Raw genomic sequence first — 40,615 nt, forward strand, 5'->3', positions numbered from 1 at the left:
CCTCCCACCCCCACCGGGCCCTCGCCGGACGAAGTGAACCGCGTGTGCTCCGGCGTGCACTGCACCGCGGGCTACTGCACGAGCGAAGGCGGAGTGGCGGCGTGCCGCTGTGGCCCCAAGGACCAGGAACTGGGCTCCACCTGCGAGGTGGACGAGGTGGACGACTTCGACCAGTTCCCCAACCCGGGTCCCCAGGCGCAAGGGCTCCCCGTGGTCGCGCTGTCCGGCAGGCTGCACCGGTTGGACGTGGACAGCTTCACCTTCCAGGGGGTGAAGGGCCGCACGTACCGCTTCACCTGCACGCCGGAGGGCTTCCAGTCGTGCGACCTGGCCATCTCCCCCTGGCCGACCGCGTACGACCGCGGGCTGGTGACCTACGAGGGCCGTGACACCGTGCTCACGGTCTCACTGACCTACAGCACGACGTACACCGCCTCCGTCGCCGCATGGCCCGCGGGCTTCTCCATGGAGCGCGGCACGTACACGCTGTCCCTGGTGGAGGTCGGGGACGCGGAAGGCGAACCGGACGTCCAGATGGCCCCGCTCCTCACGGACGGCACGCCCATCCGGGGCCACATCGACTTCCGGGGGGACGAGGATGCCTTCACGTTCACCGCGCTCGAGGGACACGTGTACCGGGCGCGCTGCACGGGCCAGGACCTGCGGCCGGCCATCGAGTCGCTCCGGTACTTGATGTCGTGGCGCAACTTCGAATGGGAGGAAGGCGGCAGCGGCACGGCGGTGGAGAAGTTGGAGGCCGGAGCGTACCGGCTGCGGATGGCATCCAACGCGGCCCGGGGCACCGCCGGCTATGAGTGCACGCTGGAGGATCTGGGCGCGGAGGACCACGCGGACGAGGGGGACCGGGCCACGGCGCTGCCCGCGTTCGAGTCGGAGCTGGCGGTGACGGGAGTGCTGGAGACACGCTCCGACGTGGACTGGTTCAGCTTCCCCGCGAAGGCGGGCCACGCGTACGACCTCGTCTGCGACCGCACCACGCAGTCCGTGTGTGACTTCACCTTCATCGACCTCCCGGGCACCCGCCCGGGAGGGGTGGGGGCGCCGCGCCCGGTGGTGCTGGGGCGGGACGGCCCGCTGTGGGTCCACGTGTCCAACAGCCTGCTCAACCCCCGGGGCCCCTATGCGCTCAAGGTCGTGGACCTGGGGCCGGATCAGGGCTCGGGCGTGGCGGACGCGGTGCCCGCGAGCATCGGTGTTCCCATTCCGGGCGTGTCCGCGCCGCACGGTGACCAGGACGCCTTTCGCGTGAACGTGGAGGCCGGGCACGTCTACCGCCTGAGGTTCGCCGACTGGGATGTCTCCTCCTCGTTCGAGGCCTATCGGCCGTCGGAGCCGGGCCGGAACCTGATGCTCTTGAGCCGCCCGCCGGCGCGCTTCAAGTCGACCCGCTCGGAGCCCATCGTCTTCGTGGCGGGAAGCGTGCTGGGGCCCTATGTCCTCACCATCGAGGACGTGGGGCAGGACGACCACGCGGACACGCTCGAAGCCGCCACGGTCGTGCCCGGGCCCACGCTCTACGCGGAGGGAGTGGTCGACACGTCCTATGACGAGGACTGGTTCGCCTTCGACCTGGAGGCGCGCGCCTATTCCGTGAGCGGGTTCCCGCTGGAGGGGGCCACGCCGGTGTTCGAGCTGTTCGAGGCGGATGGCGTGACGCCCGTCCCGACATTGGGCTCCAGCCGCGACGTGCGGCCGGGCGCTCCGGGGAGGTACTTCCTGCGTGTGGGCCATCCCATCAGTCCCGCCACGCCCGGGACTGCCTACCGCTGGGAGCTGCACCCGCGCTGATGAAGCGCTTCGGTCCGGGTCAGCCGCGGATGCGCTTGCCGAACGGAGCGAACGCGATCATTCCGAGCTTGAGGTGCTGCAGCGCGAACGGAATGCCGATGATCGTCAGCGCCAGGCTGACGCCGATGACGACGTTGGTGAGGAAGATCCAGATTCCGGCGACGAGCGCCCACACGATGTTGAGCCCGAAGCTCATCACGCCCGCGCTGGGGTGATCCTCGATGTCCTTGCCGAACGGCAGCAGCGCGAGGCCGGCGAGCTTGAAGCACTGCACGCCGAACGGGATGCCCACGATGGTGAGGCAGAGCACCAGTCCGCCGAGCAGGTACTCGAGGCAGAGCAACAGCCCACCGCCGAAGATGAGCCACAGCAGGTTCAGAAGCAGGTTCATGGCCGGTTTATATTTCGTGCTGGCGGCCGTCGGAAACCTTCGACGAACGCGGCCTGCTTGAGCTCCCTCATGTCGCCGGGTACAGCACCTGGCGCCCCCGCACCTGCGCGAAGGCGGTGAGCCGGTGTGGCTCCACGCGGGTGGGGCTCGTGATGTGCGTCACCAGGACGCCTCGCGCCCAGAGCGCGTCCGCCACCAGTGAGCGATGGCAGCGCCAGCGCAGCGCCTCCGCGCACATCAGTGCCACCGGCCCTTGCAGCGCCACCTCGCGCAGTGCTTCCAGCCCCTGCGCGAAGTCCTCCGTCAGCATGTAGTCCGCGTAGCCGCGAAAGCTCAGGTTGCGCCAGGCCGCATTGGGCGAGTCCTTGCGCGCACGCCGCAGCCCGCCGAGCGCTGGCAGGTGCAGGTGCTCGACCCCCACCCGGGCCAGCGTCCTTCCCAGCACGTCCACGTTGAACTGCGGGTTGGTGCGGGAGCGGGGCACCGTGCGGATGTCCACCAGCGTCCGCACGCCGTTCGCCCACAGCATCTCCACCAGCTCCTCGATGGTGCGGGTGGAGTGGCCCAGCGCGAACACCTGGACGCCGGCCCACCCTCGTGCCCGCCTCGGCATCTCCATCATCGGTCCTCCCTAGCGCAGCGCCGCGAGGGTCGCGCTGACCTTCGCGACCGTCACCGACACGGGCGTCGTCACCTCTGGAGCGAAGATGGCCACGCGCAGCTCCTCGAAGGTCCACCGCAGCTCCTGCGCCGCCTCCTGGTCACGCGCGGAGGCGGATCTGGCGAGGAAGGATTCCCACAAGGGCGTGAAGGGCGCGGCCTTCGCTGCGTCCTTGGGGGGATTCGCCACCGCACGCGACAGCCGCGCCTGGGCCGCGCGGAGGTAGCGCGAGTAGTTCAGCAGGCGGCTGAGGGGAATCCACTCGATGAGCTTCGCGGGGAACAGGTGCCCGAGCTGCGAGCGGATGTCCCGCACGGCCGCCGCGCCGCTCGGCCCCTTGGAGGCCGCCTTGAGCGCGGCGAGCGTCTCGGCGAGATCCGCGGAGGTGGCGATGACGACGTTCGTCCAGTCCCGGGCCGTCTGCTCGATGCGCGGTGAGCCCTGTTGGAGCAGCGCCTCGAAGGCCGCCTTCGTGCGCGGCAGCGGCGCACCCGGTGCGAGCTTGAACGCATCGTCGACGCTCCGTGCGAGGACGAGCGCCTTGAAGGCGTCGGACTGGCCCCGCGCGGGGGGCGCGCCGTCCAGGGACGGGAAGGGCGGCGGCATTCGCGCGGCGCTGACGGCCACGTGTCCGCGCGCGGCGAGCATCAGCAGCCGGCGGACCCCCGTGCGCGTGGCCGCTTCAGCGGCGGCGGAGGTCTCCAGCAGCACCAGGTCCACGTTGGAGCCCCGGTCGACGAGCGCGGGGGAGCTGCGCACGTCGAGCCCGCCGACCCGCCGGGTGACCACGGAGGGCAGCTCGCCGAAGGTCCAGGCGGTCAGCCCCTTGCGCTCCCAGTCCGTCGCTGGCGCCGCGCTGCGCAGCACCGCCCGTGCACGTCCCCCGTGCTGTTCAATCAGTGCGTCGGCGTCGCGGCTGCTCGCGAGCTCCTTGCCCCGCTCGTCGAGCACCCGGAGCGTGGTGCGCAGGTACGGCACCACGGCATCCGCCCGGAAGGACTCCTCGGGCACGTCCACGCCGCACAGCCGGGACACCGCGCGCGCGAGCGCTGGAATCATCGGCCCGCGGAAGGGCACCAGCTCCTTCTCGAGCCGGTCGACCAGGTCGGGCAGCGGTCCCAGCTGCTTGCGCTGGGCCTTGGGAATCTGTTCGAGCAGGGCGGTGAGCTTCTCCCGCTGCCACCCGGGGATGGTCCAGTCGAGCTCACCCGGGACCAGCTGGGCGAGCAGCAGGAGCGGCACGCTCAGGGTGATGCCGTCGTCCTCGGCCGAGGGGTCGAAGGTGTACGTCACCGGCACGGACACGCCGTGCAGGGTGATGGCATCCGGGTAGTGCGCCGGGGACAGGCCCGGGTCGTGCGAGAGGGCATCCTCCATCGTGAGGATGAGCACGTCGGGGTCGGCCGCCTCGGCCTTGCGGCGCCAGACCTCGAAGGCCGCTCCGTCCGTCACGTCCGCCGGGACGCGCTGGTCGAAGAACGTCAGCAGCGCCTCGGTGTCGAGCAGCTCGCTGCGCCGGGCCTTGTCCCGCAGGCGCGCCACGCGATCGAGCACCTCCTGGTTCTCCTCCTGGAACGCTCCCCGGGTGCGGTACTCGCCGCGCACCAGGGCATGGTCGAGGAACATGAGCCGTGCCCGTGCGGGGTCCAGGCGGTCCAGGGGCACGGGGCGCTCCTTGAAGACCTGGAGCCCGAAGAGGGTCGCGTTCTCCTTCACGATGGCGCGCGCGGACTTCTCCGACCAGTGCGGTTCGGAGTAGCTGCGCTTGAGCAGGTGGGGGGCCGCCGACGCGAGCCACTCCGGGTCGAGCTTCGCCACGGTGCGCGCGAACAGCTGGGACGTCTCCACGAGCTCGAACGCCATCACCCAGGCCGGGGGCTTCTTCGAGAGCGCCGACGAGGGGTGGACCATGAAGCGCGTCTGCTTCGCGCCGGTGAAGAAGCGCTGCTCCGGGTTCCACTGGCCAATGCGGGACAGGAGCCCGGTGAGGAGCGCCTGGTGCAGCACGTCCCCGCGCGCCGGAGCGCCCCGGCCCTTGCGCGGCAGGCGCAGCTCGCGGACGGTCTCCTCGAGCTGGCGCTGGACGTCGCGCCACTCGCGCACCCGGAGGAAGGACAGGAAGTTGTCCCGGCACACGCGCCGCAGATGGGACGTCCCCCGGCCCTCGGCCTCGCGCACGAACGCCCACAGCTTGAGCAGGCTCGCGAAGTCCGAGTGCTCGTCACGGAAGCGAGCGTGCGACGCGTCCGCCTTCTGCGCGAGCTCCCGGGGCCGCTCGCGCGGGTCCTGCAGGTTGAGCGCCGCGGCGACGATGAGCACCTCTTCCAGGCACCCGTATTCAGCGCCGGCGAGGATCATCCGGGCGATGCGCGGGTCCACCGGGAAGCGCGCGAGCTGGTGCCCGAGCGGAGTCAGCGTGCGCTCCTTGCCCTCGATGGCCCCGAGCTCCTCGAGCACCCGCCAGCCCTCGGCGATGGCCTTCGGCTGGGGCGGGTCGAGGAAGGGGAAGTCCTCGACGTCACCCAGGCCCAGGGACTTCATCCGCAGGATGACCCCCGCGAGCCCGGTGCGCTTGATCTCCGGGTCCGTGAAGGCGGACCGCGAGGTGAAGCTCACCTCGTCGTAGAGGCGCACGCAGATGCCGTCGCGCACGCGGCCGCAGCGCCCCTTGCGCTGGTCGGCGCTGGCCTGGGAGACCGGCTCGATGTGCAGGCGCGTGGTGCCCGAGCGGGGGTCGTAGCGCGACAGGCGCGCCACCCCCGTGTCCACGACGTACACGATGCCCGGGATGGTGATCGACGTCTCCGCGACGTTGGTGGCGAGGATGACGCGGCGCTGGGGGATGGAGGCGAAGACGCGCGACTGCTCGGAGGCCGACAGGCGCGAATACAGGGGCTGCACCACCGTGCCGCGCAGCTCGCGCGCGTTGAGGGCGTTCTCGGCCTCGCGGATCTCCCGCTCGCCGGGGAGGAACACGAGGACGTCCCCGTCCGGGTCGAGCGAGATGACGTTCGCGACGGAATCGGCGACGGCGTCAGCGAGCTCGGAGTCCTCGGGGGGCGGCTCGTAGAGCACGTCCACCGGGAAGGTCCGGCCCTCCACCTGGATGACCGGAGCCCCGCCGAAGAACTGCGAGAAGCGCTCGGTCTCGATGGTGGCCGAGCTCACCACCACCTTGAGGTCGGGGCGCTGAGGGAGGATGCGCTTGAGCCACCCGAGCAGGAAGTCGATGGTGAGGCTGCGCTCGTGGGCCTCGTCGAGCACGATGGTGTCGTAGCGCTTCAGCAGCGGATCGCTGTGGATCTGCGCGAGCAGGACACCGTCGGTCATGAACTTCACGGCCGTCTGCTTGGACGAGCGGTCCTCGAAGCGGATCTGGTAGCCGACGTCCGTGCCCAGCTCCGTGCCCAGCTCGCGAGCCACGCGCGCCGCCACGCTCGTCGCGGCGATGCGCCGGGGCTGGGTGACGCCAATCTGGCGCGGCCGCCCGCGCCCCATGGCGAGCAGGATCTTGGGCAGCTGCGTCGTCTTCCCCGAGCCGGTGGCCCCCGCGACGATGACCACCTGGTGGGCGGTGATGGCCGCGGTGATGTCCTCCACCCGGCTCGAGATGGGGAGCTCGGGGGGGAAGCGCAGGGTAGGCAGGCCGCCGGGGGAGGGGACGGGTGATTCGCCGGACATGGCCGTATGGACTAGCACCGAAGCGCGCGCTTCGCCCCTGGCGAATCACGGGGTTCGCGCGCGGCGGACGGCCCGCCACGGCCCCTAACCGTGGGCTGCGCCGTTCCTGGGGGGCAGGAACTCGCCGTGGAACGTGGGCGGCAGGCCGTGTTCAAAGTGGCAGCGCGCCACGGGCCCTGCGTCCAGCCGCTCCGCGTCCAGCACCGCCACGTGGGTGGTGTCCGTCTGGGTGTCGTAGACCTGGGTGAGCACCCAGCCGTCGTCCTCGGCCTTCGAGCCGGGGCGTGGCACGAAGATGCCCTCGGAGGGGTACTGGCCCTCGCCCAGCTCGGCGCGCGTCACCCGGCCGGTGGTGGCGTCCACGCGCACCAGCGCGTCGTACATTCCGCGCCGGGCCGCGCGGGTGGAGTGCGCGCCCATGTAGGCCGCCTGGTGCGGCTGGCCCTCCACGCTGGGGGCCACGCGGGGGAACTCGCAGCTCAGGTCCATCACCTGCTCGCTGCGGAACGTGCGGGCCTTCAGGTCGATGACCGCGCGGTGGAGCATGCCGTCGGCCTCGATGGACGGGGTGGCGCGGACCAGCTCGCCCAGCCACTGGTTGGAGGCGAAGTCGGGGTAGCGCACGTAGTCCACCACCAGCGTGTCGCCTTGCTCGTACGCGTTGCTGAAGTGCCAGTTGAAGAAGGCGTCGGCGGGGATGCGGAGGGGATGCGCCACGTCGTCGATGGGCACCACCACCACCTCCGCCGCCGCCCCTGGCCGGAAGGAGACGTTGTCCGCGAACGCGCCGATGCGCAGCAGCATCTTCAGCACGTCGATGCGCATGGCTGGCAAGAAGAAGATGAGGTAGCGGTCCGTGGCCATGAAGTCATGGACCATGGTCGCGCCGGGCAGCGGCACGGACCCCAGGTGCCGCGCTCCGGCGCCGTCCGGCAGGGCGTACAGCTCCAGCGTGTTCACCCGGCCGTGGTGCTGGCCGAAATTGTAGAGCGTCTTTCGCGAGTGGACGCGGCGCGGGTGCGCGGAGAACGACTTCATCACCACGCCGTCGAGGTTCGTCTCGCCCAGGCTGGACAGGTCGTCCGGGGACAGCTCCACGGGGAGGTTCGGCTCGTGCAGCGCGTACAGCCGGCCGTTCCACGGCATCACCGCCGTGTTCGCGTTGTTCTTCTGGGGGTTGAGCAGCTTGTTGCGCAGCGGCGTGGGCATGGCGTAGCTGCCGTAGAGGTGCCGGCCCGCCTTGCGCTCCGTGACCATGGTGCGCGTGTCCACGAGCTTCGCCGCGCCCTGGACACCGTCCGGCCCGAAGCGCACGCCCATCACGCCGCCGTCGCCGTCGAACCAGTGTTGAACGGGCAGCCCGTGCACGTCGAACGTCCACGCGCCCGCGCGGAACAGCGTCCCGCGCAGTCCTTCGGGAATCCGTCCCTCCACCCGCAGGGGCTGGAAGTCATGCTGCCGGGAGATGTTGCGGAAGGCCCGTTTCCAGGCGGGAAGGGGAGCAGCGGCCGGTGGGGGAAGCGCGGTGGTCATGGCGGGTCCGGGAAGCGCGGGGCGAAGGGTCAGGGCGAGGGCTGGGCGATGACCTGCGCGCCGAGCGCCTGGGCCTGCTCCTCGGCCTCGTCACGGCGAATGCCCATGAGCGTCCACATGCCCCCGCTGAAGTCGATGCATCCGAAGAACATGATGATGGGCTCGCACAGGCCCATCACCGTGCAGACGATCAGCACCAGCGTGATGAAGGTGCGTCCCATCACCGCCCAGACGAAGAACTGGCGCATGTTCAGGACGGCGGCCTGGTGGGACATGAACGACATGGACACCAGCAGTCCGCCCGCCATGCGCATGAAGAACAGGTTCCCGTCCGCCGCCCCGGGCGAGATGCCCATCACCTGGAGGAACAGTCCCGGCACCAGCAGCAGCGTGAAGGCCAGCGGGAACGTGTAGAAAACCCACACGTACATGGACCGGCCCGCGTGGCTCAGCGTGGAGAGTTTGGGGAACACCTTCGGGGCGAACAGCATCATGTGGACGGACTCCGGCGGTCAGGCTTGAGGCGGTGCCGGCAGCGTAGTGGAAAGCACGGGCCGCACGCATCCCGCCCCCCTCTCTTGACAGGGCGCCTTGCCGTATCCTCGTCGGATGACGACGCGGAGCACGCTCACCGACCTGATGCACGAGGTGTCCAGCCGCAACGGCGACTGGGCCTCGCCGCGGGACCTCGGCGTCGATCGCGTGACGGTCGTGGCTGCCTGGCTGTCGAGCGACGATCCGGCCGCGATGCTGCTCCTGCTCGCCGCGCTTCATCCCAAACGCCAGGTGGAGACGTGCGTCGCGCTGGCGACCCGGATGTCATTCTTCGAGCCCATGCGGGTCGAAGCCCACTCGATGAGCCGCCGCCTCCCCGGCATGAACTTCAATGGCCGGTCTCCGTTCTACTTCATTCACCTCTACCAGCTGCTGCGCTCCGCCCTGCAGGTGACCGAGGACACGGAGCGGCCGCGACTCAAGTCCGAGCTCGCCGCGGCGATCCGCGCCGTCATCCCCGAGCCGTTCACGCTCGTCGGGCCCGCTGCATAGGGCCCGGGCCGGGCGCCTGCGTCAGCGCGTCTTCCGCTGGTATGTCTTCACCAGCGCGTTCATGCGCCGCCCGCTCGGGTCCTCCTTGCGGGGATCGGCGACGACGAGCACCCATTTGCCCGAGACCACCGTGGAGCCGACGGCATCGCCGATGAGCGCCCAGCCGGCCTCTTCCGCCTTCTTGGCCTGCTCCGCGCCGTCGAAGAGGCACACCGTGGCCTCCAGGCCGCTCACCTTGCCGGCCTGGCACTTTCCTCCGGGCAGCTTCTCGCCGACGTCGGTGAAGCCGGAGGGCGACTCACCCGCCGCCTTCCATGCGTCCAGCACGTCGTCCGCATTGCTGGAGCAGCCCGCCAGCAGCAACGCCCCCAGCGCGACTCCCTTGTGACGCATGCTCAGTGCCGCCCCTGGTGCTTGTGTTTGTGCTTCTTGTGCTTGCAGTGGCGATGGTCGTGGTCATGGTGATGGTCGTCATCGTCGTCTTCCCGGATGATGATGACCTCGCGAGCGGGCGGAGGCGGTCTGCCGCCGACCTTCACGTCCACGTCCACGTTGACGCCCACCTGGATGATGGGGCCGTGGTACTGGGGCGGCGGCGCGAACGCCACCACCGGACGCGGCACGTTCCAGCCGCGATAGACCGTGTTGACCCGCACGAGCTTCGGGTTCTCCCGCCGGTACTCTTCGGGGTACTCACCCGCGTAGAAGTGGACGTCCTCCTTGTCCACGAACTGCTGCCGCGGCGGCGGCTCGTAGGCGTGGTAGTGCGGCCCGTCGTGATAGCAGTACTCCACCACGTCCACGTCCACGTCGATGTTGACGAGCACGTTGAGCACCACCGGATGGTGCCCGTAGTAGGAGTGCCGGGGGCCCTCGTAGCCGAAGGGCGTGGGGTCGCCGATGAAGACGTAGACGTTGTCGCGCGTGCGGTAGAGCGTGTCCGCGTACAACGGCGCGGCGGAGTGCACGTGCGGCGCCTCGAGGAGGCACAGCCCGTCCCGGGGCTGTCCGGTGCGCGGGTGCATCCCCGCGTACCTCCACTGCTTCGCTTCGGCGGCGCTGGCGGCCACGAGCAGCAGCGCCGTGGCCAGAAGGGCCAGATTCCTGTGTGACATGGTGGGGGTCTCCCTGGAGGCGGGTACGCTCCAGCGACTCCCTGACCCCGCGCCCCCGTGAGCGATCACATCCGGGCGCGTGGCCCGCGCCCGCTGTGTCCGTGGAGGTGCTCCACGCGCCTCCCGGCGACAGCAGGCGCGAAACATTTTGGTGCCGCTTCAGGGTCGCCTTCGGTGACATCTCCCTCGGGTTGTGGGGCCGGGCTGCCGTATCGTCACCGGATGACGCTCCTTGTGCAGTGTGAGTTTCAGGTGCAGCGGCCTGACCATGAGCCGGAGTTCATCCGGCTCGCCCGTGCATTGGCTTCCGCCTCCGCGGAGGAGCCGGGAACGTTGCGCTATCAGTGGTTTGTCACACAGCGGCCGGGGCGCTACTCGATCCTTGAGGAGTACGTCGACGCCGACGCGGCCGAGACGCACAACGGAAACGTGGGGGCGCTGCTCGTCCAACTCTTTTCCGTGGCCGAGCTGGTGTCGGTGTCGTTCTACGGCGAGCTCAACAAGTACCTGCGAGACTGGAGCTCCGGTCGGGCCGGAGTCTCAATCCACGCACCGTTGTGACCCTCCAGGGCGCAATCGCTCAGGACCCACGAAGATTGGCGGTTGCGGACAGGCGCGCCGCCGTCACTCACCTCGCGAGCTCGGCCGCGAGCAGATCGAACACCCGCCGGATGCGCTTGCTGGTGTTCAGCTCGCGGTGGGTCGTCAGCCAGATGGGAAGGGACCACGGGGTGAGGCTGGGGAGGGCCCGCCGGACCAGCGGCTCGGCGTCGCCCACGCGCTCGGGAGCGACGCCCACGCCGATGCCCCGCTTGACCATCTCCCAGTGCACGAGGTGGTTCCCCGTCTGCACCGGGAAATTCCGTTGCGTCAGGCTCAAGCCCAGCCCGTTCAGCCCGTTGAGCATGGCGTCCGTCCCGCCAAGCCCGATGAAGTCGGCGCGGCTCAGTGCCTTCGGCGTACGTGGGTTGCCGATGCTCGCGAGGTAGCGGGGCGCGGCATAGAGCCGCATCGGGTCGTCCCGGACCTTGGTGGCGATGAGGTCGGGCTGGGTGGGGCGGAAGTTCCGGATCGCGATATCCGCCTCCCGTCGGCGCAGATCGGCCGCGGTGTTGGTTGCGACGAGCTCGATTTCAATACCCGGCGCCTCGCGCCGAAGCTTCTCCACGATGGGCGGCAGCAGGAATGCCGAGTAGATCTCGTTGGCCGTGATGCGGACCAGCCCGGTGATGCTCTGCGACTGTCCGCCGGCCGCGAGCGAGACGCGCCCCGCGGCGTCGCCCATGGCTCGAACGTGGTCGAGCAGCTCGCGCCCGCTCGGCGTCAGCGCGAGGCCCCGTCCCACGCGCTCGAACAGCACCACGCCCAGCTCGTCCTCGAGCGCGCTCACCTGACGCCCGAGCGTCGGCTGCGCCATGCCGAGCGCACGCGCCGCCGCCGTGAGCGAGCCCTCTTCCGCGGTGACCAGAAAGGCCCGCGCTCGATTCCAGTCGAACCTGGCTGCCCGCCAATCCATGCATTCGCGCATATCAGGAGAAGGAACTCAGTCAATTCCGTCGGTGGTCGCGGAGGGCTATCTGTTCGACCATGACCTCCACACCCAAGGCCGAACGGCTCGTGTCCGCTGCGCTGGTCGCGCTCTCGCTCGTGCCCATCCTGGCCGGCGCCGGCCGTCTGACCGAGCTGGCGGGCGGCGCCGAGCTCACGCCGCACAACGCGCGGTTCTTCGCATCGCCCCTGCCGGTGGTGCTGCACGTCCTCTGCGCCAGCGTGTACTGCGTCCTGGGTGCCTTCCAGTTCGCCCCGGACTTTCGCCGTCGGCGGCCCGGCTGGCACCGCGTCGCCGGGCGGCTCCTGGTCGCGTGCGGTCTCGTGGCCGGGCTCTCGGGCTTGTGGATGACGCTGTTCTATCCCCGCGCCGAAGGCGACAGTTCGCTCCTCGACGGCCTGCGGCTCCTGTTCGGCTCGGCGATGGTCCTGTCCCTCATCCTGGGGCTGGCCGCGCTCCCTCGGCGGGACCTTGTGGGCCACCGGGCCTGGATGATTCGAGGTTACGCTGTCGGTCTGGGCGCGGGCACGCAGGTGCTGGTTTCCGTGCCCTGGTTCCTCATCGCCGGAACGCCGGGCGAGCTCGCCAGGGCGCTACTATTGGGCGCCGGCTGGGTCATCAACCTCGCCGTGGCCGAGCGGGTCATTCGTCGCCAGACCGCCTCTCCCATCCGCGCTGCCGAGATGCGTGCGGGGCTGCAGGTGGAGTGACGGCCCCCACGTAGAGAAGGGGGAGATGGCAAGGCCAATCCAGGCGTTGATTTGAGATGATCCTGGTTGGTCAGCGGGACCGTCAGGCCAGCCCTCCCACGCGACGTGCGCTCGTGCGGGGCGTGACGTGCGCTCCTGCCGCATTTCGCGTATGGGAGGGTCCCATGAGCACAGGTCGTGTCATGGGATTGGCGGCGCGTGGCGCCCTGCTGGCGGTGTGGGTCTGTGTCCTCGGCGTGGCGTGTGTGAAACGACCCGTGGACTACGCGCGGGAACAGGCGCGAACCCTCGCGCCAGCGAAGTTGGAGTCCTCGTCGCAGCCCTCGACGGGGCCGGTCCGGAAGATCCGGGTGCGGGTCTACGCGGACTCGGACTATCGGGAGCAGGTGGTGCGCTGGCGAAGCAGCGTCGTGTCCCAGTTGCAGCGCGCGAGCGCGGTGATGCAGGGACCGCTGGGCGTTGTCTTCGAGCTTGAGTCGACGCGCGAGTGGGCGCATCGCGGTGTCGAGGGCGAGCTGGAGGGTTCACTGACCGCGCTGGAGCTGACGGATCCAGGCGAGGACGTGGACCTGGTGGTCGGCTTCGTCTCCGCGCTCAAGCTCTTCTCCTCGGCGCAGCATGAGTTGGGCATGGCCCGGCTGTTCGGGCGCCACTGCGTGCTGCGCGAGATGGGAAACCCGGAGGAGGTCCGCGCCATCATGGAGGGACTGATCCACCTGCCCCAGGACGAGCGGCAGTCGCTCTACGAGGAGCGGAAGGTGCACAAGGAGACGTCCGTCTTCCTCCACGAGTGGGCGCACACGCTGGGGGCATTCCACGTGCGCAACTCGCACTGGATGATGTTCCCGAACTACGCACCGAATCAGGCGGCCTTCACACCGCAGACCCTGGAGTTGCTCAAGACCAGCCTTCGCCATGCCTCGGCGGGTCGTCGCGATGACGCTGCCGCCCGGGCCTGGGCGACCGAGCTGGGGGCGCTGCTGGCCTCGACGTCGTCGCCGGACTGGGAGGGACCGGAGAAGGAGTCTGTCGTCGAATGGCTCGCGCAGGTCCGCGAGGGCAGGGCGCCGCTGGTTGCGCATCAGCCTCAAGCCCCCCTGCCTCCGGAGGACCGGCGCCGGTTCGACGAAATCCTCGCGCTCGAGAAGGCGGGGCGCGTGGAGGTCGCCGCCCAGAAGATGGAGCCCCTCGCGCGACGCCACCCGGAGGACTTCCTCGTCCAGAGGCTGGCCTGCTACCTGGGCACGCGTGTCGCCCCCAAGCTGCCTGCGACCCGGGAGAAGTGCGAGGCCGTCGCCGGGAAGTTCCCCTCCGAGCCCGCCCCCTTGTTCCTGCTCGCGACCCTGTCCCTCCAACAGGGGCAGCACCTGGAGGCGCAAGGCCACCTCGTGCGGGCGCGGCAACGGATGGAGGTGAACCCTGGAACTCCGCCGGAAGCCTGGGGAGACCTCGCGGCCTTCTTCAAGGAGACCTCCTCGGTCACGTGGGCGGAGCAGGCCCTCCAGAAGGCGGGCAATGACGCCCGGACCGAGCCTCTGCGGACCTGGGCCCGGCAGGCTCGACGCTGGAAGGCGCTGCCCGTGGATGTCTCCGTGAGCGGTGTCGCGGTGGAGCGGGAGGGAGAGTTCATCCGCGCGGCGAAGGACGTCGAGGATTCGCTCGACAAGGGGCTGGCGGCGAAGGCGCAGGCACGCATCGCCTGGCTCAAGCGGGAGTTCCCGCGCGCGCCGGTGCTGCACGTGTTGGATTGCGAAGGCCACCTGCGCGCCAACAGGAAGGGGCCCGCGAAAGCAGCGTGCCTGCAGGCCGTGGCCGCGCACGAGGAGGCGGTGCAGGCGCACTTCATCCTGGGATGGCTGGCCGTCAAGTCGGGGCCCCACGAGGAGGCGCGGACCCACCTGGAGCGTGTCGTGGCGCTGGAGCCCGTGCACAAGCAGGCGTGGCAAATGCTGGCCGAGCAGTACCGCGCCGTGGGCATGGCGGAGGCGCTGAAGACGCTCCAGGGGCGCTACCGTGAGCAGTTCGCCGAGGAGCTGCGCTGAGTTGCCGTGCATGATTCACCGGCCCACCGGCTCTGTCCTACGTGGAGCCCCTCTTCGGACATGGGCAGGCCTCGGGAGCCGGCATGCGGCGTGGTCTCGTGGGAATGCTGGTGGTGCTGGTGTGCTGCGCGCAAGGCGCCGCGGCCGCGGACACCATTCCGGCACTGACGCCTCGGGAGGCCGCGCACGACAGCCCCCCGCCCGAGGCAGCCTCGGACCTGGACCGCCTCGGGCTCCAGCTCCTGCTTCGGGGTGACCTGGTCCAGGCCGAACCGCTCCTGCTTCGCGCGCTGGCCCTCCGCGAAGCCACCCAGGGCAGGGACCACCCGGACGTCTCACGGACGCTGCTCCTGCTCGCCAGGCTCTACGCGGCCCAGGAGCTGTTCAGCCGGGCCGAACCGCTCCTGCTTCGCGCCCTGGCCCTCCGGGAGACCGCCCGGGGCAGGGACGCCCCGGACGCCGCCGAGCCGCTCCACCGCCTCGCCAACCTCTATCTGGCCCAGGACCGCTACAGCCGCGCGGAGCCGCTCTACCTGCGCGCCCTGACCCTCCAGGAAGCCGACCCGGGCAGGTCCCCGCTGGAGGTGGCGGAGACGCTGGTCGACCTCGCCGGGCTCTACCACCAGCAGATGCTCTACGCGCGGGCCGAGCCGCTCTATCTGCGCGCGCTGGCCCTCCGCGAAGCCACCCTGGGCACGGAACATCCCCTCCTCGCCGAACCGCTCTACTGGCTGGCCGTCCTCCACCGTCAGCAGGGACGGTCCGCGCGCGCCGCGCCCCTGTTCGCGCGCGCCCGGGCCCTCTGGGAGACGGCGCTCGGACAGGACCCGGCGGATGCCGCCGACGTGCTCAACAGGCTCGCGGCACTGCATGAGAGCCAGGGGCTGTACGCGCAGGCCCACTCCCTCCTCGAGCGCGCCCTGGCCCTCCGGGAAGCCACCCTCGGCGAGCGCCATCCCCTGGTCGCCGAGTCGCTCAACCTGCTCGGCCGCAACCTCCAGCTCTGGGGACTGCTCGGGCAGGCCGAGCCGCTCCACCAGCGCGCCCTGGCCATCCGGGAAGCCACCCTCGGCGGGACCCATGACCGCGTCGCGGACTCGCTCGCCCACCTGGGCGCCCTCTACATGGAACAGGGCTCGTATGCGCGGGCCCAGCCCCTCTTCGAGCGCGCCCTGGCCATCTGGGACACGGCCCTGGGCGGAGAGCACGCCTATGTCGCCCATGCGCTCATCGCCCTCGCCAACCTCCATGTGGCGCAGGGGGACTACCCCGGCGCGGAGCCGCTCCTGCGGCGGGGGCTCGCCATCCTGGAGAGGGTCTGCGGCGCACACCATCCCCTCGTCGCCGCGGCACTCACCAACCTGGCCGGGCTCCATGCCGCCCGGGGGCAGTACCGCCGTGCCACGCGGCACCTGGAGCGGGCCCTGTCCATCCAGGAGGCCGCCCTGGGCCGGGAGGCCGCGGCCGTGGCCTTCCCGCTGGAGGAGCTTGCCCGCGTGGACGCAGTCCAGGGGCGGTACGCGCGAGCGCGGACGCGCTACGAGCGCGCGCTGAAGCTCACGGAGGCGACGTTCGGCAAGGACTCCGCGCACGTGGTCAGCATCCTCAATGGACTCGCCGAGGTGCGGCAGGCCCAGCACCGGCTCGACGAGGCCTTGTCGCTGTTCACGCGCGCCTTCGCCCTGTCCGAGCAGCGCCTGCGCCAGGAGTCCCTGGGCTTCTCCGAGTCGCACCGGCTCCACTTCCTCCAGTGGCTGCGCACGGACGAGGAGCGGCTCTATGCGCTGCTGCGCGCCCATCCCGGGGACGCCCGCGTCAGGCGCCTGGCCCTGGGCGCCGCCCTGCTGCGCAAGGGCCGCTCCATCGAGGAGACCGCCAGCATCTCCCGGACCGTCTACCAGGGCCTGGAGGCGAAGGACCGGGACACCTTCGCGCGGCTGGGAGCCCTGCGCGCCCAGCTGGCCCACCTGTCCCTCCAGGGGCCCGGCACGCTGTCGCCCCAGGACTACCCGCGGCGGCTCGCGGCGCTCGCCGAAGAGGGCGATGTCCTGGAAGCCGACCTGGCCAGACGCTCCGCGCCCCTGCGCGCGCTGACCGCGCTTCCGTCGCCCGACGAGGTGGTCGACCGTGTCGCCAACGCCCTGCCTCGGGACGGCGCACTGGTTGAGTTCATCGCCTACGATGAGCGGCACCGGATCCGGGTGGCGGGGCTCGTGTCCCCGGGTGTCCAGCGCCTGCGCTATCTGGCGCTCGTGCTCCATCCCGACGCGACGACCCGGGCCGTGGACCTGGGGCCCGCGGGGCCCATCGACGCGGCGGCGGCGCGCTTCCGCGACGCCCTGGCCCGCCGCGACGCCGGCATCGAAGCCCCGGCCCAGGCGCTCTACCAGCGCGTCTTCCAGCCCCTGCTGCCGCTGCTCGGCGAGCAGCACCATCTCTTCCTGTCACCGGAGGGGCCGCTGGCGCTGGTGCCCTTCGCGGCCCTCCACGATGGCCAGGGCTTCCTCGTGGACGCGTTCGACTTCACCTCGCTGTCCTCCGGCAAGGACCTGCTGCCGCGTCCCCAGGAGCGCACGGCTCCGGCTTCCGTGGTCGTCCTCGCCAACCCGGACTTCAGCCCGGCCCTCGCGGCGTCCCAGCCAGATGCCTCCGCAGGGAGCGCGCGCTCGCGCTTCACGGACCCGGCGCGGAGGGCGTGGGCGTCCACGCCGCTGCCCGGGACAGGCCTGGAGGCGGAGGCCATCCGGCGCCTCCTGCCGCAGGCCCAGCTCTTCCTGGGCCCGGAAGCCACCCGGGAGCGGCTGCTGCGGCTGCCCACGCCCGGTATCCTCCACCTGGCCACGCACGGCTTCTTCCTGGGGGACGTGCCCGGCGACGCCGCCTCCCGCGCGGTCATCCACTTCGGGGCGCTGGCTGACGAGCCCCCGCTCCCCCCGGCCATGGACCCCTTGCTGCGCTCCGGCCTCGTCTTCGCTGGAGCGCGCTCCGGAGGCGAGCTGGTGACGGCGCTGGAGCTGGCGGGGTTGGACCTGTGGGGCACGCAGCTGGTCGTGCTGTCCGCATGCGACACGGGCCGGGGAGACATCCAGCTGGGGCAGGGCGTGTACGGACTGCAACGGGCCTTCCTGGTGGCGGGCGCGGAGACCGTGGTGACGAGTCTCTGGAAGGTGGAGGACGAGACGACGAGCGCGCTGATGAAGCGCTACTACCACCACCTGCTGGCGGGACTGGGACGGGGCGAAGCGCTGAGGGAGGCCATGCGAGCACTCCGTCAGCACCGGCCCCATCCCTACTACTGGGCCCCCTTCATCGTCGTAGGCCGGGATGCGCCCCTCCACGGACTCACCGGTGCGCTTCCAGGCCCTCGCTCCGCGCCTGTCCCCGTGCAACCTCGCCTCAGGAACTGCGCTGAGGTGTCGCCGGCGGGAGGACCGAGGCCAGCCATTGCTTCCGCGTCTCCCTGCTGAACGTGGGCGCATGGGCTTTCAGCCAGGCCGCCAGCGCCTGTCCCATTGCCTCGGCGGACGGGTAGCGGTCGTCCACGGACCTCGCCAGCGCGCGCTCGAGGATTCGCACGAGCTCCGCATCCAGGGAGGGGTTGCGCTGCCGGGCGGGAATCAGTCTGCCCTCCATGACATCCCTGACGGTGTTCCCGTCAAAGTCGCTCCTCACGTGAAGGTCTCCGCACAGCAGGGTGTAGAGCAGCACGCCCAGGACATACACGTCGGCACGGCCATCCACCGGCGCGTCCAGCAACTGCTCGGGAGCGAAGTACTTCAGCTTGATGCCCATCACGCCCACGCTCCACTTCGCCCACGCCTTCCGCAGCGTCCACCGATTGAAGCCGAACTCGAGGAGCTTCACCTCCCCGCCGTTGCCCATCAGCACGTTCGAAGGGCTGAGCTCTCCATGGACCAGGCCCACGTGTGGGTGCGCGGGCTGCAATCCCTGGCAGATATCCATGCCGATGCTCACAACGATGGGCTCGGGCAACGTCCACATGCCCCGCCGCCGGAGCATGACCTGCACCCAGCCCAGGTCCTGCCCCTCCGCCCACTCCCGGACCAGGAAGGGCTCGCCGTCGGCCATACCGAAGTCCAGGACGCGCACGACGTTTTCGTGCTGGAGGCGTGCCGAGAGGGAGGCGAGGTCGAGGAATTCCTCGACGACCGCGGGGTCCTCCGTCAACCCCGGTGACAACCGCGTGAGGACCACGGGCCTGCTGCCGGCGGGTGCCTCCGTGGCGAGCGCCTGGTGACGCATGAACAGGCTGCCCATGCCCATCTGCTCCAGCAACTCGAACCTGCCAAACCGTTCCGTCCGGGGAGTGCCCACGTCCAGGGACGCTAGCAGCCCGGGCCGGAGTTCGCGTCAGCTCCGGGCGGCCGGAGGCGGCATGGGGGGCGCGGTGCGCTGCCATGCCTCCAGCTCCTGCACGCGCCCCAGCCAGGCCCGGAGGTTCGCGTAGCCTTCAATGGGCAGGCGCGCCGGGCCCGCGAGGGCGAACGACGCGGCGAGCGAGAGGTCCGCGAGCGTCAGGCGCTCCTGCGCGACCCACGTCCTGCCCGCCAGGTGCGAGTCCAGCACGGGCGCGGCCTGCGCGACGAGGGCCTCGCCGCGCGCGACCTCGACGGGGTCCGGCGGCCCGCGGCCGGTGCGCTGCTTCACGAAGTTCTCCTGGACGAGCACGGTGTTCGCCGGGGCCATGTGGGCCGAGCACCAGAACAGCCAGCGGTTCACGTCCGCGCGGCCCTGCGCGTCCGCCGGGAGCAGGGTCTGCCCCGGGGTCTTCTCCGCGAGGTACACCATGATGGCGCGCGACTCCCAGAGCACGAAGCCGCCGTCGTCCAGGACGGGCACGCGCCCGTTGGGGTTGATGCCCAGGTACGACGCCTCGCGCTGCTTGCCCGTGGTGAGGTCCACCACGATGCGCTCCAGGGGGATGTCGAGGTGGGCGGCCACGAGCAGCACGCGGCGCGAGTTTCCGGACAGGGGATGGAAGTAGAGCTTCAAGACGGACCTCCGGGACGGCAGGGATGAGGAAGAGGACCTATCCCCCCGGAGTGACAAGGGTCTGTCAGGTATTGTCAGGGGCGCGGCTTCCGCGCTCGAAGGCGCAGGCGTCCGGGGCCGGGGGGCTACGGCGCGCTCATGGGGGCCGAGTAGTGCACCGGCGGCGACTCACCTGGGAAGGTGGGAATGCGCTCGAGGAACTGCTCGTCCACGTAGCACCAGGCCCAGTCCTCCCCAGGCTCGAACGATTTGATGACCGGGTGAGCGCTTTCGTGGAAGTGCTGGGTCGCGTGGCGTGACGGCGAGTCATCGCAGCAGCCCACGTGCCCGCAGGTCAGGCACATCCGGAGATGAACCCAGTCCCCTCCGTCCTTCAGACACTCCGCGCATCCATGGCCGCTGGGATGGACGGGAGCCGTCCGGTGCTGTTCGGTCGCTTCCAGGTGGGGACATTCCTTCTTCATGGCTCGCGCTCCGGGTTGGGGCCTCCGCCCAATGGCCTCATGGTGTCGAACATGGGGATGTGAGGGCCCCGGTCGCAACGCGTGGGGGTGGAGGCCCGCCAGGCGTGCAGCCGCATTCCCGGTTGGGCCCACGCATCCGGGAGGCGGTCACTCCTCCTGGAGGATGAGCAGGCCCCGGTTCGCGTCCACCACGTAGATGAACCCGTCCCCGGGCACGCGGATGCCAATGGCGCCCGAGAAGAACTCGGAGCCCGTCCGGAGCGGCATGGGTTTATCCTCCACTCTTTGCTCAGAAGATGCCCTGTCCCGGCGTGAGGACGCGGTCCGGGTCGTAGCACTGCTTCGCGTGCTCGAACCGCGCCCAGGCGGGGTGGAAGTGGCGGCGCCAATCGGCGGGGCTCAATGGCACGGCGTCCACGGGATAGATCTTCCCGCCAATGGCCGTGAGGCGGTCGAAGATGGCGCGGTTCTTCTGCACGAGGGCTGCGACGTTCTCCGGAGTCGGTGGAATGGCGGTGCGCAGCAGCGAGAAGAGGAAGACGTGTCTGTCGTTGGGAGTGCGCAGGAAGGGGGCGGTCAGCTCCGAGGCGCGGAAGGGGTAGAGGAGGATGGGCCCCTGTCCCATGTCGGCCTCGGTGGTCTGCGAGAGGACCTCCTGGACGAAGGACTCGGCGGACCGGGCGGGGACGAACATGTCCAGCCACGGATGGGGGAAGCCCCAGACGCCGAGTTGCTTGAGCAGCTCGACCAGCGGCGCGAGCCGGTTGGCGAAGTCGAAGTAGCTGCCGTCGCTCACCTGGAGCGTTTCCGGCTGGAAGCCCAGGCCCGCGAGCAGTCTCCCGTCGTGCGGCTCCGAGCCCGGGGTGAAGTACTTCACCACCTCGAGCTGGTACGCCCGGCCTCCGTTGGAGGCGACGACGGAGCCCTCCACGTAGTCGAAGCGTCCGTCCTCGATGAGCCGCCGCTGGTCCTCCATGAAGCGGTGCAGGTCGTTGTACCGCGCGAGATACGTCCGGGCGCGGGGCTGCACTTCGACGAGCCGCACCCTGGCTTTCACGATGATGCCGAACTGGCCCAGGCCCGAGCGCACGGCGTCGAACAGGGGCCGCTCACGCCAGCGCGAGCACCGCACGAGCTCACCCCGGCCCGTGACGACGGCCATCTCCAGGACGTTGTCCACCTGGAGGCCCCAGCGAAACGCCTGTCCGCCGATGCCTCCCGCGGACAGCGTTCCGCCGATGCTCAGCTCGATGTAGTCGGTGAGCACCGGCGGGCTCTTGCCGTGGGGAAGCGAGGCCTGGAGCAGCTCGTGCCACCGGACGCCCGCATCCACCCAGGCGCTGTCCTCGCCGACCTCGTGGATGGCCGACAGCGCGGACATGTCGATGACGATGCCCGCCGGCACCTGGGACTGGCCGAAGGTGCTGTGGCTCTCACCGAGGCCCCGAGCGGCGGCGATCTTCAGGCCCTGGCGCCGCGCGAAGCGGACCATGCCCACGATGTCCTTCACCGAGCCGGGAACGAGCACCGCCCACGGCGTACGGTGGAGGATGTGACCGAAGTCCTCCGAGGCCGCGGTCCGCGACGCTGGGTCCATCAGCAACTCGCCATCGAGCCGCGGCAGGGGGACCGCGCCAGCCTCCTGCGTGGAGGCCCAGCTCCGGCTCATGGGGTTGAAGGCCACTGCCACCAACGCACCTTGGAGCAACGTCCTCCGGGAGACCGTTCGACTCGACATCCACTCCTCCTTCTACAGTCAGGGCACTCCAGGATACTCACAGCGCGCCCATCCGCGCCGGTGGCCAGAAGCGCAGCCAGGCGCGGCCGGTGACGGAGTGCACGGGCAGGAAACCCCAGACATGTGAGTCGCTGCTGCCGTTGCGGTTGTCCCCGAGGACGAAGAGCCTGTCCTCGGGCACGCGCGCGGGCCCCCATTCGTAGGCGGGCGCCTGCGCGACGTAGGGCGCCGAGGAGACGGTCGCCGCTCCCTGCTGCACGCTGTGTGATGACTGGGCTGTTCTACAGCTGTAATGGCGACCCGGCGTGCGAGGCGAAGTGCCAGCAGGACGAGGTGCTCTGCTGGGAGCGGTGCAACTAAGGCTGCTGAGCCCCAGGGCATTGAGCAACGCCTGAGCTGACCACGGGCTGGGGACCGCGAGGTCTCCAGCCCGTTTTCATCAGGTGGGCGTGAAGCACGACAGGGACAGCGACTCCCCCCGGGGCAGGCGCGCTTCGACCATGGCGCCCAGCCGCCGCACCAGGGTCATCAGGTTCGTGTGCTTCTCCACGAACGCCCCCTGGATCTGCCCGAAGCCATGGGAGTCGAAGAGGTAGAAGACGCCGTTCACCCGGGCCACGGCCACCGTGTAGCCCCCGATGACGATGGCGAGCCCCAGCGGCGCGTCATTCCTGGCGAAGAGGTTGTGGAGCGTGGAGGACAGGGACATGCGTCCGCAGGTCTGCTGTCCTCCCCACGCAAGCCCCAGGTCGGCCAGCATGCCGTCCGGGGTCTCGTAGGGATTGAGGTGGATGCCCTCCAGCATCTTCTCCCCCTGGAGGCCCTTCACCTGGTTGGCGAAGTGCGTGGCACCCTCGATGCCCGCGACGATGCCCTGGTAGAGCGTGGCCCCCTGGATGACCACGTCATTCACGCCGTCGACGTCCAGGGCTTCGGGGGCGCGCAGCAGCCTCGCCAGCGCCAGGATGGAGATGGGCGAACAGGCACTCCCCGCGCCGGGGATGCCGAACTGGGAGAAGCTGCCCTCCGTCACGTTGGGCCGGGTGGCCTGGGGCTTCGCGACGTCCGTCGGGGTCTTCATGCTGGCGGCCAGGGAGAGGATGTCCGCCAGCGCCTTGACGTCCCGGGGCGTGGGCCGCTCGAGGGTGGGCGCGAAAGGGGAGGGGACCTTCAGCAGGGCGTCGTGGTTCGTGCGTGACTTCCAGATGGCCTGGAAGGACGGCGTCGCGCCCAGGGCCTTGAAGGCGCGCCGCAGGCTGTTGCTGAGCTGGCCCTGGGGTTGGTAGGCGGGCAGCTTCTTCGCCTCCGTCTGGACCTCCGCCATCTCGTTGCGCCGCGCCTTGGAGAAGATGAAGCGGATGGTGCCGTAGGCGTTGCGGTCCGAGCCGAGCTGCTGGTTCTTGAGCCCGCTGTCCACCAGCATGAGCAGCGACCGGGCGGGCGCGCCCCGCACGAACTGCCGGATGAGCTGGTTCATGCGCTCCGTGGTGGCGCTGGTCACGTCCAGGACCACCACCCGGTGCGCCTTCAGGTCCAGCCGCTGCAGCGGCACGGTGTTCAGGTTGAAGCGGTTGAGCGGGATGCCCGAGGGCCGCTGGTTCTCACAGTGGTTCACGTCCATCAGGACGACCTGCGCGCCCTGGAGCGTTTCCGTGCGCTTCGTCCAGCGGTGGATGTCCAGCAGGTAGGGGGCTTCGAAGTACATCTGCTCCAGGTAGATGGACACCAGGTCCTTGCGCGTCTCCAGGAGCGCCGTGTGCTTCACTGCGGTCGTCTTGGTCAGCAGCAGCACCTCCCCCGTGTCCATCGTCACCTTGCGCTTCTTCTGGTTGGTGTATTCGACGTTTCCGGAGCTGGGGACGAACAGGTGGCTTTTCGAGCCCAGGTCCTTGGCGACGTAGTCCTTGCCGTCGATGTTGACGGATTGGATCTTGTCCAGGGGCAGCTTGTCGATGACGTGGATCTCCTGCTCCCACACGTCGCGGAGCCAGAACCGCGCGCAGTGCATCGCGATGGAGATGGCGTTCATCCCGTTCTGGACGATGAGCTTCTGGTGCACCATCCGCCGGCTCTGCTGCGGCGTGGCGGTGGGTGCGTCGAACTCCTCGTCGGAGTCCGAGGCGCCGCCGTCGTCCTCCTCGTCGTCCTCCAGCATCCGCAGCCGCACCGTGCTGACGCTTTCGAGCACGGTCTTCTCCGTCGCGAAGACCGCGGCCTTCCAGCGTGAGAACTGATCATCCCGCACGGGGTCGTACGCCGCCCGGGTGCGGTGCAGCAGGAGGTTGGTCAGCTCCAGGAAGTCCGAGTCATCCTGGGAGTCGAACCGGCACGGCACCTCCAGCTTCTCCAGGTCGAGCGTGTAGCGCTCCAGGTCCCCGGATGCGTTGAAGCTCAGGGTGGGCTGCTTCGCCGTGCCCGTGATGCTCCAGAGGCTGCCGTCCAGGACCGCCTGGATGGCTCCGCTGATGCCGTTGCCCTCCCGCGCCAGGGCGTCATAGCTCTTCTGGGTCGCGAGGGACGCGCCGCTGAACGTGCGCTGCGCGTCCTCCAGCAACCCCTTCCGCTTGTCGACCTTCTGGGTGAGGTAGTCCAGGACGGTGCTCGTGGACTTGAAGGGGGCCTCGTCCGTCCCGCGGTACTGGACGTAACGCTTGCTGCGGAAGAACGGCACGTCCACCGTCTGGTTGAGCCCCGTGGACAGGAACTCCCGCAGGTCCTCCAGGAACCACTCGATGGCCTCCCAGACACACATCAGGTAGCCCTTGGGGGCGATGCCCAGGGCCAGCCGGATGGACGGCCCGGTCTCCGCCGTGGTGGGCGTCAGGAAGCCGAAGCTGGAGCGGATCACGCAGGGCATGAAGAAGCCCGCCCGGAAGGCGATGAAGTCGATGTAGCCGTTCAGGATGGAGGCGGCGTATTCGACGAAGCGCTTGATATAGGTTTCATCCGTGATGTGCTGCTGGATGAGCCGGCCCACGTCGATTTGCAGGCATGGGTAGTCATTGGCCACGTAGACCGATGGGTGCTTCAGCTTCTCCGCCAGGAAGCGGCTGTTGCGTGTCTCATGGCGGAGGATGGCGTCGTAGAGGACGCTGTCCGAGGACCAGCTCTCGCGTTCCTGCTCGGACAGGTCCTCCGGTACGTCGAGCGTCTCCAGGAAGTTCTTGAAGCCGGAGACGTTCGCGGGCGTGGGCCGCTGCCGCTCGTACTCGTTCCGGGTCTTGTTCCAGGCGAGCGGTGGGTCGGGAGGCTTGTAGGGGGTGAACTCGTCTCCGTGGTTCTTGGACTTGTCGGAGCGCGTATAGGTGTGGGCGTGCGTCCCCTCTGGCTTCAGCTCGCGGAAGCGGATCACCTTGGCGAGCCGGTACTTGTGGCGCGACGAGAGGAACGTCATCCCCTTCGGCCGCTTCAGCGGGAAGGGGACGTGGAAGTCACAGGCGTACTTCTGATGGAGCTTGCGCTGGAGCTTCGCTTCGCTGCGTCCAATCCGGCGCGGGGGCGTCTGGATGAACTTGGGGTAGATGGCCCCGCAGGCCGTGCACCGGAGCATGTGCTTGCTCCACCCGCCGCACCGTGGACACCGTGTCATGGGCGCGAAGGTTAGCACCCAACCCTGGCACCTACCGCCGAGGCAGCTCGACCTCCACATCCGTCGGTCCGAGCACCCGAGGGCCCTCCGGCGTCCACACGATGGGGTCGATGCACAGCCGCCGTGCCGTCTGGCCCACGTCCCACGCGTGGTAGACCATCACGTCCTGACCGTCAGGCCCCACGACGACGCTGTTGTGCCCGGGGCCGAGGACGCGGCCGGGGACCGTGCGCAGCAGCCGGGGCGCACCCTTTGGCTCCGTCCACGGCCCGAGCGGGTGGTCCGCGACGGCATACGCGACGCCGTACGACGGCGTGAGCCATGAGCCTCCGGAGTAGAAGCACCAGTAGCGCCCGTGCCGCTTCACGACGGACGGTCCCTCCAGCGTGTGCCAGTCATGGACCTGGCCGTACATCGGGCGCTGGCGCTGGTAGATCTGCCAGTCATCCGAGGGCGTGAGCATCGTGCGCGCTCCGCCGCGCAGGGCCGTCATCCCGTCGAGCACGTCCACCGCGAGCATCGTTCCGACCCGCGCTCCCTCCAGCACGTCCCGGGCGTGGAAGAGGTACCAGGTCCCGTCGTCATCCCGGAACGGCGAGGCGTCGATGGCGAACCGCTCGTTCGGGGTCAGGTTGATGCCCTGGTCCCGGAACGGGCCCGTGGGCGCGTCCGCCACCGCGACGCGCAGGTGGTGGCCCCGGTCCTCGAACCCCACCGAGTAATACATCCACCAGCGCCCCTCGTGCTCCGCGACCTCCGGCGCCCAGTAGTCCGTACCCTGGGCGGGCGGCAGCGGCTCCAGCGCGCCGCCCACCGACGTCCAGTGCACGAGGTCGGGGGAGGTGAGGACCTCGAACGGGCGTCCATCAACGACCTTCCCGGTGCCATAGGCGACGTAACCGCTTTGCGTGCGCAGCACGAACGGGTCGGCGAAGTATCCATCGTGGACGGGGTTGCGATAGCGGATCGGCATGGCGCGGTTGGATATCACGCGTGGCTCCACGACCGTGGTGACGCCTGATACCCTCCAGACAAACAGCCTTCAGGAGAACTCCCTTGTCCGGCATCGGCAGCACATCGTTCCGCGGCGTTCTCGCCGCCGCCCTGGTCCTGAATGGCTGTGCCACGAAGAGCGAGACGCCCCCTCGGGCCGGCGTGTCCTTCCCGCCCGTGTTCCGGGCCAACTTCCCGGACCCGTTCATCCTCGAGCACGAGGGGCGCTACCTCGCCTATGCGACGAATGACGGCGCCAACGTGCAGATGGCGGCCTCCACCGACCTGATGAACTGGCGGCTGCTCATGGAGGAGGGGGCGTCCGGCCGCAAGCACGACGCAATGCCTGTCCTGCCCACGTGGGCGAAGGAAGGCTTCACCTGGGCCCCCGAGGTGCTGAAGACCGACGCCGGCTACGTGCTCTATTTCACCGCACGTCACACGGCCAATGGCCTGCAGTGCATTGGCGCCGCGACCAGCCAGGATCCGCTCGGGCCGTTCACGTCGGAGGCCTCCGCGCCCCTCGTCTGCCAGGAGGCGCTCGGCGGCACCATCGACGCGAGCCCCTTCCGGGCCCCGGACGGGCAGCTCTACCTCTACTTCAAGAACGACGGGAACCACTCCGCCTTCAACAAGCCGACGGAGCTCTTCGCCCAGCGGCTCTCCCAGGACGGACTCCAGCTCGTGGGCGAGCCTGTCTCGCTCGTGCGCAATGACAAACCCTGGGAGCGGCACGTGGTGGAGGCGCCCACCATGGTGGAGCGGGGTGGGGCGTACTTCCTGTTCTTCTCCGCCGGGGACTATGGCTGGCAGGACTCGGAGCGCGTGTCGAGCTACGCCGTCGGCTACGCCACCTGCGAGGGGCCGCTGGGCCCCTGCGTGGATGCGCCCACCAATCCGTTCCTCGCCAGCACGTCCCAGCCCTGCCTCAGCGGCCCCGGTCATCAGGCCGTGTTCCAGGCCGGCGGCAAGGACCTGATGGCCTTCCACTCCTGGTCCGCGACCCCGTCCTGCGGGCCCGCGAACCAGGGCCGCTTCATGCACCTCGCCGAACTGTCATGGCAGAACGGCGTGCCCCGCCTGGCCCCGCGCTGAAGCTCCCGGCTCAGGGAGCTCCAACGCGGACCGGTGGGCGCTAGATGCGGAAGCGCAGGCCCAGCGCGAAGATGCTCTCCTCGTAGCGCACGTCGCGGGGGTACGTGTCACCCTCGGGCGTGAACTGCCGGAAGCTGCGGTAGGGATTGCCGAGGATGTTGGACGCGTCGAACGTGAAGGAGAGGCCGTCCAGCGGCTTCGACTTCCAGGGCGCGAAGCTCGCGGAGAAGTCGAGCCGCGCGACGCCGTCCACGTACTCGCCCGTGAAGCCGTCGCCGTCGGGGTTCTGGACGTAGCTGGTGATCCACCGCGAGCGGCGGTTGTACGCCAGCCGCGCGGAGAGCCCGTCGCGCTCGTACATGGCGACGAGGTTGTAGGACCACTTGGACACGCCGGGGATGCGGCCCGTCTCGCCCAGCGCCAGGTTGAAGCCCGTGGGGAAGGCCTGCTCGTCGTCCAGGTACGTGACGTTCGCGTAGACGCCGAAGCCCCTCGCGAAGCCCTCCGGGAGGAAGTCGAAGAACGTGCCGACGGACGCCTCGAAGCCCTGGATGCTGCCCTCGCCGCCGTTCACAGGGATGTTCACGCGCACCCGGTCCGCCCCGTAGGTGGGGTCGTCCCGCGTCACATCCAGGTTCGTGATGAAGCCCTTGATGTCCCGGTGGAACAGGGCGAGTGACGCCATGCCGGTCTGCAGGAAGTAGTACTCCAGCGAGGCGTCGTAGTTGTTGGAGCGCACGGGCTCCAGGTCCGGGTTGCCGCCGCTGCCGGTGATCTGACAGCCCGGCGGCGGGTTCGGATCATTCAGACAGGGCGGGGGCGAGCCGAGGGTGACGGGGCGCATCTGGTCGAAGCCCGGACGCGTGCGCGTCTGGTTGGCGGTGAGCCGCAGCTGCACGCCAGGGACGAGGCGGATGCGCGTGGTGGCGTTGGGGAGCAGGTTGGTGTAGCTGCCGCTGCCCTTCTGGACGACGCCGTCCACCGACGTGGTGGAGACCTCCGTGTGCGTGCCCACCACGCGGACGCCGACGACGCCGTCCACCGGCACGCTGCCGATCTTGAACGCATAGCGGCCCTGGCCGTAGCCGGCATAGGTCTGCTCGCTCGCGTCGAAGATGCGCAGCCGCTCCGGGTCGCCCGGGTTGAAGCCCTGGATGGCGCGCAGCTGCTCCACGTTGTTGCGGAGGCTGTCATACGTCGGCACCACCCACGTGCGCGTCCGCTGGATGTCCCCGCCGCCGCGGAAGCCGCCGCGGAACACATGGAGGTCCACCGGCATGTCGGTGAGCGGCGTCCCGGCCGCCAGGCCGCAGGGCGCGCCGGGGTTGCCGCCGTCATCGTCGGCGCAGTAGCGCTGGCCGTTCTCCTGGTAGGCGTCGCGCGTCGTGGCCCGGAGGCCGAACTCGATGGTCGGGAGGAAGGACACGCCCGTCCGCAAGTCGGCGTCCGCGCGGGCCTGCCAGTCGTCACCCGCCGCGACATACGAGCGGTCGAAGAAGCCGACGTAGCGGTAGTTGGCGGCGTCCGTCAGGTCGTAGTCCTGCAGCATGAACTCCATGCCGCCGGGCCCGCGGGGCACGTCGAAGTTGACGTCGAACGTGGGGGAGGTGGCCAGCTCCTGGTCGAAGCTGTAGAGCGACAGGTCGAACCGGCTGTTCGTCCGCGCGACGTCGGCCGTGACGCGCAGCGGCCCCGCGTCGTACACGCCGCCGATGGCGACCTGGACGGTGTCCGTCTTGCGTTCGGTGGCGCCCTGGAACATGAACGGCCGGGCGGCGTTCTCCACCGTCATGCTCTGCGCCTGGTCCGTCGTGCCCGGACGCAGCGTCACGTTGGTGTAGCGGTGGCCGTCGCCCCACAGCCGCATCTCCAGCTGACGGTCGGAGACCTGGTCGCGGTAGCCCTGCCAGAGTCCGTCGACATAGAACTCGAGCGCGTCATTCGGCTTCCACTGCACGGAGGCGTTGACGGACGGCCGCTCGCGCTGGCCTCCGCCGTAGAAGATGCCCACCACGTCCGGGGAGACGAACTGCTGGCCCGTGACGGCGTCCGTGCCGGGATTGATGAAGCCGGTGTTCCAGCGCGCGGAGTCCAGGTAGTTGAGGCGGGTGTAGGAGAGGTTGACCAGCGCGCCCAGCTCGCCCGCGCCGGTCTTCCAGCGGTCGGTGATGAGCAGGTTGGCGTTCGGATCCGCCCGGCCGGACTGGTTGGCGTAGGAACCCCGCACGGCGCCGGAGACCTCGAAGCCGTCGAAGTCGAACGGCCGGCGGGAGCGCACGTCGATGAGGCCCGCGAGGCCGCCCTCGACCTGATCGGCCGTCGTGGACTTGAAGACCTCCAGCGCCGCGATGCCGCCCGCCGGGAAGTCCGCGAGGGCGACGCTGCGCGTCTCCGCCGTGAAGATCTCCCGGCCGTTGTAGGTCGTCGTGAGGTCGGGCAGGCCGCGCACCAGCACCTGGCCGTTCGCCTCGCCGCGGGCGCGGTCCACCTGGACGCCCGGGATGCGCGCCGCCGTCTCGGAGACGGTCACGTCCGGCAGCTTGCCAATGTCCTGCGCCACCACCGTGTCGACGATCTGGTCGGAGTCGCGCTTGATGGTCTGCGCCTGCTGCATGCTGCGCTGGAGGCCGACGACGACGACCTCCTCGTAGAACTCGTCAGCGCCGACGTCGTAGGGCTCGGTGGCTTCGGCGTACGTGCCTGCGTCCACCTGCTGCGGGGGGGCCTGCACCACGGTCCCGGCGTCCGTCCCGGCGTCAGGGGCGGACGGCGTGTTCTCCGCGGTCCGCAGGGGCGCATCCGCCTGGGCCGCAAGGGCTCCGGACGGGGCGGTGGAGAGCATCAGCAGCGCGAGGGAGGTCGGACAAGGAAGAAACTTCTTCAAACGCATCCAGTGCTCTCCTAAAATTTCATGCAATCCTGGTTTGTTCGGGTGGCATCTGCCTTAGGGTCTGGAGGGTGTCAAGACGAGTTATCAGTGTTTCGTGGCGTCCCGGGCCAAGAGGAAAGATAAGACTCTCTGCGTCATGGATTGGACCTATGTCCACTTGTCTGTGATTCGTGGACCCGGGGACGTGCGCGGGTTCACCCGGAGCGGGGTTTCCAGCTCTTGCTTCCGGCGCGAGATCGCCTGACGTAGTCTCGCGCGCCCATCTTCATCGCAGGAGGCCGCGTGGAGCGGAGTCCCTTTGGTACGGCCCCGGGCGGTCAGCCGGTGGATGTCTACACGCTCACCAACCGGCAGGGGATGGAGGCGCGCGTCACGAACTACGGCGGCATCCTCCTGAGCCTGCGCGTGCCGGACCGGGACGGCCGCTTCGACGACGTGGTGCTGGGCTACGACGCGCTGGCGGACTACGTGGCGGAGTCCCCGTACTTTGGCGCGCTGGTCGGCCGCTATGGCAACCGCATCGCGCGGGGCCGCTTCACGCTCGACGGCCGGCAGTACACGCTGGCGACGAACAACGGGGTGAACCACCTGCACGGCGGGCTCAAGGGCTTCGACAAGGTGGTGTGGACGGCGGCGCCCTTCGAGGATGCTCAGGGCATGGGCCTGGTCCTCACCTACGTCAGCCCCGACGGCGAGGAGGGCTATCCGGGGACGCTGACGGCGCGGGTGACGTACACGCTGACCGCCGGCAACGCGCTCGTCTTCGACTACCACGCCACCACGGACAGGCCCACGCCGGTCAACCTCACGCAGCACAGCTACTTCAACCTCGCGGGCGACGGGCAGCGCGACATCCTGGACCATGTCGTCACGTTCAACGCGGACCGCTTCGTCCCGATTGACGCGACGTCCATCCCGCTGGGGCCGCTGCGCGACGTGACGGGCACGCCGTTCGACTTCCGGCGGCCCACCGCCATTGGCGCGCGCATCCGGCAGGACGACGAGCAGCTGCGCAACGGGATTGGCTATGACCACTGCCTCGTGCTCGACAAGGGGGGCCAGCCCGGCGCGCTGACGCGGGCCGCGCACGTGCTGGAGCCCACCACCGGCCGGGTGATGGAGGTCCACACCACGGAGCCGGGCATGCAGTTCTATTCCGGCAACTTCCTGGACGGCACGCTGAAGGGGAAGCGGGGCGCCGTCTACCACCACCGCTTCGGCTTCGCGCTGGAGACCCAGCACCTGCCAGACTCACCGAACCAGCCGGCCTTCCCCTCCACCATCCTGCGCCCGGGCGAAGAGTACCGCTCGCGCACCGTGTACCGCTTCTCCGTCTCTGGAGCGTGAAGCTCCACTCGCGTCCCCACCCTGGTGAATACATCCATGACGCTTCGCGAACAGGTCGAGCAGGACTTCCACCGGCGCTTCGGCGCGGCCCCCACCGCCGTCGTGCGGGCCCCGGGCCGCGTCAACCTCATCGGTGAGCACACCGACTACAACGACGGCTTCGTGCTCCCCATCGCCATCGACCGCGAGGTGTGGATCGCCTTGCGTCCGCGCGAGGACCGCCGCGTCGTCGTCCACTCGCTCGACTACGGCGAGTCCCTGTCCTTCGAGATCGGGCCGCTGTCTCGCGCCGGCAAGGAGTGGGGTGAGTACCTCAAGGGTGTCGCCTGGGCGCTGCAGGAGGCCGGCCACACGCTGAAGGGCTGGGAGGGCGTGATGGGCGGGGACGTGCCGCGGGGCGCGGGGCTCTCCTCGTCCGCCGCCGTGGAGCTGGCCACGCTGCGCGCCTTCGCCACGGTGAGCGGCCTGCCGTGGCAGCCCTCCACCATGGCGCTGCTCGGCCAGCGCGTGGAGAACCAGTGGATGGGCCTCAACACCGGCATCATGGACCAGATGATCGTCGCGGGCGGACGCAAGGGCCACGCGCTGCTCATCGACTGCCGCGACCTGTCGCTCCAGCCCGTGCGCCTTCCCCAGGGCGCCGTGGTCGTCGTGCTCGACACGGGGACGCGCCGGGGGCTGGTGGACTCCGCCTACAACGAGCGCCGGAGCCAGTGCGAGGCCGCCGCGCGCTTCTTCGGCGTCAAGGCGCTGCGGGATGTGGACCGGGACACCTTCATGGAGCGGGAGGACGCACTGGACCCGCTGGTGCGCCAGCGCGCGCAGCACGTCATCACGGAGAACGACCGCACCGTGCAGGCCGCCGAGGCGATGCGCGACGGAAACCTGTCGCGGCTGGGCCAGCTGATGGACGCAAGCCATGACAGCCTGCGCGACGACTTCGAGGTCACCAACGAGGCGCTCGACACCATCGTCATGCTGGCGCGAGAGGAGCCTGGCTGCCTGGGCGCCCGGATGACGGGCGCGGGCTTCGGCGGCTGCGCGGTGGCGCTCGTCGAAACCGAGCACGCCGACGCGTTCGTCCAGAGCGTCCACGCGAAGTACGCGCAGGCCACGGGGAACACGCCGCAGTGCTACGTGTGCCAGGCCGCGGACGGGGCGAACGTCGTCTGACGTGCCCCCGGGTGTGGAGCCCTGAACCTCTCTTGTCAGTCCGGGGCGCTTGCCGCCCCCCAGGAACGTGAACGATGGCGGATGTGCTGCTTCGGGATGTGCGGAAGCAATATGGCTCGCAGGCGGTGATTCACGGTGTCTCGCTCGAGCTGCGACACCGCGAGTTCATCGTCTTCGTCGGCCCCTCGGGGTGCGGCAAGTCCACGCTGCTGCGGATGATCGCCGGCCTGGAGGAGGTGAGCGGCGGTGAAATCTCCATTGGCGGGCGCCGGGTCAACGACACGCCAGCGGGTGACCGCGGCATCGCCATGGTCTTCCAGAACTACGCCCTCTATCCGCACATGACGGCGGCCGGCAACATGGCCTTCGGCCTGCGCAACATCGGCACGCCGCGCGCTGAAATCGAAGAGCGCGTGGCGAGCGCCGCGAAGACGCTGCAGATCGAACACCTGCTCAACCGCCGCCCCTCGCAGATGTCCGGCGGCCAGCGCCAGCGAATCGCCATTGGGCGCGCCATCGTCCGCCGGCCCGACGTCTTCCTCTTCGACGAGCCGCTCTCCAACCTGGACGCGGCGCTGCGGGTGCAGATGCGCGTGGAGCTGGTGCAGCTCCACCAGCGGCTGGAGGCGACGTCCATCTACGTCACCCACGACCAGGTCGAGGCGATGACCATGGCGGATCGCATCGTCGTCTTCCGCGACGGGCGCATCGAACAGGTGGGCACGCCGCTGGAGGTCTACCGGTCGCCCGCGAACACCTTCGTCGCCGGCTTCATGGGCGCCCCCAAGATGAACCTGCTCCAGGCGCGGGTGGTGGCCGTCAGCCCCGGCGTGGTGGAGGTCGCCCTGCCGGGCGGCCGGGCCGTGCTCCCCGCCGAGGGCCGCACGCTGGCGGCGGACGCGCCTGTCACCTTCGGCGTCCGTCCGGAGCACGTCCGGCCGACATCGGGGGAGGGCGTCTTCCGGGGACACGCGCGGGCCATTGAACGGCTGGGGCGCGAAACGCTGCTGCACGTGGTGGGGGCGGACGGGGCCACGCTCATCGCCACCGACACGGGGGACAGCACCGTCCGCCTTGGCGACACGGTGTCGCTCGCGATTGAACCCGGCCAGGGCCGGCTCTTTGGCGCGGATGGAATGGCCCTGCCTCCCGCCGCCGCGAGCGCCGCATGAGTGTCCAGGCCACGAGTGTCGTCCCGGTCCAGGCTCCTGAGGCCGGCTCGCGCAACGGAAGCCTTGCGCGCCAGCGCAACGCCGTCGCCGGATATGCCTTCCTGGCGCCCTTCCTCCTGTTCTACGGCGTCTTCCTGCTCTACCCCTTCGCGCTCGGCCTGTGGATGAGCCTGCACGACTGGGAGATCGTCGGGGACTATCGCGAGTACATCGGCTTCTTGAACTACGTGGAGCTGTGGGACGACCCGTACTTCTGGGACGCCCTCAAGCGCACCCTGCAGTTCGCCGCCATGACGGCCCCTGCCGCGACGTTGCTGGGCCTGGTCCTGGCGCTGGCGCTCCAGAAGCCGTTGCGCATCTACGCCGCGCTGCGGGCCGTGTTCTTCGCCTCCAACATCTTCTCCGTCACCGTCGTCACCCTGGTGTGGGCCATGGTGCTCAACCCCGACCGCGGCCTCATCGCCAACGGCCTGCGCGCGGTGGGCCTTCAGCCCATCGCCTTCCTGGCCGACAAGGACTGGGCGATGCCGGCGCTGATGGTGACCTCCCTGTGGTGGACCGCCGGCCTCCCGATGGCGCTCTTCCTCGCCGGCCTCCAGCAGATCCCTCCGGAGGTCTACGAGGCGGCCCGGCTGGACAAGGCGTCGCGGTGGGCGGTGCTGCGGCACATCACGCTTCCGGCGCTCGCGCGCACCACGCTGCTCGTGGTGGTGCTCCAGACGGTGATGCACCTCCAGGTGTTCGGCCAGCCGCTGCTGATGACGCGCGGCGGGCCCGCCAACTCCACCCGGCCGCTGGTGCAGCTCATCTACGAGACGAGTTTCCGCGACTGGCGCTCCGGCTACGCGTCCGCCGTCTCGACGGTGTTGTTCGTCCTGATGTTCGGCGTGGCGCTGCTGCAGTTCCGCCTGTCGCGGCAGGAAGGGGAGTGAGGCGATGAACCGGACCCTGACGGACCGCCTCATCCTCGCCTTGGTGGTGGCCGCCGCCTTCGTGTGGATGATGCCGATGCTGTGGGTGCTGACCCTGTCGCTCAAGCCCAACGAGGAGCTGGTGCGCTCCACGAACGGCATCATCCCCTGGCCGCGCACCCTGGAGCACTTCGCCACGTTGCTGCGGGTGTCCCTGACGCCGCGCTGGCTGCTCAACAGCGTGGTGGTCGCCGTGGGCATGACGGCGGCCACGCTGCTGCTGTCGTCGCTCGCGGGCTACGCGTTCGCCCGCATCGACTTTCCCGGGCGCCGCGCCGTCTTCCTGCTGGTGATGGCCGGGCTCATGGTGCCCGAGCAGGCCATCCTCGTGCCCTTGCACGCCATGTTCGCGGACTGGGAGCTGCACAACACGTACTTCTCTCTCATTGCCCCGCGCCTGGCCGGGCCGATGGGCGTGTTCCTGATGACGCAGTTCTTCAAGGCGGTTCCCCGCGAACTGGAGGAGGCCGCGGAACTCGACAACGCGGGCCGCTTCAAGATCTTCTGGTCGGTGATGCTGCCGCTGTCGCGTCCCGCGCTGACGACGCTGGGCATCTTCACCTTCCTGTTCGCGTGGAACGACTTCCTCTGGCCCGTCGTCACCGCGACGCAGCCGGAGATGTACACGCTCAGCGTCGGACTGGGTTCGTTGCAGGGCAACTTCGCGATGTCGGAGGGGCTCGGCTTCCTGATGGCGTCGGCCGTGTTCGCCAGCGCCCCGATGCTCCTGCTCTACGTCGTGTTCCAACGCTACATCGTGCAAGGCATCGCCATCACTGGCGGCAAGTAGCCGGAAATGGAGCCGCTCCCATGAAGATGAAGACGCTCCTGCTGGCCGCGATGCTTGGCACCAGCTCCGCACAGGCCGGGACGGAGATCACCCTGTTCCGCTTCTTTGGCGGTTGCAGCGACGCGTACGCCAACGTCACGGACGTGACGAAGGCGGTGGGCGAGTGCGGCATCGTCCAGGTGCTGACCAACAAGTTCAACGCGGAGAACACGGACGGCATCACCGTCAAGACGCAGTCGGTGGAGTGGGGCGTCTACTACGACCGGCTGAGCGCCAACGTCGCGGGCCGCACCCCGCCGGACATCGCCGTCATGCACCGCAGCGTCCTGCCGAACTACCAGGTGCGAAACCTCCTGCTGCCGCTGGGCAAGGACTTCGCGGCGGTGGGCATCGACGTCGCGGACTTCGTGCCGGCGGCGCGCGAGGGCGTCACCGCCAACGGCGAGCTCTGGGCGCTGCCGTTCGACCTCCACGCCCTGCTGTGGCACGTCAACGCCGACCTGTTCATCCAGGCGGGGCTCGTGGATGAGCAGGGCCAGCCGAAGCTGCCCCGAAGCCCCGCCGAGCTGATGCAGCACGCCGCGACGATGAAGGCGAAGACGGGCAAGGCCTACTTCGCCATCCCCTCCGGCGCGGACCCGATGCCCTCCTGGCAGTACCTCAGCTGGGTCTGGCAGCAGGGCGGCAACATCGTGGACGCGCAGAAGAAGGAGGCGCTGCTGGAGTCGAAGGAGAGCCGGGAGGCGCTGCGCCTGCTGGACGCGCTCTACGCGGCGGGCGCCGCCAATCCCCAGCACGACTACGCCGCCGCGCAGCAGGCCTTCCTCGCCGGCGACGCGGCGGTGCTGGTGAACGGCACCTGGGGTGTGGACACGTACGCGGCCCAGGCCGCCACGGCGAAGTCAGGCCTCAAGAACTACGTCGTGCGGGACATGCCCTCCCTCTACGGCAGGGAGGCCGTCTGGTCCGACAGCCACACATGGGTCATGCCGAAGCAGCCGAAGCCGGATGCCGCGAAGCAGAAGGCGGCGCTCACCTTCCTGAAGTTCCTCAACGACAACAGCCTCCAGTGGGCCCGGACCGGGCACCTGCCGGTGCGCGTCTCGGTGCTGCAGAGCGCACCGATGAAGGCCCTGCCGCACCGGGCGGAGTACACGCGCACCGCCACCATCGCCACGGCGCTGCCGCCCATCCAGTACCAGCGTGCGCTGGGCGACCTGCTGGTCAACGAGCTGAACTCCACCTGGCTGGTCCAGAAGGATCCGGACAAGGCCCTGGCGGATTCCCAGCGGGCGGCCGCGAGCATCCTGCGCCGCTCCCGTCGCAGATAGCCCCTTCCACGTTTCCTTTGCCTCCACTCGCATCACGCGCCCCCATGACATCTTCCGTTCTTCCTCCGGACGCGACGCGTACGCTCGGCGACATTGTCGCGAACCTGCCGAGGGTCCCCGAACCGCTCGTCGATGAGACGCTGCCAGACCCCTTCGTGCTGCGACTGACGGCGGCGAGCCCCGGTGGCGCGCGCACCGCGGGACTCTGGCTGGTGGCCACCACCAATGATCAGCCGTTCGCCTTCCGGCTGTATCGCTTCGACGGCGGCCGCTGGGTGCCGCACCTGAAGGATGGCAGGCCTTGCGCCATCTTCCCCGAAGGAAGGATCCCCGCGTGGTGGAACGCCGGTGAGCTGGATCCGCTCTCTCCGGGCCTGCCCCGGGACCTCGTCGTGGCTCGCTGGGCCCCTGAGATCGACGTGCGCCACGGGCTGCTCACGCTGCACTACACCGCGAGGGACCGCGCAGGCATCCTGCGCTCCGCCTACGCCACGGCCACCGCCATCGACGGCGAGTGGACGGACCATGGCTTCCTGGACATCAACGTCCGCGTGAAGGACCTGGCGCCTGGCTATCCGGGCGGGCCCGCCGGCGGGAACCCCGTGGTGGGGATGATTGATGGCCACGTGGCCGCGGCGGTCGGCGCGGACGGGAAGGAGCGCACGTTCCTGCTCACCAAGGTGGACGGCAACGGGCTGCAGTGGACGGACCCGGCGACGGGGCAGCGCCACAAGGCGTCCACGCCCATCCTGTCGCATGCGTTCCGGCAGGAGTCCGATGGCCGCATCACGCTCCTGGGCCCGGCGAAGGTCCTGCTCACCAATGGCCCGCATCACGACGGACTGGTCGAGGGCCAGTTCGTGGTGCATGAGAACGGTCAGTCCTACCTCTTCTACAGCGCGGGCTTCTTCGGCAACGCCGAGTACCGCACGTACGTCGCGAAGGTGGACCTGCTGGCGCACGAGGTGCGGGACGAAAGGCTCCTCATCGACAGCCAGAGCCCGGCGCTCGGCGGGCAATGGAATGGCCCGGGTCATCCCTCGTTCGTGCAGGTGGGCGAGGGCCTCCACGCGATGTACCTGCACGCATGGCGCAACGGCACTGAGTACTCCAAGGACGGGGACCAGCGCAGGGCCCTCCAGTTCCATGTCGCCTTCCGGGACCTGGAGGGCCGCCCGTGTGAGCCGTTCGTCGTGGAAGCGCGTTTCTCCACCCCGGCCTGACGAAAGCCTCGGATGCCACTCCTGCCACTGCTGGTCCTCGGCGCCGCACTGACGGCCGCGACCTATACCAACCCTGTCTTCGACGAGGACTTCCCGGACCCCACCGTCCTCGACGCGGGCGGTGGGTGGTACTACGCCTACGCGACGCAGGGCACCGTCGCCGGCAAGGTGCAGAACGTCCAGGCGGCCCGCACGCGCGACCTCGTGAAGTGGGAGCGCGTGGGCGACGCGCTGCCCGTGAAGCCCACGTGGGCGTCGACGACGCAGATGTTCTGGGCGCCGGACGTCCACCGTCGCGGGCGTAAGTTCTTCCTGTACTTCTCCGCCACCCTGGACCCCGAGCGTGCGGAGAGCTTCAAGAAGGAGCGGGGCGCGGTGGACAGCCCGGAGGGCGTCTTCTGCCTGGGTGTCGCCACTGCGTCCAAGCCCGAGGGCCCGTTCCGCGACAGCGGGCGTCCGCTCGTGTGCGGGCTGTCCTTCGTCAACATCGACCCGATGGCCTTCGATGACGCGCGCACGGGGCGCAAGTACCTCTACTGGGGTTCGGGCTTCCAGCCCATCCGCGTGCAGGAGCTGGCGGCGGACGGGCTCTCCTTCAAGAAGGGGAGCGCTCCCACGGAGCTGGTGCGCGCGGACAAGGGCGTCCCGTTCCAGTCCCTGGTCGAGGGCGCGTGGGTCGTCCAGCGCGACGGCTACTACTACCTCTTCTATTCGGGCGAGAACTGCTGCCACGGCCCGCTGCAGGACGTGAAGTACGCGGCCCTGGTGGCGCGCTCCCGCACCCCCACCGGCCCCTTCGAGACGCTGGCGCATGCGACGGGCGCGCCCGACAGCGCCGTGCTGCGCCGGAGCGAGGCGTGGGTCGCGCCGGGCCACAACTCCGTCTTCACCGACCGCAAGGGGCAGGACTGGATTGCCTACCACGCCATCGACGTGCGGCGTCCCTACGTCGAGGAGGTCATCGGCCAGGACCGCGCGGTGCGCCGCCCCATGTTGATGGACCGGCTCACGTGGAAGGACGGATGGCCGCGCGTCGAGGGCGGGATGCCTTCCGCGGGCCCCGTGGCCGCGCCGCGCTGACCGGCAAGTGAGGAGAGGGAACATGAGCACCGTGCACGCACCGCAAGAAACCCACGAGCCGGCCGACCTCCTGCGCGGCCTCTACGGCGACGGCATCATCGGGCTGAAGGGCGCCTTCCCACGCGACTGGGCCGTGCGGATGCGCGAGGACATCGAGACGCTCTTCGCCGAGGCCCGGCAGGTCCCCGGCGGTGCGCTGCCTCGCGGGCCGCAGCGCTGGTACGTGGAGGTGCACCCGGAGCGCATCCGGGGCTTCGTCGACATCGCCACGCACCCGTGGTTCGTCGCCGTCTGCGAGGCGGTGCTCGGCCCCGGCTATCGCATCGTCGAGGTGGGCTTCGACGTTCCCTTCCCGGGCGCGGCGGACCAGCCCTGGCACCGCGACTTCGCCGCGCCGGAGGCCACGACGAAGGGCCGCCGCCTCAACTCGCTGGCCTTCAACCTGACCGCCGTGGACACCATCCCGGAGATGGGCCCGTTCGAGGTCGCGCCCGGGACACAGTGGGATCAATTCGAGGGCTGCCCCAAGGGCATGTTCCCCCCTCGCGAGCTCTGGCCGCGCTACATCGCCCGAGCGGTCCCGAAGCTGCCGCGCATGGGCGACCTCTCCGCCCGCTCCGCGCTGACGATCCATCGGGGCACCGCCAACCGCTCGGACCAGTCGCGTCCGGTGCTGGTGGTGGGCGTGGATGCGCCGGACGCGACGAACGCGAACCACCATGACCTGCAGGTGACACGGCGCTATCTGGAGTCCCTGCCACCCCGCGTCCGCGAGCACCTCACCTACCGCGTGGTCGATACGCTCCAGACCGTGGTGCAGCATCACACCATCGAAGGGCTGCTGAAGCCCGCGTACTGACTTGGGACGTGGGGCCGATGCGTTTCGGTGGAGGGCGCTCTATCCTCCCGCGCGTGAAGACCCAGACCCCGGATGTGGATGCAGAACTGGATGATCCCCGGCTCGCGCGTGACGGCTTCGACGCGGCCAGCTTCCGGGCGCTGCTCGCCCGCTACCAGCGCGGAGAGCTGACGGAGGCCCTGTCGCTGGCGGGCCCGCTCGAACCGCCACGGCCGGGGGATGTCCAACCGCTGCCCGCCGAGGGCACCCCGGCCCACGAAGCCTGCCGTGCGTTGGGAGAGCAGGCGTTCCGCGACGGCGCGGTGGCCGCCCTGGTGGTGGCAGGTGGGGCGGGGACGCGGTTTGGCGG

At 69.8% G+C, this 40,615-nt stretch carries 32 protein-coding genes and 2 pseudogenes; 17 read left to right on the top strand and 17 right to left on the bottom strand.

The features are described 5' to 3' along the window. A partial coding sequence (locus tag D7X96_RS40050; protein ID WP_208647369.1) for a hypothetical protein occupies positions 1 to 1,809 on the top strand: 1,809 nt, incomplete at its 5' end. Between the two features lie 19 nt (positions 1,810 to 1,828). Here the strand turns inward: D7X96_RS40050 and D7X96_RS24790 are convergent. The 5 genes from D7X96_RS24790 to D7X96_RS24810 all read right to left on the bottom strand — a co-directional run bounded on the left by D7X96_RS24790 (position 1,829) and on the right by D7X96_RS24810 (position 8,569). Beyond that, a complete protein-coding gene (locus D7X96_RS24790) occupies positions 1,829 to 2,200 on the bottom strand; it encodes a YccF domain-containing protein (RefSeq protein WP_120553043.1) in 372 nt (123 codons plus the stop codon). A gap of 67 nt (positions 2,201 to 2,267) precedes the next feature. After that, positions 2,268 to 2,822, bottom strand: coding sequence for a DUF488 domain-containing protein (locus tag D7X96_RS24795; RefSeq protein ID WP_233610213.1), 555 nt, complete (start codon positions 2,820 to 2,822; stop codon positions 2,268 to 2,270). Between the two features lie 9 nt (positions 2,823 to 2,831). Beyond that, positions 2,832 to 6,542 carry an ATP-dependent RNA helicase HrpA gene (hrpA, locus tag D7X96_RS24800; RefSeq protein WP_121770875.1) on the bottom strand — a complete coding sequence of 1,237 codons (3,711 nt, stop codon included), beginning with the start codon at positions 6,540 to 6,542 and terminating at the stop codon, positions 2,832 to 2,834. Between the two features lie 84 nt (positions 6,543 to 6,626). Continuing rightward, positions 6,627 to 8,075, bottom strand: coding sequence for a carotenoid oxygenase family protein (locus D7X96_RS24805; protein WP_121770876.1), 1,449 nt, complete (start codon positions 8,073 to 8,075; stop codon positions 6,627 to 6,629). 29 nt (positions 8,076 to 8,104) lie between these two features. Beyond that, positions 8,105 to 8,569: a hypothetical protein gene (locus D7X96_RS24810; protein ID WP_120550109.1), complete on the bottom strand. Its 465-nt coding sequence runs from the start codon at positions 8,567 to 8,569 to the stop codon at positions 8,105 to 8,107. A 115-nt stretch (positions 8,570 to 8,684) separates the two neighbouring features. Between D7X96_RS24810 and D7X96_RS24815 the strand changes: the two genes are divergently transcribed. After that, positions 8,685 to 9,122 (top strand): hypothetical protein, encoded by a 438-nt coding sequence (locus D7X96_RS24815; protein WP_121723064.1) that lies wholly within the window; start codon positions 8,685 to 8,687, stop codon positions 9,120 to 9,122. A gap of 21 nt (positions 9,123 to 9,143) precedes the next feature. Here the strand turns inward: D7X96_RS24815 and D7X96_RS24820 are convergent, their stop codons facing one another. Together D7X96_RS24820 and D7X96_RS24825 are read right to left on the bottom strand one after the other, a co-directional pair. Then, complete coding sequence (locus D7X96_RS24820; protein WP_121770877.1) at positions 9,144 to 9,515, bottom strand: hypothetical protein; 372 nt, start codon at positions 9,513 to 9,515, stop codon at positions 9,144 to 9,146. Positions 9,516 to 9,517: 2 nt separating this feature from the next. After that, positions 9,518 to 10,237 (bottom strand): hypothetical protein, encoded by a 720-nt coding sequence (locus D7X96_RS24825; protein WP_120550112.1) that lies wholly within the window; start codon positions 10,235 to 10,237, stop codon positions 9,518 to 9,520. Positions 10,238 to 10,459: 222 nt separating this feature from the next. Here D7X96_RS24825 and D7X96_RS24830 point away from each other — a divergent pair, with 222 nt between their 5' ends. Beyond that, positions 10,460 to 10,798, top strand: coding sequence for a putative quinol monooxygenase (locus tag D7X96_RS24830; RefSeq protein ID WP_121770878.1), 339 nt, complete (start codon positions 10,460 to 10,462; stop codon positions 10,796 to 10,798). Between the two features lie 67 nt (positions 10,799 to 10,865). On the opposite strand, the gene D7X96_RS24835 is transcribed toward D7X96_RS24830, so the two are convergent. After that, positions 10,866 to 11,753, bottom strand: a complete 888-nt coding sequence (locus D7X96_RS24835; protein ID WP_121723066.1) for a LysR family transcriptional regulator — start codon at positions 11,751 to 11,753, stop codon at positions 10,866 to 10,868. A gap of 71 nt (positions 11,754 to 11,824) precedes the next feature. Between D7X96_RS24835 and D7X96_RS24840 the strand changes: the two genes are divergently transcribed. From D7X96_RS24840 to D7X96_RS24850, 3 genes are all read left to right on the top strand, one after another. Then, complete coding sequence (locus tag D7X96_RS24840) at positions 11,825 to 12,496, top strand: DUF2306 domain-containing protein (RefSeq protein WP_121770879.1); 672 nt, start codon at positions 11,825 to 11,827, stop codon at positions 12,494 to 12,496. 164 nt (positions 12,497 to 12,660) lie between these two features. Then, positions 12,661 to 14,538 (top strand): bacterial transcriptional activator domain-containing protein, encoded by a 1,878-nt coding sequence (locus tag D7X96_RS41545; protein ID WP_147468390.1) that lies wholly within the window; start codon positions 12,661 to 12,663, stop codon positions 14,536 to 14,538. 83 nt (positions 14,539 to 14,621) lie between these two features. Then, entirely contained in the window at positions 14,622 to 18,005 is a 3,384-nt protein-coding gene (locus D7X96_RS24850) for a CHAT domain-containing tetratricopeptide repeat protein (RefSeq protein ID WP_121770881.1), read from the top strand. Here D7X96_RS24850 and D7X96_RS24855 read toward each other — a convergent pair. The 8 genes and pseudogenes from D7X96_RS24855 to D7X96_RS24885 all read right to left on the bottom strand — a co-directional run bounded on the left by D7X96_RS24855 (position 17,935) and on the right by D7X96_RS24885 (position 26,315). Next, complete coding sequence (locus D7X96_RS24855; RefSeq protein WP_121770882.1) at positions 17,935 to 18,873, bottom strand: serine/threonine protein kinase; 939 nt, start codon at positions 18,871 to 18,873, stop codon at positions 17,935 to 17,937. The two genes, D7X96_RS24850 and D7X96_RS24855, sit on opposite strands and share 71 nt — an antisense overlap. A gap of 36 nt (positions 18,874 to 18,909) precedes the next feature. Next, positions 18,910 to 19,551, bottom strand: a complete 642-nt coding sequence (locus D7X96_RS24860; protein WP_121723057.1) for a glutathione S-transferase family protein — start codon at positions 19,549 to 19,551, stop codon at positions 18,910 to 18,912. Positions 19,552 to 19,676: 125 nt separating this feature from the next. After that, entirely contained in the window at positions 19,677 to 20,015 is a 339-nt protein-coding gene (locus tag D7X96_RS24865) for a UBP-type zinc finger domain-containing protein (RefSeq protein WP_121770883.1), read from the bottom strand. 147 nt (positions 20,016 to 20,162) lie between these two features. Next, a pseudogene (locus D7X96_RS41995) lies at positions 20,163 to 20,255 on the bottom strand (LVIVD repeat-containing protein); the annotation flags it as partial. Positions 20,256 to 20,304: 49 nt separating this feature from the next. Beyond that, positions 20,305 to 21,753 (bottom strand): FAD-binding protein, encoded by a 1,449-nt coding sequence (locus D7X96_RS24870; protein ID WP_121770884.1) that lies wholly within the window; start codon positions 21,751 to 21,753, stop codon positions 20,305 to 20,307. 37 nt (positions 21,754 to 21,790) lie between these two features. Further along, on the bottom strand, positions 21,791 to 22,012 hold the full coding sequence (gene lepB, locus D7X96_RS24875) for a signal peptidase I (RefSeq protein WP_244219707.1): 222 nt from the start codon (positions 22,010 to 22,012) through the stop codon (positions 21,791 to 21,793). A gap of 180 nt (positions 22,013 to 22,192) precedes the next feature. Further along, entirely contained in the window at positions 22,193 to 25,303 is a 3,111-nt protein-coding gene (locus tag D7X96_RS24880; RefSeq protein WP_121770885.1) for a hypothetical protein, read from the bottom strand. A 70-nt stretch (positions 25,304 to 25,373) separates the two neighbouring features. After that, entirely contained in the window at positions 25,374 to 26,315 is a 942-nt protein-coding gene (locus D7X96_RS24885; protein WP_121770886.1) for a glycoside hydrolase family 43 protein, read from the bottom strand. Between the two features lie 83 nt (positions 26,316 to 26,398). On the opposite strand from D7X96_RS24885, the gene D7X96_RS24890 reads away from it, so the two are divergent. Further along, complete coding sequence (locus tag D7X96_RS24890) at positions 26,399 to 27,430, top strand: glycoside hydrolase family 43 protein (protein ID WP_121770887.1); 1,032 nt, start codon at positions 26,399 to 26,401, stop codon at positions 27,428 to 27,430. A 40-nt stretch (positions 27,431 to 27,470) separates the two neighbouring features. Here D7X96_RS24890 and D7X96_RS24895 read toward each other — a convergent pair whose 3' ends face one another. After that, on the bottom strand, positions 27,471 to 30,320 hold the full coding sequence (locus D7X96_RS24895) for a TonB-dependent receptor (RefSeq protein WP_121723051.1): 2,850 nt from the start codon (positions 30,318 to 30,320) through the stop codon (positions 27,471 to 27,473). 282 nt (positions 30,321 to 30,602) lie between these two features. Here D7X96_RS24895 and D7X96_RS24900 point away from each other — a divergent pair, with 282 nt between their 5' ends. From D7X96_RS24900 to D7X96_RS24945, 10 genes and pseudogenes are all read left to right on the top strand, one after another. After that, positions 30,603 to 31,667, top strand: a complete 1,065-nt coding sequence (locus D7X96_RS24900) for an aldose epimerase family protein (protein WP_120550128.1) — start codon at positions 30,603 to 30,605, stop codon at positions 31,665 to 31,667. A gap of 36 nt (positions 31,668 to 31,703) precedes the next feature. After that, positions 31,704 to 32,840 carry a galactokinase gene (galK, locus tag D7X96_RS24905; RefSeq protein ID WP_120550129.1) on the top strand — a complete coding sequence of 379 codons (1,137 nt, stop codon included), beginning with the start codon at positions 31,704 to 31,706 and terminating at the stop codon, positions 32,838 to 32,840. 74 nt (positions 32,841 to 32,914) lie between these two features. Then, entirely contained in the window at positions 32,915 to 34,012 is a 1,098-nt protein-coding gene (locus D7X96_RS24910; RefSeq protein WP_121770888.1) for an ABC transporter ATP-binding protein, read from the top strand. Beyond that, positions 34,009 to 34,944 (top strand): carbohydrate ABC transporter permease, encoded by a 936-nt coding sequence (locus D7X96_RS24915; protein WP_121724890.1) that lies wholly within the window; start codon positions 34,009 to 34,011, stop codon positions 34,942 to 34,944. Before D7X96_RS24910 ends, D7X96_RS24915 begins: the two co-directional genes overlap by 4 nt. 4 nt (positions 34,945 to 34,948) lie before the next feature. Continuing rightward, positions 34,949 to 35,773, top strand: a complete 825-nt coding sequence (locus D7X96_RS24920) for a carbohydrate ABC transporter permease (RefSeq protein WP_121770889.1) — start codon at positions 34,949 to 34,951, stop codon at positions 35,771 to 35,773. A 20-nt stretch (positions 35,774 to 35,793) separates the two neighbouring features. Next, positions 35,794 to 37,104, top strand: coding sequence for an extracellular solute-binding protein (locus D7X96_RS24925; RefSeq protein ID WP_121770890.1), 1,311 nt, complete (start codon positions 35,794 to 35,796; stop codon positions 37,102 to 37,104). A gap of 44 nt (positions 37,105 to 37,148) precedes the next feature. Beyond that, on the top strand, positions 37,149 to 38,327 hold the full coding sequence (locus D7X96_RS24930) for a glycoside hydrolase family protein (protein WP_121770891.1): 1,179 nt from the start codon (positions 37,149 to 37,151) through the stop codon (positions 38,325 to 38,327). Between the two features lie 12 nt (positions 38,328 to 38,339). Continuing rightward, positions 38,340 to 39,407: a glycoside hydrolase family 43 protein gene (locus D7X96_RS24935; protein ID WP_121770892.1), complete on the top strand. Its 1,068-nt coding sequence runs from the start codon at positions 38,340 to 38,342 to the stop codon at positions 39,405 to 39,407. A gap of 22 nt (positions 39,408 to 39,429) precedes the next feature. Then, positions 39,430 to 40,266, top strand: a complete 837-nt coding sequence (locus tag D7X96_RS24940) for a phytanoyl-CoA dioxygenase family protein (RefSeq protein WP_120550136.1) — start codon at positions 39,430 to 39,432, stop codon at positions 40,264 to 40,266. 53 nt (positions 40,267 to 40,319) lie between these two features. Next, positions 40,320 to 40,615, top strand: a pseudogene (locus D7X96_RS24945) (UTP--glucose-1-phosphate uridylyltransferase); the annotation flags it as partial.

Origin of the sequence: Corallococcus interemptor (genome assembly GCF_003668875.1) — a bacterium.
GTDB classification, from domain to species: domain Bacteria; phylum Myxococcota; class Myxococcia; order Myxococcales; family Myxococcaceae; genus Corallococcus; species Corallococcus interemptor.

Bases quoted from the DNA above. Each gene is read 5' to 3' on its own strand.
- D7X96_RS24790 (WP_120553043.1), bottom strand. From the start codon at position 2,200: ATGAACCTGCTTCTGAACCTGCTGTGGCTCATCTTCGGCGGTGGGCTG.
- D7X96_RS24795 (WP_233610213.1), bottom strand. From the start codon at position 2,822: ATGATGGAGATGCCGAGGCGGGCACGAGGGTGGGCCGGCGTCCAGGTG.
- hrpA (WP_121770875.1), bottom strand. From the start codon at position 6,542: ATGTCCGGCGAATCACCCGTCCCCTCCCCCGGCGGCCTGCCTACCCTG.
- D7X96_RS24805 (WP_121770876.1), bottom strand. From the start codon at position 8,075: ATGACCACCGCGCTTCCCCCACCGGCCGCTGCTCCCCTTCCCGCCTGG.
- D7X96_RS24810 (WP_120550109.1), bottom strand. From the start codon at position 8,569: ATGATGCTGTTCGCCCCGAAGGTGTTCCCCAAACTCTCCACGCTGAGC.
- D7X96_RS24815 (WP_121723064.1), top strand. From the start codon at position 8,685: ATGACGACGCGGAGCACGCTCACCGACCTGATGCACGAGGTGTCCAGC.
- D7X96_RS24820 (WP_121770877.1), bottom strand. From the start codon at position 9,515: ATGCGTCACAAGGGAGTCGCGCTGGGGGCGTTGCTGCTGGCGGGCTGC.
- D7X96_RS24825 (WP_120550112.1), bottom strand. From the start codon at position 10,237: ATGTCACACAGGAATCTGGCCCTTCTGGCCACGGCGCTGCTGCTCGTG.
- D7X96_RS24830 (WP_121770878.1), top strand. From the start codon at position 10,460: ATGACGCTCCTTGTGCAGTGTGAGTTTCAGGTGCAGCGGCCTGACCAT.
- D7X96_RS24835 (WP_121723066.1), bottom strand. From the start codon at position 11,753: ATGGATTGGCGGGCAGCCAGGTTCGACTGGAATCGAGCGCGGGCCTTT.
- D7X96_RS24840 (WP_121770879.1), top strand. From the start codon at position 11,825: ATGACCTCCACACCCAAGGCCGAACGGCTCGTGTCCGCTGCGCTGGTC.
- D7X96_RS41545 (WP_147468390.1), top strand. From the start codon at position 12,661: ATGAGCACAGGTCGTGTCATGGGATTGGCGGCGCGTGGCGCCCTGCTG.
- D7X96_RS24850 (WP_121770881.1), top strand. From the start codon at position 14,622: ATGCGGCGTGGTCTCGTGGGAATGCTGGTGGTGCTGGTGTGCTGCGCG.
- D7X96_RS24865 (WP_121770883.1), bottom strand. From the start codon at position 20,015: ATGAAGAAGGAATGTCCCCACCTGGAAGCGACCGAACAGCACCGGACG.
- D7X96_RS24870 (WP_121770884.1), bottom strand. From the start codon at position 21,753: ATGTCGAGTCGAACGGTCTCCCGGAGGACGTTGCTCCAAGGTGCGTTG.
- D7X96_RS24880 (WP_121770885.1), bottom strand. From the start codon at position 25,303: ATGCTCCGGTGCACGGCCTGCGGGGCCATCTACCCCAAGTTCATCCAG.
- D7X96_RS24885 (WP_121770886.1), bottom strand. From the start codon at position 26,315: ATGCCGATCCGCTATCGCAACCCCGTCCACGATGGATACTTCGCCGAC.
- D7X96_RS24895 (WP_121723051.1), bottom strand. From the start codon at position 30,320: ATGCGTTTGAAGAAGTTTCTTCCTTGTCCGACCTCCCTCGCGCTGCTG.
- galK (WP_120550129.1), top strand. From the start codon at position 31,704: ATGACGCTTCGCGAACAGGTCGAGCAGGACTTCCACCGGCGCTTCGGC.
- D7X96_RS24910 (WP_121770888.1), top strand. From the start codon at position 32,915: ATGGCGGATGTGCTGCTTCGGGATGTGCGGAAGCAATATGGCTCGCAG.
- D7X96_RS24915 (WP_121724890.1), top strand. From the start codon at position 34,009: ATGAGTGTCCAGGCCACGAGTGTCGTCCCGGTCCAGGCTCCTGAGGCC.
- D7X96_RS24920 (WP_121770889.1), top strand. From the start codon at position 34,949: ATGAACCGGACCCTGACGGACCGCCTCATCCTCGCCTTGGTGGTGGCC.
- D7X96_RS24925 (WP_121770890.1), top strand. From the start codon at position 35,794: ATGAAGATGAAGACGCTCCTGCTGGCCGCGATGCTTGGCACCAGCTCC.
- D7X96_RS24930 (WP_121770891.1), top strand. From the start codon at position 37,149: ATGACATCTTCCGTTCTTCCTCCGGACGCGACGCGTACGCTCGGCGAC.
- D7X96_RS24935 (WP_121770892.1), top strand. From the start codon at position 38,340: ATGCCACTCCTGCCACTGCTGGTCCTCGGCGCCGCACTGACGGCCGCG.
- D7X96_RS24940 (WP_120550136.1), top strand. From the start codon at position 39,430: ATGAGCACCGTGCACGCACCGCAAGAAACCCACGAGCCGGCCGACCTC.